Genomic DNA, 55,186 nt, shown 5'->3' with positions numbered 1-55,186 from the left:
TCGCCGCCCTCGGCGCCACCTGCGTCGGCATCAGCACCGACAGTGTCGACGTGCAGGCCGGTTTCGCCACCAAGCAGCGCCTGGACTACCCCGTGCTCTCCGATTCCGACGGCGCGGTGGCCGCGGCCTTCGGTGTGAAGCGTGGTCTGCTGGGCAAGCTGGCCCCGGTCAAACGGCACACCTTCGTCATCGACACCGATCGCACCGTCCTGAAGGTCGTCACCGGCGAACTGCGCGCCGCCGTGCACGCCGACGAGGCGCTGGCCTTCCTGCGCGAGCGAGCGGACAGCAAGAGCTGACCCGATCGTGAAACGCCGGGCCGTGGATCGCGGCCCGGTACCGCGACCGCACCTACGCTGGGGAGATGACATCCGGCGAGGTGCAGTCGAGCGGTCAGAAGCCCACGGCCACCGTGTGGCGCAATCGGGCGATCATCACTCTCGCCACGGCCGTGGTGCTGGTGATCGCCTATTTCATCCTCTCGTCGTTCGTGCCGCGCTGGTGGGCGCAGCGGCTGGCGAGCCTGGTGCACGGCAGTTTCAGCTCCGGCATCTGGTGGGGCCTGGTCTACGGGCTGGTGTTCACGCTGGTCCCGCTGCTGCTGATCCTGCTCGCGGTGCGGATGTGGAAACGCAAGGGCGGCAGGTTCATCGCCGGTGCGGCGGTGATCGTCGCGCTGCTCACCGCGCTGCCGAATCTGATGACGCTGACGATCGTGCTGGGCGGCAACAATGCCGCGCACGCCGGTGAGCGCATTCTCGATGTCGACGCACCGGCCTTCCGCGGTGCCTGCCTGGTCGGCGCGATCATCGCCGCGGCGCTGTTCGCGCTGCTGCTGGCACTGATGGGCAAGCGCGGACTCGACCGCCGCAAGGCCGCCAAGACCACGCCGGTCGCCGAACCGCCTGCCGCTCCGCCCGTCTGAGACCGGACTCGCCTTGCTGTGAGTGACCTCACGAGGACCGCCAACTCGCGGACGTCGTAGCGACGTCGTGGCAAACTCGGTTCGGTGCGCGACCCACTCCCTCCCCCCTGTCATCCGGCCGCGAGGCAGTCCCGGCGATGACCCAGTGGCTCGACCCGGTCGAACAACGCGCATGGCAGGCGATCGTCGCCCTCATGACCCGGATCCCCGGGGCACTGGACACCCGCCTGCAGCGGGAGTCCGGGCTCACCCATTTCGAGTTCCGCGTGCTGAGCCTGCTGTCGGAGGAGGCCGGGCACCGCATGCAGCTCAGTGACCTCGCCCACAAGGCAAATGCGTCGCTATCGCGGCTCTCGCACGTGGTGTCGAAACTGGAGCGCCTCGGCTGGGCGCGGCGCGACTCCACCGCGGGCAGACGCGGCGTCCACGCGGTACTCACCGACGCCGGTTTCGAGAAGGTCGTCGCCGCGGCGCCGGGCTATGTCGATGCGGTGCGCAAACTCGTCCTCGACGGTCTCGACCGGGACCAGACCGCGCAGCTCGCCGCGCTCGGTGAGGTGCTCTCCGACCGGTTGAACCGGATTCCCGAGGACGGCGAGGGCTAGTTCGCGCCGAGCAGCACGTCGGTGTCGAAGCAGGTGTGCGTGCCGGTGTGGCAGGCCGCGCCCTCCTGGTCGACGATGAGCAGCACGGTGTCGCCGTCGCAGTCCAGGCGCACCTCGTGCACGTACTGGGTGTGGCCGGAGGTCTCGCCCTTGACCCAGTACTGCTGCCGGGAGCGCGAGTAGTAGGTGGCCTTGCGGGTGGCCAGGGTGCGGGCCAGCGCCTCGTCGTCCATCCAGGCCATCATCAGCACGTCACCGGTCGCCTTCTCCTGGGCGACCGCGGCGACCAGGCCCGCCTCGTTGCGCTTGAGGCGGGTGGCGATGGCGGGATCCAGACTCATGCCTCGTTTATAACAGCAACTCGATCGCCACCAGCAGTTCGACCAGGTCGTTGACGCTGCGGACATTGCGGCCGGTGAGTTCCTGGATGCGCCCCAGCCGGTATTTGGCCGTATTCAGGTGGATCTGCAGGGTGTCGGCGGCCTCGCGCAGGTTCATGTCGGCGGCGGCGAAGGCGCGGATGGTCTCGGCCAGCGAGCCGCCGCGGGCGCGGTCGTCGGCCAGCGCGGCGCCGACGCGCGGGTCGACGAGCTGGCGGGTGGTGTCGTCGGCGCGCAGCAGCAGGTACCGGAACGGGGTCAGCTGCGGCAGCGCCAGAACGCCACCGTCCTCGGGCAGCAGCGCCAGGGCCGCCTGCGCCTGCCGGTAGGCGCGCGGGATCTGGGCGACATCGGTCACCGCGGTGCTCACCCCGACCGCGAGCGCGATGCCCTCGGCGGCCAGCTCGGCGCGCTTGTCGCGCCAGCGCTCACACAGCTGCTCGGCCGAGCCGTCGGGGCCCAGCGCCGGAATCGCGACGATCTCGGCGCCGCGCACCACCGCGAGGGTGCGCAACCCGTTGACGCCCACGCGCGCCGCCGCGGCCGAGACCAGTTGCCGGGTCTCGGCGGGCCCGTCGAGCACGACCGCGACCACCACGACCATCGGTGTGCTGCGCTCGGCGCCGAGACCGTGCGCCGTGGCCACCGACAGATGCGGGCCGCTCGCGGGCAACGCCCCCTCGAGCAGGGCGTCGGTGAGCGCCTGGCTGTCGCGCCCCGATTCGGCGGCCACGTACTGCTGGAATTCCAGGTAGGCGTCGGTGGCCTGGGCGCTGATCAGATCGGTGTAGCGGGCCAGCGGGCCCGCCAGCGAGAGCACCGCCTCGCGGCCCGCCTCGGTGTCGCCCGCGTGCGCGAGCAGCGATTTCCAGATGGCGCGCTGACCGAGCCGGAACGCGGCGATGTAGTCCACCAGCGGTAGTCCCGATCGCGCCCGCCGGGCCGCGGCCTGGCGGGCGTAGGTGACATCGGCCGGGGTCACCCGCTTGCGTTCGAGCAGCGCGCCGAGCCCGGTGCGGCTGAGCCGGGCCAGCTGGTCGTGGACATCGGCCAGGAAGCCGGGGTCGGCGGTGCCGTACCCGGGCAGCTCGATCCGGATCGTGGCCATCACGTCGTCGGCGATGGCGTCGGCGTGCGCGTAGGCGCAGCCCACGATCCGCGCGCGCTCGGCCTGCACGGAATCGGGCACGGGCGCGGTGACCAGGTGTGATCCAGCTGACATGTCCGGGGAGTTTGCATGTCCGTTTTGCCGGTGTCAACCGGCCGCGGCCCTGTCCGCAGCGGACGAGGCGGCGGCCCGGAATTGGTCCACAACGTCCGATGTGGGCGCTGACCTGTGATTTTAGTCTCGGCGCATGCTCGAGATAACCAACCTGACGGTGCGCTTCGGCGGCATCACCGCCCTGCAGGATGTGGGGTTCACGGTCGCTCCCGGCGAGATGGTCGGCCTGATCGGACCGAACGGCGCGGGCAAGACCACCCTGTTCAACTGCCTGACCCGCCGCTACCGCCCCACCTCGGGCACCCTGCGCTACCGCGACACCGACCTGGCCTCGGTCCGCCCGGACGCGCTGGCGGGCCTGGGCATCGCCCGGACCTTCCAGAACCTGGGCCTGTTCCCCCGGCTGTCGGTGCGCGACAACGTCCTCGTCGGCACCCATCACCGCGCCCGCGCCGGTTTCCTGTCGGCCGGTCTGCGCCTGCCCGCCGTGCGCCGCGAGGAACGGGCGCTGCGCGCCGAGGCCGACGCCCTGCTGGAACGCCTGGACCTGACCGCGGTCGCCGATCATCCGGCGGCGGGCCTGCCCTTCGGCACCCTCAAGCGGATCGAACTGGCCAGGGCCCTGGCGGTGCGGCCGCGCCTGCTGCTGCTCGACGAACCCGTGAACGGCCTGAGCCACGGCGAGGTCGACGAGTTCGCCGAGCGCCTGCGCGCGGTACAGAACGAGCTCGAGCTCACCGTGGTCGTGGTCGAACACCACATGGGTTTCGTCATGGGCACCTGTGACCGGGTGGTCTGCCTGGAGTTCGGGCGGGTCATCGCCGAGGGGAAACCCGAAGCGGTGCAACGAGATCCGGCCGTCATCCGCGCCTATCTGGGAGCGGCCGCATGATCACCGTCACCGATCTGCACGCCGGGTACGGCGCGGCGAAAGTACTGCACGGCGTGAGCTTCTCGGTCGAGCAGGGCGCGGTGTGCGCGATCCTCGGCCCGAACGGCGCGGGCAAGACCACCCTGCTGCGCGCCCTGTGCGGCATGGTCAAGGTGCGCGGCACGCTGCGGCTGGCCGGCACCGAGGTGACCGGCAAGGCCCCGGAGGCCATGGCCCGGCTCGGGGTGGCGCACGTGCCCGAGGGCCGCGGCACCTTCGGACCGCTCACCGTCGAGGAGAACCTGCGCCTCGGCGCGTCCTCGCGCCGCGACCGGTCCGGCACGGACACCGATCTGGGCCGGGTCTACGACTACTTCCCGATCCTGCGCGAGAAGCGGCGCGAGGCGGCGGGCGGGCTGTCCGGCGGCCAGCAGCAGATGCTCGCCGTGGGCCGGGCGCTGATGCTGCGCCCGCGCGTGCTGCTGCTCGACGAACCCTCGCTCGGGTTGTCCCCGCTGGTCACCCAGGAGCTGTTCGGGATCGTGCACACCATCAATCAGGAGGAACGCACCACGGTGATCGTCGTCGAGCAGAACGCCCATCTGGCACTGGGTATCGCGCATCAGGCGCACGTGCTGGAGACCGGCCGGATCGTGTTGTCCGGCACGGCCGCGCAGATCAAGGCCGACGAGCAGGTCACCCGCTCGTATCTGGGAATCCGGGTGCGGCCGTGACCGAATTCGCGCAGCAACTCGTCGAGGGCCTGTCGGCCGGTGCCATCTACGCCGGTCTGGCGCTGGCGCTGGTCCTGATCTACCGGTTCACCGGCATCGTCAACTTCGCCCAGGGCGAGCTGGCCATGTTCTCGGCCTTCCTGGCCTGGCAGCTGAGCCAGGTGATGCCGTTCTGGGCGGCGCTGCCGCTCACCCTGGCCATCTCCTTCGCGGCGGGCATGCTCATCGAACGGGTGATCATCCGCCCGGTCGAGGGCGCGCCGGAGATCACCCTGGTGATCGTCACCGTCGGTCTGTTCTTCACCGTGCACGCGGTGGCAGGCTGGATCTGGTCGTATCAGGTCAAACCGTTCCCGAATCCCTTCCCCGAGGGCGCGATCCGGATCGGCGGGGTGAGCGTCGGCTACGGCAGTCTGGGCATCTTCGCGATGGTCGCCCTCGTGATGGCACTGCTCTATGTGCTGTTCCGGTTCACCGGGATCGGGCTGGCCATGCGGGCGGTGGCGTGCAATCCGTCCTCGGCGCGGCTGGTCGGCATCCGGGTCGGCACCGTGCTCGCGCTGGGCTGGGGTCTGGCCGCGCTGGTCGGCGCGGTGTCGGGCGTGCTGTCGGCGCCACTGCTGTTCCTGGAACCCAACATGATGGGCGGCGTTCTCATCTACGCCTTCGCGGCGGCCACCCTGGGCGGCTTCGACTCCCCCGGCGGCGCGGTGGCGGGCGGCCTGATCGTCGGCGTCGCCGAAACCCTCACCGGCGCCTACGTCGACGCGATCGGCACCGAACTCAAGATCGGTGTGCCGCTGGTGATCATCCTGGGCGTGCTGCTGGTGCGCCCGCAAGGTCTGTTCGGACACGCGGCGGTGGAGCGGGTATGAGTACGACGACATCAGAGACGACTCCGGTCGCGGTGCGACCGAACACGATCACCGCACGGCTGCGCGCGATCCCGCTGCCCGCCGTCGCGATCACCGCACTGCTGGTGACCGCCGTCGCCGCGCCCTTCCAGCTGGTGCCCTTCCACACCTTCCAGCTGGCGATGGCCATGATCTACGCGGTCACCCTGCTCGGGCTCAACCTGCTGGTCGGCCACACCGGCCAGATCTCGCTGGGCCACGGCGCCTTCTTCGCCGTCGGCGCCTACACCGCCGCGATCGCCATCCAGCACGGGGACCTGCCGTATCTCGCGACCATCCCGATCGCGGCCGCGATCACTTTCGTCCTGGGTTTCGCCCTCGGCATCCCGGCCCTGCGCCTGCGCGGCCTGTATCTGGCCCTGGTCACCCTGGCCATCGCCATCTTCCTGGTGCCGCTGCTCAAGCGCTTCGACGGCCTCACCGGCGGCTCGATGGGTCTGACCGTCACCAAACCGGTCCCGCCGGAATGGACCGGCCTGGCCGAGGACCAATGGCTGTACTTCCTGGCCCTGATCACCACCGTGGCGAGCTTCGTCCTCGTCGCAGGCATGCTGCGGTCCCGGGTGGGCCGCGCGCTGCACGCGGTGCGCGACAACGAGATCGCCGCCGAGGTGCTCGGGGTGAACCTGGCCCACTACAAGACCCTCGCCTTCGCCTGGAGCGCGCTGCTGGCCGGGGTGGCGGGCGGTGTCTACACCTGGGTGATCGCCTTCGTCTCGCCGGATTCCTTCGCGGTGACCCTGTCGATCACCCTGCTGGCCGGGCTGGTCGTGGGCGGGCTCGGCACCACCTGGGGGCCGCTGCTGGGCGGGCTGTTCGTGATGTTCGTGCCCAGCCTCGCCCAGGACGTCAATCAGGCCGCGCCCGGCGTGGTCTTCGGACTGCTGATCATCGCGGTCATGTATCTCGCGCCCCGCGGGCTGGCCGGTCTGGCCACCCAGGCGGCGCACTGGCTCGGACATCGTCTCCGGAAAGGGAAAACTCATGCGCACTAAGGCAATCCGCACCCTCGGGGTGACGGCGGCGCTGCTCACCGCACTCACCACGCTCACCGCCTGCGGTGGCCGCGGCGCCGAGACCGGCACCGTCGGCCAGGGCGACTGCAAGGGCCAGCAGACCACCGGCATCACCGACACCACCCTGAAACTGGGCGGGGTGTACCCGCTGTCGGGCCCGGCCTCGGCCTACGGCGCGATCCCCAAGGGCATCCAGGCCTACTTCGACTACGTCAATGCCGAACAGGGCGGCATCGGCGGGCGCACGGTCGAATACCTGGTCCGTGACGACGGCTACCAGCCGCCCAAGACGGTCGAGGAGACCCGCCGCCTGGTCGAACAGGATCAGGTGTTCGCGGTCTTCCAGACCCTGGGCACCGCCACCTCCTCGGCGGTGCGCGACTATCTCGGCCAACGCAAGGTGCCGCAGATCTTCGTCGCCTCCGGCGCCACCGAATTCGGCGCGGACACCGAGCATCCGTGGACCATCGGCTGGCAGCCCAGCTACCGCACCGAGGGTCTCGCCTACGCCCAGCACGTGAAGACCGCGCGCCCCGACGCGACGGTGGCGGTGCTCTACCAGAACGACGACTTCGGCAAGGACCTGCTGAAGGCGTTCACCGAGGGCATCGCGGGCAGCGGCGTCCGGATCGTGGCCGAGCAGAGCTTCGAGGTCACCGACCCCACCGTCGACGCGCAGGTCCGCAATCTGGCGAACGCGAAAGCCGATGTGCTGCTGAACTTCGCGACCCCCAAGTTCGCCTCGCAGGCCCTGGCCGCCGACGCCCGCAACACCGACTGGAACCCGCTGCACGTGCTCACCCAGGTGTCCAACACCATGGCCACCCTGCGCCCGGTCGGCCTGCCGAACGTGCAGGGCACGGTGAGCGCCGCCTTCCTCAAGGATGCCGCCGACCCACGCTGGGCCACCGACGTCGGCATGCAGACCTACAAGTCGAAGCTGGCCCGGTACGCGCCGGGTGTCGACGCGGAGAACCAGCACACCATGGCGGGCTGGGCGATGGCCGAGAGCTTCCGCAAAACCCTCGAGGCCGCGAGCTGCCCGACCCGCGAGGGCCTGCGCGAGGCCATGCGCTCGCTCGACGGTGTCGCCGCCGACCTCATGCTGCCCGGCATCACCATGAAAACCGGTGAAGGCGACGGCTATCCGATCGAAGCCGTCGGCATCCAGACCTTCGTCGGCGAGCACTGGTCGCTGGCCGACGGCCTGATCGACACCTCGGGCAACTGAGCGCCCCCCGACTCCCCCGCGGCGCGATCCGGCGTCAGCGGACTCCCTTCCGAACCACCCCCGATCGATGAGGATCACCGATGAGAATGTCCACCACACTCGCCACCGCCGCCCTGACGGCCCTGACCCTGTGCGTCGGCGCGGGCACCGGCCACGCCGAGCCCGCACCCCCGCAGACCGACGTCCGCTACGAGGTCAGCAGGCAGGGTGACGCGGCGGTCGTCACCACCGACGGCACGATGCGGATCGTGGACGGGCAGCTGGTGATCACCACCGCCGACGAGGTGCCGGTCGCCGCACTGCCGCTGTCCTACCGGATGGACGACACGGTGTTCCCGATCGCGGCCACCGTCGACGGCGGCACCGCGACCCTCACCCCGTCACGTGACGGGGGCACCCCGGTGGCCGCGGCGACCGACCTCATCACCCAGGACGCGGCCGTGCGCCAGGTCGCCGAATCCTTCACCCCCCGTGACCAGACCGCGCTCGGCATGTTCACCCAGCGGCTGACCATCGGCAGCGCCGTGAGCGCCATCATCGGCGCGGTGCTCGGTGGCGGTATCGGCTGTCTGGTCGGTGGTGCGGCGGGCGCGGCGATCGCCAGCCCGGTGATCGTGCTGCTGGTGCCGTGGGTCGGGGCCACCGTCGCCGGGTGTGTGCTCGGCGCGGCCACCCTCGGCGCGGTCGGCACCATGGTCGGCCTGATCACCGTCGGCGGTCCGCTGGCGCTGTTCTCGGCCTACCAGTACTTCTCGACCATCCTCGCGCCCTGCCCGGCCGAGCTGGGCGCCTACTGCAAGGACCCGGCCGTCCCGGCACCGGCGAAGTAGAAACCGGCAGCCACTGGGCACCGGCCGCGTCTCCCGTCCACGAGGCAGGCGCGGCCGGTCGCCGCGGTGGCGCCGTCGCGACCGCGCGCGAGGGCGCGCAGAAGGCAGAAACATCCATGCGCAGAACAGTTTTCGACGCCGAGCACGCGCGTTTCCGCACCGCGATGCGCGCGTTCATCGACGCCGAGGTCGTCCCCGGATTCGGCCGCTGGCACGACGAGGCCCTGGTTCCGCGCGAGTTCTACTACCGGCTGGGCGAACTCGGCGTCCTCGGGCTCGAGGTACCCACCGAGTACGGCGGCACCGGGCGCACCTCGCTCACCTACCGGACCGTGCTGGCCGAGGAGATCGCCCGCGCCGCGGTCTCTTTCGGGGGCGCGGGCGCCCACACCACCCGCTGCCTGCCACTGCTGAGCGCCCTGGGCACCGCCGGGCAGCGACGGCGCTGGCTGCCCGGCGCCGTCACCGGCGAGACCATGTTCGCCCTCGCCGTCGCCGAGCCGGGCACCGGCACCGACCCGGCGGGCATGCGGACCACCGCGCCGCTGTCCGCCGACGGCTCGGAATACCTGCTCAACGGGTCGAAGACCTACGTCGTCGGCGGGGTGCACGCCGACCGGGTGATCGTGTGCGCGCGCACCGCCGCCCCGCGCGCCGACGACCCCGATCACGGGCTCACGCTGCTGGTCGTCGACGCGACCGCGCCCGGCTACCGGCTGGGCCGCGCGCTGGACACCGTGGGCCGCAAGGTCTCCGACACCGCCGAACTCACCTTCACCGATGTCCGGGTCCCGGTCGCCGACCGTCTCGGCGCCCCGCACCACGGCCTGGCCGCACTGGCCGCGCAGGTGCCGCTCGAGCGCCTGGCATTGGCCATCGACGCCTGCGCGCAGGCCAAGGCGGCGATCCGCTTCGCGCGCCGCCACACCCGTCAGCGTGACCGCGCCCAAGCGGGCTTCCCGCACACCGGATTCGAGCTGGCCGCCTGCCGCGCCGAGACCGACGCCGTCGAAGCAGTCGTCGATCGTGCCGTCACCGCCTACGACCGTGGCGAGCTCACCACCGCCGACGCGGCCTCGGCCGCCCTGTTCTGCACCGAGGCCGCGGGCCGGGTGATCGACCGCTGCCTCCGATTGCACGGCGGGGCGGGTTTTCTCGCGGCCTCCCCCATCGCCCGCCTCTGCGCCGACCATCGGGTCGACCGTTTCCAGGGCACCACCGGCGACGCCGTGCGCACCCTGATCACCGCCGAATCGCGCCGGTGAGCGGCCCGCGCTGATTCGACAGTCCCGAACAGGGTTGTCTACGATTCGCGCGACGAATGTCAGTTCATCGAGGGGGATCTCATGCATCCGCAGCAGCCGTATCAGCCGTCGCCCGGCTACCCGCCGCAGCAGCCGCAGTATCAGCAGCCCGGCTATCCGCAGCCGCAGTACCAGCCCGCCGGACAGCCCGGCTACCCGCAGTATCAGCCCGCCCCGCCCGGCTATCCCCAGCAGCCCGGTTACCCGCAGCAGGGTGGCTACCCGCAGCAGCCCGGTCATCCGCAGCAGCAGTTCGCGCCCGCGGGGCAGCCCGGCGGAGGCGTCCAGCAGCACGGGGACACGATCGAGGTCACCTATGTGTGTGACGACCGCACCGCCCGCCGGGTGAGCCGTGGCGCCGCCCTGGTCACCTTCCGGCTGCCCGCGAAATGGGCGTTCCTGCTCGCGCTTCCGGCGTTCCTGCTGGTCCGCGGCACCCTCGAGTTGCTGTCCGACGGTGGCCACGCGGAGATCGGCGAGATGTTCGGCGCCTTCTTCATCGTGCTCGGTTTCGAACTCGTGGTGATCGGCCTGGTCACCGCCTGGCAGCTGGCCCGGGTGAATCCCAAGTTCACCGCGGTCGCCGGTCCCGGCCACCGGATCACCGCCCGCTACACCCGCGACGCGATGCAGCTCGAGCAGACCAGCGGCCAGGTCACCAACCGCTACGCCGACATCAAGAAGGTGATCGTCGTGGGCGACACGGTGTTCCTGCAGCCGGTGGGCACCCAGGGCTTCGTCCTGCCCAACGATGTGGTGCCCGCGGCCGCGCTGGCCCGATTGCGCGGCACCGGAGCCTGAGGCGCCGCGATGTCAGCGGACGGTGATGCCGTCCGCCGACATCGCGGACTTGACCTGGCCGATGGTCAGGTCACCGAAGTGGAAGACGCTGGCGGCCAGCACCGCGTCGGCCCCGGCGTGCACCGCGGGCGGGAAGTGCTCGACCTTGCCCGCGCCGCCGGAGGCGATCACCGGCACCTTCACCGCCGCGCGCACCGCCGCGATCATCGGCAGGTCGAAGCCGGCCTTGGTGCCGTCGGCGTCCATCGAGTTCAGCAGGATCTCGCCGACGCCCAGCTCGGCGCCGCGAATCGCCCACTCGACCGCGTCGATGCCGGTGCCGCGCTTGCCGCCGTGGGTGGTGACCTCCCAGCCGGACGGGGTGTCGGGCTGCCCGTCGGGCACGGTGCGCGCGTCGACCGAGAGCACGATGCACTGCGAGCCGAACCGCTGCGACATCTCCGAGAGCACCTCGGGGCGGGCGATGGCGGCGGTGTTCACCGACACCTTGTCCGCGCCCGCGCGCAGCAGCCGGTCGACATCGGAGACCGTGCGCACGCCGCCACCCACGGTGAGCGGGATGAAGATCTGCTCGGCGGTGCGGGTCACCACGTCGAGCATGGTGCCGCGGTCGCCGGTGGAGGCGGTGACATCGAGGAAGGTCAGCTCGTCGGCGCCCTGGGCGTCGTAGGTCGCGGCCAGTTCCACCGGATCGCCCGCGTCGCGCAGGTTCTGGAAGTTGACGCCCTTGACCACCCGGCCCGCGTCCACGTCCAGGCACGGGATGACCCGCACGGCCAGGGTGCTCACGGTGGCGCTGTCGGTACGCGATGTCATGATCTCAGCCTCGTTCTTCTTCGCTGACCGTGCAAATCATTTCCAGCAGTTCCTCGTGCACGCCGGGCGCGGCGGCCAGCACCGAGCCGGAGGTGATGGTCCAGGGCCGCCCGGCCAGGTCGGTGACCACACCGCCCGCCGCGCGCACCAGCGCCACGCCCGCCGCGTTGTCCCAGGGATGGTGCCCGAACACGACCGCGCCGCCGAGCACGCCCGCGGCGGTGAACGCCAGGTCGATCCCGGTGGAACCGTGCATGCGCACCCGGGAGGACAGCCTGCTCAGCGCGCCGAGCAGATCGAAGCGGAACTGGCCGGGGATGCGGCCCGCCGAGTCGAGGTTGAAGGCGCCGAACCCGATCATCGCGTCGGCGAGCTTGCCCGGCTCCAGCGGCGGCAGCACCGCACCGTCGAGCAGCAGCGGTCCGCCCGCCACCGCGGCGTAGCGGCGCCCGAGCACGGGCAGCCAGGTCAGGCCGATGACCGGTTCGCCCTCGTGCACCAGCGCGAGCAGGGTGCCCGACATGGGGTGGCCGGAGGAGTAGTTGAAGGTGCCGTCGATCGGGTCGAGCACCCAGGCCGTGCCCGCGGTGAGCGCGGGGCCGCCGAATTCCTCGCCGTGCACCGCGATGCCGGTGCGCCGGCGCAGCTCGGCGGAGATGGTTCGTTCCAGTTCGAGGTCGAGTTCGGTGGCGAAGTCGTTGCGGCCCTTGGTGACCGCGCTCGGCGCACCGACGCCCTCGACGAATCGCGGGACGGTCGCGTCCAGCACCTGGCCTGCCACGGCCAGCAGATCGGTCAGTTCGGCGGTGCTCGGTGCGGTCGTCATCGGGGCGGTCAGCGCACCGCGGCCAGGGCCTCGGGCAGGGTGAACCGGCCCGCGTACAGCGCCTTGCCGATGATCGCGCCTTCCACGCCGTCCTCGGTGAGGCCGGCGATGGCGACCAGGTCGTCGAGCACCGAGATGCCACCGGAGGCCACCACCGGCGCCTCGGCGGCGTTGGCGACCTCGCTCAGCAGTTCCAGATTGGGGCCGGTCAGCGTGCCGTCCTTGGAGACGTCGGTGACGACGTAGCGCGAGCATCCGTCGCGTTCGAGGCGCTCGAGCACCTCCCACAGGTCGCCGCCGTCGGTGACCCAGCCGCGGCCGCGCAGCCGCCATTCGCCGTCGATCTGCTTGACGTCGAGCCCGACCGCGATCCGGTCGCCGTACTCGCCGAGCACCTTGGCGCACCACTGCGGGTTCTCGATCGCCGCGGTGCCGATGTTGACCCGCGCGCAGCCGGTGGCCAGCGCCGCGCGCAGCGAGTCGTCGTCGCGGATGCCGCCCGAGAGCTCGACCTTCACATCGAGTTCGCCGACCACCTGGGCGATCAGATCGCGATTGCTGCCCTTGCCGAAGGCGGCGTCGAGGTCCACCAGATGCACCCACTCGGCGCCCGCCTGCTGCCATGCCAGCGCCGCGTCCCGGGGGGAGCCGTAGCTGGTTTCGCTACCGGCCTCTCCCTGCACGAGGCGCACGGCCTCCCCATTGGCGACATCGACGGCGGGCAACAGCACAAGACTCACGCGATCAGACTAGTGGGTCTGCACCCCGGTTGCCGCCACCGGTCGGCGCCGGTGAGGTCCGTGTCACGCGGGCCGTGGACGGCACCGCCGCCCACCCCGATCGGATCTCCCGGGTATCCCGTGCGTGGTACGTCCAATCCCGGTGAGCAGGAACCGATTACAGGGTCGGGATGTGCGGATAGGGTTCCGGTCGACGCGCGGGTCCGCGTCGTTCGGTGTTGAAGTAGCTCAGCCGCGGCGGCGGAGTTCGGGGACTCCGTCGCCGGTGAGCTCGTCGAGCACGACTTCGCGCCCGACCATGGCCAGGGCCAGCGCCTCGCCGGGCCCACGCACCTCCGGGCCGTCACCGGACGACCAGTCGACATCGGTGGCCACGAACCGCAGGCCCTTGGTGCGCTTGCCGGGGAAAGCGAAGGGGTCGGGGTGGGACAGGACCGCGGTGAGCCGGTCGGCCGGGATGGTCCGGGCCAGGCCCAGGGGACGGCGGATGTCCTGCTGATGAACCGTGAGGTCGGCCAGCATGAGACGCGGCGCGAATTTCGACAGTCGCCCGGAGCGGTGCGCGAACCGGTCGACCAGTTCGTCGGTGGACAGCGCGGCGAAGGATTCGGCGAGCGCGTTGTTGATGCGGTCGACATTCCCGCGGTGCGCGATCGAGGTCCGCAGGTAGGCGAGCGGACCGAGGGTATCGGTGAGCAGATGCCCGACGACCTCCTTGACCCGCCACCCCGCACACAGCGACGGCGTATCCCACTGATCCTCGCTCAACCCGCGCAGCAGTTCGATCATCTCCGCGCGTTCCGCGGCCAGCATCCCCCGATAACTCATGAACCCACTCTAGGTATCGATCCGACCGCCCGACACCCCCTTTCACCACCGATATCCCTCCACGCGAACGCAATCCGCGGGCGGTGACATGCGGACCGGGGCCGTCGGTCCGGCCGAGAGTGCCACCATGCTGCCGCGTCATGATCACCGCGCCGAGTGATTCCCACGCGCGCGACAACCGCTTGGGCCGATGTCACCGCCGAGGGACCGCCCGATCCGCCGCGGTGACCCCACCGGGGACAATGGTCGCCGAGACCGAACGCCGAGGAGGCCCCGACCGTGGGCAAGCAGAACCGCCGCCGCCGTACCGGCCGCAAACCGGTGCCGGGGCCGACCTTGGACGCGGCCGCCGTCGCCGGTGACCCCGCCCGGATCGCCGAGACCGTCGCGACCGCCGCGCTGGCGACCGCCCGGGGCGACAAGGCCGGTGTGCGCCGTTTCGTCGACGAGCTCGCGGGACCGGGCCCGCTCCCCGCCGAGGTGGCCGAGGGCACGGCGCGGGCGGGCCGTCGGCTGATCGCGCACGCCTTCGACTCCGGCTGGCTGCCCATGGACGTCCACCAGGCCGCCCGCCGCCGCGTCGACGAGTTCGCCATCGGCTATCTGACCGATCTCATGGCCGAACACCGCGCGCCCTTCGCTCCCGACACCGTCGACGAGATCTGGCAGAACCAGCTCGACGCCATGGACGCGACCGTCTGGTGGGACACCGACCGCCCGCACCCCGGCCAGTGGGCCGACCGCGCACTGCTGTCCGGCAGCGAGGCACTGGATTCGATCATCACGGCGTTGGCCCTGCTGCTCCAGCTCCCCCGGCTGGAGCCGATCTGCCCGCTGCCCGGCACCCCGGCGCGCCCGGTCGTCCACGAGCACGTGGACGCCAAGACCCTGGGCCGCGTCCGCGGTCTGCTCGCGAAGGCCGAGTCGACCTCCTTCGCCGAGGAGGCCGAGGCCCTTTCCGCCAAGGCCCAGGAATTGATGACCAAGTACGCCATCGACCGCGCGCTCCTCGCCCACCACACCACCGGCCCGGCGCTCCCCACCGCCCGCCGCCTCTGGCTCGACACCCCCTACACCGACGCCAAAGCCCTCCTGGTCGACCAGGTCACCCGCGCCAACCGCGCCCGCGCCGTCTTCGCCGCCGACTGGGGTTTCGTCACCATCATCGGCGACGACCCCGACCTCGACGCGGTAGAACTCCTCGCCACCTCACTCCTGGTCCAGGCCACCCGCACCATGATCGACACCGCCCCCGGCACCGGCGATTCCCGCACCCGCGCCTACCGAAAAGCCTTCCTCACCGCCTACGCCACCCGCATCGGCGACCGCCTCACCACCACCACCGAATCCACCATCGCCCACTCCCCCGACCCCACCACCCTCCTCCCGATCCTCGCCGCCCACCACACCCGCCTCACCCAGGCCCTCACCACCTACTTCCCCACCACCCACACCCGAGGCATCACCATCCGCAGCACCGACGGCTGGGACGCAGGCACCGAATCCGCCGACCACGCCCACCTCGACCGGCCGTAATTCGGCGCGCATGGCCGCGACCAGCTTTCACAGGTGGGCGATCACCTCGATCCGGCCGGAGTTCTCGTTGGTCACATAGAGCAGGTGGCTCACCGGATCCACGGCGGCTCCGAGGGTTTGCGAACCGTATGGAGTGGTCCGGGTGATTCCCGAGTACCGCGCAGCCGTGACCTCGCGGGTGCTCGTGTCGATCATCGTCACGACGTCGAAAGCTCCGCCGGTGAGATAGACGGTGTGCGCGACCGGATCGACCACCGCCGCGAAGGCTCTTCCCCGCACACCCAGCGACACGGCGGCCACCCGCGTACGACTCGTGGTATCGACGAGCGAGACCCAGTTCTCGGCCGGGTGAGTCACGAAGGCCGTCCGTGTCTGCGGGTCGATGGCGATGTGACCCGGATCTCCGCCGACCTGGACGGTCGTGCTCACGGTGTGCGTGCCGGCGTCGACGACGGAGACTCCCGCCTCGCTCGCGACCCACAGATGATGGGTGTCCGGATCGACCGCCAACCCACTCGGAGATCCGTCCACCGGAATCGTCGCGACAGTGGCACGGGTGGCGGTATCCACGACCGTGACGGAACGGGAGAACCGATTGGCGACGTAGAGGGTGTGCCGCAACGCATCCACGACGACCGCGACCGGATCCCCGTCCGTCTCGATGATCGCCGTCACCGATTCCCGGTCCGGGTCGATGACCAGCACCTGACCTGCGGAGTTCCCACCCACCAGATAGACGAGGTGGGTATCGGTGTCGACCGCGATCGACTGAGGCCCCGAGGGGAAGACCTGACCCACCGGAATGTCACCGCTGTGCGTGTGAGTGCGGGTATCGATGACCGACACCGACTGCCTGGCAGCGCCTTCCACGTACCGCGCGACGAAAGCTCTGCCCGTTTCGGGGTCGATCGCGATGCTGGTGGGACTTTCGCCCATCGTCACGGTCGCCTCGACCCGATACGGTCCCGGCCCGAAGTCGGATCCGCCGACCGTGGCTGGATCGGTGGTCGTTGGTGCCGGGACGGTGGTCGTCGACGGCGAAACAGGCGTGGCGACCGGCGCCGATGCGGCACACCCGGATACGGCGATCGCTGCCGCCACCGCGAAGGTCGCTCCGACGAAAAGCCTTCTCTTCGAACGCATGTGCCGAAACTAGTCGATCAGCCGTCAACGACTGTCGCAGCGACAGCCTGGCCGGCCCGACGCCGCACCACCGCGATCTCCCGGACGAGCCGCGGCCGACCACCGATCAGTCGGCTCCATCGGACCGGGGCCGGAGGATGACGACCGGGATCTCGCGGCCGGCCCAGGCTTGGTAGTGGTCGAAGTCGGCGTAGGCGTCGACCAGGAGGGGCCATAGGCGCGCCCGCTGGTGAGGGTCGGCGGTGATGGCGTGGACGGGGTGGAGGGTGCGGCCGATCTGGATGTGGGTGTCGGGTTCGGCGCGGAGATTGCGATACCACTGTGGGTGTGTGGACAGGCCGCCCTGGGAGGCGACGACGATGATGTCCGTGCCGTCGGCGAGATAGAGCAGCGGGGTGGTGTAGACCTTCCCGGACTTGCGGCCGCGGTGGTCGAGCAGCAAGGTCGGGACCGGCTTGCGAAAGCCCGCGCCGACACGCCATTTCGCGCCGATCCGCCCACCGGTCCGCCGGTAGACCCACACCTGCGTCTTCCCCATGATCTTGAAGATCTTGGGCAGCATCGGGGAGTCGAGATGTTTGGGGCGAGGTGGTACGTCGTTCATCTACCGAACATACACATAGACAAGTCGGTGTATGTTCACACTCGCGGTTGTGCATGCCAGACCCACGCTCCTACGCTCGATCACGTGCGGCCGATCATGTCCGACGATGCGCTGGATGCGCGCTGGGAGCTGGCGCGCCCGGTCTCGACCGTCCCGGGCCTCGCGATGAAAGGGTTCCTGGATCGAGCGGCGGCGGGCTCCGATCTGCGGATCTTCGCGCGACCGGCGGTGGTCGTGGTCATCCAGTTCGGAGACAGCCGCCTGGTCGTCGACGAGGACACCGCCGACTCCGCGACCGGCGGTCTCGTCGCCGGATGGTGTCCGGGAGCGCGCCGCGTGCACGCACGGCAGGTCGCGTGCGTGGAAGTGCTGTTGTCGCCGATCGCCGCGTACGGGCTGCTGGGTGGGCTCCCCCGCGAGTTGGATGGCAGCGTGCCCGGCCCCCAGGAACTCTGGGGCCGGGCAGCGGCCCGTCTGACCGGTCGACTCGCCGAAACAGATTCCTGGACAGACCGTTTCGCGCTCACCGCGCGATTCCTGGCGGAACGCCGCGCACCGGCCACCCTGGACCCCGAGGTCGCCGCCAGCTGGGCGCGGCTGGTCGCGACCGATGGTGCTGTGCGCGTGCGAGATCTGGCCCAGGACACCGGCTGGAGCCGCAAACGGCTGTGGTCGAGATTCACCGCCCAGGTCGGAGTCACACCGAAGCGGGCAGCGACGGTGATCCGGTTCCGTGCCGCGTTGGAACAACTGCAAACCGGTGCCGCGCCCGCCGAGGTCGCCGCGCGGTGCGGTTACGCGGATCAGTCGCACCTGTCGCGCGAGGTCGCGGCCTTCACCGGAACCACCCCCGGCGCGCTCGTCCGGCACCGACCGGAACAATCGTCCAAGACCGTGCGCCCGCCGTCCCCGACAGTGGAGCCATGAACGATTCCCTGCGCCGCCGGATCCTTGCCGTGGAGGACCGGGTCGCCGCGGCCTACCGGCTGACGCTCACCGAACACCTGCTCACCCTGCGCGACCCGGACGTGGGTGTGCGCGTGCTGACGACCGGTGCGGGCGAGCCTGTCGTGCATATCAACGGCATCTCCGCGCCCGCCCTCGGCCTGGCACCGCTGATCGCCCGGCTCCCGGGCTACCGCCACATCCTGCTCGACCTGCCCGGCCACAACCTCGCGCCGCCCTTTCACTGGCAAGGCCGAACCATCCGTGAACTGGCGGTCGGCATCGTGACCGGCACCCTGGACGCGCTCGGGATCGCGCGCGTCCACATGGTCGGCAGTTCCCTGGGCGGCCTTTGCACGCTATGGACAGCGCTCGAGGCCCCGGAACGGCTGACCCGCGCTGCGCTGGTCGGCGCGCCCGCCACGGCACTGCCCGGGATGCGGGCAATACCCGAGATGATCTCGCTGAGCACACCCGTCCGCGGCGCAGTCGACCAGCGGCTGATGCAGCTACCATCACCCCGTTTTGTCGCCCGCTACGCACTGGCCGGAGCACTCGGACAGGACGCGGCCCGCGCTCTGTCCGACGATCTACTCGACCTGCACCGACTGCCGCTGCGCCTCCCGGGACAGGCGGCCTCCTATCGCGCACTCCTGAATCGCCTGATCCAGAACGGCTCGGCCCGCGCCGAGAATGTCCTCACCGAGGACGAACTCGCGCGGATCACGGTGCCGGCACTATTCGTCTGGGGTGATCAGGACGTGTTCGCCACTCCGGAGACGGGCCGCGCGAGCGTCGAAAAGATCCCGGCCGCACGGCTGGATATGGTTGCGGGCGGCCACAATCCGTGGCTCAACGACGCCGAACGCTGCGCTGGGCCGATCCGTGCGCACCTCGCGGGCGCACGCGAACCGGCCTGAGCGCCGATCTAGAGCGAATCGATCCAGTTGCGCAGGAGGTGGGCGCCCGCGTCGCCGGACTTCTCCGGGTGGAACTGGGTGGCCGAGAGGGGGCCGTTCTCGACGGCGGCGAGGAAGGGGACGCCGTGTTCGGACCAGGTGAGGCGGGCGGGGGCGATGTGGTCGCTGTCGGGGAGTTCCCACTGCTGGGCGGCGTAGGAGTGGACGAAGTAGAAGCGGGTTTCGGCGTCCATGCCGGCGAACAGGGTGCTGTCGGCGGGGGCCTGCACCGTGTTCCAGCCCATGTGCGGCAGGACGGGGGCGTCCAGGCCCGCGACGGTGCCGGGCCATTCGCCGCAGCCCTCGGTCTCGACACCGAACTCGACGCCGCGGTCGAACAGGATCTGCATGCCCACGCAGATGCCGAGGACCGGACGGCCACCGGCCAGGCGCTGGCCGATCAGGCGCTCCCCGCGGACCGCGCGCAGCCCGGCCATGCAGGCCGCGTACGCGCCGACCCCGGGCACGACCAGCCCGTCGGCGGCCAGCGCCGTCTGCGGGTCGGCGGTGACCTCCACCTGCGCACCGGCGCGCACCAGGGCGCGTTCGGCGGAGTGCAGGTTGCCGGAGCCGTAGTCGAGCAGGGCGACGGATTTCTTGCTCACAGCACACCTTTCGTGGACGGCACACCGCTGACACGCGGGTCGATCTCCACGGCCGCGCGCAGGGCGCGGGCGACCGCCTTGAACTCGGCCTCGGTGATGTGGTGCTGGTCGCGGCCGTAGAGCACCCGCACGTGCAGCGCGATCCTGGCGTTCTGCGCGATCGACTCGAAGACGTGCTTGTTGAGCACGGTCGAGTACGACGCACCGGGGCCCGCGCTGGGAATGATGGTGTGCACCAGGTGATCCGGTTCGCCGGTGAACACGCAGTACGGCCTGCCGGAGACGTCGACGATGGCGTGCGCGAGGGTCTCGTCCATCGGGATGAACGCGTCGCCGAAGCGGCGGATGCCCTTCTTGTCGCCGAGCGCCTGGCCCAGGGCCTGGCCGAACACGATGGCGGTGTCCTCGACGGTGTGGTGGGCCTCGATCTCGATGTCGCCCTCGGCCCGCACCACCAGGTCGAACCCGCCGTGCTGGCCGAGCGCGGTCAGCATGTGGTCGTAGAACGGCACGCCGGTGCTGATCTCGGTCTTGCCGGTGCCGTCGAGGTTCAGCTCGACGAGGATGCTGGATTCCTTGGTGACGCGCTCGACCCGCGCTGTTCTGCTCATATCGATTGCCTCCAGCGGTCAATGGGTGAGGTCGGTGCCGGCGAGTTCGCCGCTCACACGCAGGAATTCGTCGTTCTCCGCGGCGAGGCCGATGGTGGCGCGCAGGTAGCCCGGGATGCCGACATCGCGGATGAGAACCCCGGCGTCGAGGTAGTGCTGCCAGGCCACCGCGGCGTCGGTGAAGCGGCCGAACAGGATGAAGTTGGCGTCGCTGGGGATCACTGCGAAGCCCTGCGCGGTGAGCGCGGCGGCGACCCGGTCGCGCTGGGCCGCGAGCTCGGCGACGCTGCCGAGGGTTTCGTCGGCGTGCCGCAGTGCGGCGCGCGCGGCCGCCTGGGTGACCACCGAGAGGTGGTACGGCAGCCGGACCAGCAGGATCGCATCGATCACGGCGGGCGAGGCCGCCAGGTAGCCGAGGCGTCCGCCCGCGAAGGCGAAAGCCTTGCTCATGGTGCGGGTGACCACGAGCTTCGTCGGGAACCGGTCGATCAGCGTGATCGCGCTCGGCGCGGCCGAGAACTCGCCATAGGCCTCGTCCACCACCACGATGCCGGGTGCGGCGGCGAGCAGCCGTTCGAGTTCGCCGATCGGGATGCTGTGGCCGGTGGGGTTGTTCGGGCTGGTCACGAACACCACGTCGGGGCGGCGTTCGGCGATCTGGGCCACGGCGTAGTCGATGTCGAGGGAGAAGTCGCCGCTGCGCTTGGCCTCGATCCACTCGGTGTCGATGCCCTCGGAGATGATCGGGTGCATCGAGTAGGAGGGCACGAAACCCAGGGCGCTGCGGCCGGGCCCGCCGAAGGCCTGCAGCAGTTGCTGCAGGATCTCGTTGGAGCCGTTGGCCGCCCACACGTTCGCGGCGTCGACGGGCACGCCGGTCTGCCGGGTGAGGTAGGCGGCGAGGTCGGCGCGCAGGGCCACCGCGTCGCGATCGGGGTAGCGGTGCAGGTCGGCGGCGGCGGCGCGCACCGATTCGGCGACGTCGTCGATCAGCGCGCGACTGGGCGGGTGCGGGTTCTCGTTGGTGTTGAGCTGCACCGGCACGGTCAATTGCGGTGCGCCGTAAGGGGATTTGCCGCGCAGGTTGTCGCGCAGGGGCAGCTGGTCGAGGGTCGCGGCGGCGCCGGGCACGGTGGGAGTGCTCACGACAGCGCCTCGAACCGCGCCTGCACGGCCTGCCCGTGCGCGGGCAGATCCTCCGCGTTCGCCAGGGCGACGACGTGTCCGGCGACATCCTTCAGCGCCGCCTCGGTGTACTCCACGATGTGGATGCCACGCAGGAACGTCTGCACGCTCAGGCCCGAGGAGTGCCGCGCGCAGCCCGCGGTGGGCAGCACGTGGTTGGAGCCCGCGCAGTAGTCGCCCAGGCTCACCGGGGCCCAGGGGCCGACGAAGATGGCGCCCGCGCTGCGCACCCGCGCGGCCACGGCCGCGGCGTCGGCGGTCTGGATCTCGAGGTGCTCGGCGGCGTAGGCGTCGACCACGCGCAGGCCCTGGGCGATGTCGTCGACCAGGACGATGCCGGACTGCTTGCCGCCCAGCGCCTCGCGCACGCGATCGTTGTGCTTGACCACGGCGAGCTGGGCGTTCACCGCCGCGTCGACGGCATCGGCCAGCGCCGGCGAATCGGTGACCAGCACGCTGGCGGCGAGCACATCGTGTTCGGCCTGGCTGATCAGGTCGGCGGCCACGTGCACCGGATCGGCGGTGGCGTCGGCGAGCACCGCGATCTCGGTGGGACCGGCCTCGGCGTCGATCCCGACCAGGCCACGGCACAGCCGCTTGGCCGCGGTGACGTAGATGTTGCCGGGCCCGGTGATCAGGTCGACCGGCTCGAGCGCGGCCCCGTCGGTGTCGGTGCCGCCGTAGGACAGCAGCGCCACGGCCTGCGCGCCACCGACGGCCCACACCTCGTCGACGCCCAGCAGCGCGGCGGCGGCCAGGATGGTCGGGTGCGGCAGCCCACCGAACTGCGCCTGCGGCGGCGAGGCCACCACCAGCGACTCCACCCCGGCGGCCTGCGCCGGGACGACGTTCATCACGACCGAGGACGGGTAGACGGCATTGCCGCCGGGCACGTAGAGCCCCACCCGCTCCACCGGCACCCACTTCTCGGTGACGGTGCCGCCGGACACCACCTCGGTGACAATGTCGGTGCGCCGCTGGTCGGCGTGCACCTTCCTGGTCCGCTCGATGGCCACCTCGAGGGCGGCGCGCACGGCCGGGTCCAGCTCGTCGAGTGCCTTCGCCAGTTCGCCCACCGGCACGCGCACCGCGGCCGGGCGCACCCCGTCGAACTTCTCGCTGTAGTCCAGCGCGGCCTCGGCACCCCGGTCGCGGATGTCCTCGACGACCGGCCGCACGTGATGCAGCACCGAGTCCACGTCGACTCCTCCGCGCGGCAGCGCGGTGCGCAGCTCGGCAGCGGAAGGAGTACGACCGCGCAAGTCGACGCGGGCGAGCTCGATGCGGGGAGTCATATCGGGGTGCAATCCTGTCTCTACACGGTCTCAGGTCACCTACCAGCCTAATGGTCGCCCGCCATCGCTTTTCCGGCACATCCCCGGTCCGCACAGCAGCGAGCCGATCCCGGCGCGGGCGCGGGGATCGGCTCGGGTGGGCGGTGTCAGCGGGTGTTGCCGTCGATCTGCAGGCGGCCGCCGGAGTTCACCACGCGCATGACCATGTTGGACCTGGTCTGCCCGTCGATGGTGATGCTGGCCAGCTGCATGTCGGTGGAGCCGTCGGCGTTGTTGCCGCTGACCGCCGTGATGCTGGTGAAGGTGTTGATGATGCGCCCGTTCCAGTACTCACGGAACGCGGTCTCGCTGCCGTAGAGCTTCTGCGCGGCGGGGGTGAGCAGCGACCACGAACCGGCCGGGTTGCTGTAGAAGTCCTCCACCAGCTGACCGGCCGAACCGATGTCGACGGTGCCGACATTGGTGGTCTGCCCGAGCGCCGCCGCCACGGGGGTGTTGCTCGCGGCCGGGCCCGGCGACTGCACCGAGGTCGACGGATTCGCCTGCACCTGAGGGGAATCGGTGTCCGAGCCGCTCATGGCGCTGACCGCGACGGCGATCGCCGCGATCACCGCGCCCACACCGGAGCCGATCAGCACCGCACGGCCCTTGCCCGCCTGCTTGCGCGGCTGCGGCGCGGGCTGGGCCTGCGTCGGCGGATGCGCGGCGGTGTCCAGCCGCGGCTGCGGCCGCGGGTTCGAGCGGATCTGGCGGGTGGTCGCCGTGGAGGCGCCCGCGTGCGAGGCGCGGCGGCCGGACTGGCGGATCACCTGGGTGGCCGCGGCGGAGTTGCGCCGGTTGTAGGCCTCGCTGGCCGGGACGAAGCCCGCGGGCACGGCGTCGGCGTCCGCGTCGGCGAAGGCGGCCAGCGCGGCGCGCGACTCGGCCATGGTCGGCCGGTCCAGCGGGTCCGGGTTCAGCAGGTCGAGCAGGAAGTCGGTGGCCGGGCCCGCGTTGCGCGGCTCGCGCACCTGGCCGTTGGCCGCGGCGTAGAGCACGGCGAGCGGATTGGCGTTGGCGCCGTAGGGCGGTTCGCCTTCCAGCGCGTGGAACAGCGTGGCGCCCAGGGCGAACACGTCGGCGGCGGGCGTCGGGTCGGAGCCGCGGGCGACCTCGGGGGCCAGGTAGGCGGCGGTGCCGCAGATCAGGCCGGTCTCGGTGAGGGTGACGTCACCGGTGGCGCGGGAGATGCCGAAGTCGGTGATCTTCACCTCACCGTGCTCGCCGAGCAGGATGTTGCCCGGTTTGACGTCGCGGTGCACCAGGCTCGCCTGGTGGGCGGCGATGAGCGCCGAGGCCACCTGCTCGCCGATGCGGGCCACCTCGGCCAGCGGCAGCGGGCCCTTCTGGCCGAGCTCGGCCGCCAGGCTGACCGACTTGAGGTACTCCATCACCAGGCACGGATCACCGTTGTGCTCGGTGATGTCGAACACCACGATGGCATTGGGATGCTGGAAGCGCGCCGCGTTGCGGGCCTCCCGAATCGCGCGCTGGCGCAAGACATCCCGTTCGCCCTCGGGCAAACTGGGTTTGATGTGGATCTGCTTCACAGCCACGGAGCGTTGGAGGCGTTCGTCGACAGCACGCCATACAACGCCTGTGCCGCCGCTACCAATACGCTCGACCAGGCGGTAATGCTCCGCGATCTTCTGACCGGTATCGATGGCGCCTACTCCGAACCTTCTCGAAATTGTGACATCCCGCGTATTGACCATGGATATGGTCCGTCGACGAGTGTAGCTGGCCGTGGGATGACCGCGTGCGGCAGCAGGGTGATTGCCCGTCCGCGACGCGTGACATAGATCATCGTTTCACACGCAGCATCCTGCCCGCTGCCTCGACCGCCGGTCCGGAGCTGCCCGCGTCGGCGACGAAGACCGCGAAGGCCACATCGCCGTCGATGCCGACGAACCAGCCGTGCGCGTGCTCGTCGTCGAGGTATTCGGCGGTGCCGGTCTTGCCGAGCAGGCCGGGGATGTCGCGCAGCGCGGTGGCCGTTCCGGCGCTCACCGTCTCGGCCATCATGGTCTCTATCTGCGACGTCACCGTCGCGGGCACCGGCGCGGCCTGCCGATCCGGGGTGCCGGGGCGGCCGCGCACGATCGCCGGAGTGGGCGCCGAGCCGTGGGCGAGCGAGGCGGCCACCAGTGCCATCCCGAACGGCGAGGCGGTGACGGCGCCCTGCCCGATGCTCGCCTCGACCTGCTGGGCCGGGTTCTGCGCGGCGGGCACTTTCCCGGTGACGGTCGTCAACCCGGGTGTCACATAGTCCACGCCCAGACCGAGCTGTGCGGCCGCCGCGGTGAGCCCGTCGGCGGGCAGGCGCACGCCGAGCTCGGCCATGGTGGTGTTGCACGAGCGGGCGAAGGCGGTGTGCAGCGGCACCGCGCCGAGGTCGAAGCCGTCGTCGTTGGGAATCGTGCGGCCTTCGATGGTCGCGCGGCCCGGGCAGGGCAGCACGGTGTCGACGTTCACGTTCCCGGCCTGCAGCGCGGCCGAGACGGTGACGGTCTTGAAGGTCGACCCGGGCGGGTAGAGCCCGGTGAGCGCGATCGGGCCCTGGTCGTCGGCGGGATCGTTCTGCGCGACGGCGAGCACCTCCCCCGTCGACGGGCGCAGTGCCACGATGGCGGCGGGGGTGGTGATCGGGGTGAGGGCCGCCTCGGCGGCGTTCTGCAGGTCGATGTCGAGGGTGGTCGCGAGGTCGGTGACAGGTTTCGCGTCGGGCCCGGCGATGCGCTGGGTGCCCTCGGCGGTCCGCGCGCGCACCGCCCAGCCGGTGGCGGCGTCGGTCTGCTCCTGCCAGAGTTCGCTCAGCCCGGCCAGGGTGGGGCCGCTCAGGGCCGGGTCGACGGTGAGCAGGCGGGTCTGCGGCGCGAGCGTCACCCCGCGCACGGCGCCCAGCGGCTCGCGCACGGGCGCGATGTCGGCCTCGCGCAGCGCGACCACGGTGACGGGGTTGCCCTCGGCCGCGGCCAGCTCGGTGCGCGTCCCCGCCTCGGTGACACCGTGCCGGTCGAGCAGCGCGGCCAGGGCGGGCAGGTCGGCGTCGGGCGCCGCCCGGACCAGGGTCACCTCCTGCTCGGTCATCAGGTCACCGCCGGAGGCGTCGAGCACGCGGGCCGGTGTCGGCGGGACCGGGCTGTAGACGAGGGGGCCCAGATCCAGGCCGGGTGCGACCGTCTCCGGGCGCCAGGCGATCTTCCAGCCGTCGCTGTCGGTGGCGGTGCCGGTGGTGGTGTAGGTCCACTCGTTGCGGCCCTCGGGACCGAACTTCCAGGTGGATTCGAGGGTGAAGGAGCTGTCGTCGGTGCCCGATACCCGGACGGTGTCGGTGCGGCCGAGGTTCTCGAACAGCGCGGTGAGCACCGGCGTGGCCTGCGCGGGGGCGTCGGTGAGCGCCGCGGCGGCGGCCGCGTCACCGCTGGTCAGCGCGGCGGCGAAGGCCGTGGCGACGGTCTCGGGTTGATCGGGTCCGGTCGAACAGGCCACCGGCAGCAGGGCGAGCGCGAAGAGCAGGACCGGGGTCTTGCGGGGAAGTCGCACGCGACCGAGGGTAGCCGCCGTCGCGGGCCCGCGCGGGGATCCGGCGCTACCACCAGCCGGTGACGAGACCGATCTGCCTGCCCAGCTCGGGGGCCAGCGAGCGGGCGTAGCTGGCGGTCAGGTGATGTTCGTCGCGGTAGATGAGCACATTGCCCTCGACCACCCGGCAGCGCTGCGGGCGGCAGACGGCGTCGGTCAGGTCGAGCAGGTGCACGTTCGGGTAGCCGGCGGCGGGTTCGGCGGCCGGGTCGACGGCGTCGAGGGCGTCGGTGCGATCCATGCCGCAGCTGTCGGCGTCACCGCGGTGCGCCAGGCAGTCGGTGGCCCGGTAGAAGACCCCGTCGCGCTGCAGACGGGGCGTATCGCGCAGCGCCAGCACATTGAGCCCGCGGTCCTGCAGCGCCGACCACGCCTCCAGGTACTCCACCGGCACCTCGTCGCCCACGCCGGACTGGCGGTAGCGGGTCGAGAGGGTCAGCACCCAGCCGGGCGGATCGGCGGCCAGCCGGTCGAGCACCTCGACGGTCCAGGCGTGGCATTCGGGGAACGGGTACTCGGCGTAGGACGGCTGATCCGACAGCACGATCGGGCAGCCCTCCTTGAGATAGGAGATCACCCGGAACCCGTGCTCGGCGCCGAGCAGTTCCAGCGCGGGCAGCCAGTGCTCGGAGTGCGAGCCGCCGACCAGCGCGATCGAGCGGGTGGCGGTGGGATCGCCGTAGGTGCAGACGCGGACCTCGCGATCGGGGGTGATGCAGCCGTCGGTCGTGGGCGAGGGGGTGTCGACCGGGCCCTCGAAGACGGTGGGCCGCATGGGTTCGGGCGAGTACTCGGCCCCGGACAGCAGGGCCGACGCGCCGGGATAGCGGTGGGGGTCCAGGGCCTGCGGCGGCACCGCCGGATTGGCGCTGAGCACCACCTGCCACCCGAGCGTGGCGGCCAGTACCCCGACCGTGAGGACCCCGACCAGACCGCCGGCGACCCGGTTGTTCGCGGTGCTCACCTGGCCCGCGGACGGCATCCGCAAGGGGTTCTCGACCAGCCGCGCGGTGACATACGCCAGCACGAGCGAGACCCCGATGACGAGCAGTCCGTCGACCAGTCCGGCGTGCGAGCGGCCGGTCTCGGCCAGATAGAAGATCAGGATCGGCCAGTGCCACAGGTACAGCGGGTAGGCCAGGGCACCGAGTTCGGTGCAGACGCGACCACCGAGCAGGCGGTTGGGCCACGCGCGCGGTCCGGCGGGGCCGAAGCCGGAGGCGATCACCAGGCAGGCCGCGGCCACCGGCCACAGCGCGGCCGTCCCGGGGAACTGGTTGGCGCCGTCGAACAGCGGCCCGCACGACAGCACCATGACCAGCCCGATCAGGGCGACCACGCCGCGTAATCGCACCGGGATCCGCAGGTAGGGCGCGGCCACGGCCAGCACCGCACCGGCCAGCAGTTCCCAGGCGCGCGCGAGGCTGTCGTAGTAGGTCCAGGCCTGATGGGTGGCCGAGCCGTGCGCGGCGTACCAGAACGAGAGCAGCCCGAGACCGGTGAGCGCGAGCAGCAGGGCGGGCCTGCCGACCGCGCCGCGCCTGCGCAGCCACGCCCAGCCCGCCAGCACCGCGACGATCGCGACATAGAACTGCCCCTGCACCGACATCGACCACAGGTGCTGCAACGGGCTCACCGACGGATCGGGGGCCAGATAGTCCAGTTCGGCGCCCGCCAGATACCAGTTCTGGCCGTAGAACATCGAGGCCAGCGTCTGCGCGGCGGTCTCGCCGAACTGGGTGTAGGGCCGCAGCGCGATGGTGGCCAGCACGATCGCGGCCAGCACCAGCACCAGCGAGGGCATCAGCCGCCGCACGGTGCGCCGGGCCGTGGCCATCGGGGCGAGGACGCCGCGCCGCTCGACCCCGCGCACCACCGCGCCGGTGAAGAAGAAGCCCGAGAGCACCAGGAACACGTCGACGCCGCCGGAGACCCGGCCCATCCACACGTGGAAGGCCACCACCAGCGCGATCGCGACGCCGCGCAGCCCGTCCAGATCCCCGCGCCGGACGGTGACGGCCTCGGCCGTCCCGGGACGGGTCACCGATTCCCGCTGAATCGGCACCACGGATGGAAGCTTCGGCACGGACGACCCCACTGTCTCGAACCCCACAGCCAGCATCGGGGTTGTTTCCCGGCAAGTAACCATCAATTTGCCGTAGCGACACCGCGGAAGCAAACCGCCGGGCCGTGCGCGAGCTCCCCGCGCCGGTGTCTAGTTCACTCGCCAGGGTGTGCCGACCAGCGTAGCCGCGTCGGCCTCGTCCAGGTCGATGTCGAACACCTCTGCCAGCACTTTCGGCAGTTCGCCCGGTTCGAGTTCGCGGGCCTGGGCGGTGCCGTCGGGGTACTCGGTGGTCAGTGTCAGGTCGTCGAGCACGTGGTGGGCCTCGGGCCGGAATCGCTGGACGAAGGGCCTGCGGGTGAACGGCGAATGCGCGGAGGTGGACACGAAATGGTTGCCCACCGCGTAGTCGGCGGGGTACTGCGGGAGCGTGCCGAAGCTGTAGCGGTCCTGCCAGCCGTCGCGGGCGAAATGGTGCAGCACCCACAGGTCGCCGCCGAGTTCGTCGACCCGGCGTTCCAGGCGCAGCCGCCACTGTCCGATCCGGAACTCGCCGGGCGTCTCGGTGAGTTCGTACGGGGCGAGCGGGCCGAAACCGAAGCCCACGTCGCAGAGCCAGACGCGGTCGTCGGAGTCGGTGGTCACCCGCAGCAGCGCGTGGGTGGCGGGGCGGATCACCCCGCTGTCGAGGGTGCCCATGGTGACCCGGCCGCTGATCCCGGTGACGCCGAAGCCGAGCCGGGCCAGCACGGCCGCGAACAGGGTGACGTTCTCGTAGCAGTAGCCGCCACGCCTGCGCCGGACCAGTTTGTCCTGGAGCGCCGCAAGATCGAGCGGAACGCCGCGTCCGAGGATGATCTCGAGGTTCTCGAACGGGATGGTCGTGGTGTGTGCCTCGACCAGGGCGTGCAGGGTCCGCGCCGTCGGGGTGCGCGGCCCGTCGTAGCCGATGCGGGCCAGGTAGGCGTCCAGATCCAGGTCGGGGTGCTGCCAGTGGTCCGCGCGCCGCGCCGGTTCGCTCATCGTGTCCTCGTTTCCGCCGGTGTCTGCCCTGCCTCCGCGACAACACCCGGGATCGCGCCGGTGTTCCGTGCCCGCCTCAGGCGGCGCATTTCGCGGCGGGTGGGGCGGGCGGCGCGGTGACCACGCCCGCCGCCACGTCGACGACATAGTCGCTGATCGGCGGGTCCAGCGGTTCGGTGCCCGCGAGCAGCCGCAGCACGACACAGCCGCCTTCGTACAGCGCGGGTCCGACATCGTGGTTGCCCGGCACGATCGCGCCGTCGAGGTCGCGCCCGCTGACGACGGTGTAGAAGGAGAACGGTTTGCCGGCCGCGGTGAGCGCGGCCCGCAGTTCCACGCTGGTCGCGAAGGGCACCACGGTGTCGGCGGTGCCGTGGACGAGGACGGCGCGGCGCATGCTCATCCGCCCGGCGAGCAGCGCGGGCGACCGGTCGACGTAGGCGAGCGGGCACACCAGCGGCGTGCAGCCGCCCGCGTCGCGTTCGATCTGGGCGGGCAGGTCGGCGTTCACGGTGCCCGCGGCGGCCCACATGGTGAAGTCGTCGGCGGGACCGTAGTTGTCGACCCAGTAGTCGAACAGCCCGGCCGGACCGTGCGCGACCGCGAGCCCGCTGGTGATCCCGCCCTGACTCCAGCCCCACAGCACGGTGGAGGTGATCGCCCGGTGCTCGTCGCGATACCACTGCGTCGCGGCGACCACGTCACGCCAGCCCGCCCACAGGTTCCACTCCCCCGTGCGCCACGGCCCGTCCGCGCTGCGCAGATCCATCAGCAGGATCGGTGACCCGCCCGCCCGCGCCAGCGCGGTCATGTACGGCGCGAAGTCGGCCGAGGACCCACCGTGCCCGTGCACGGCCACCACCAGCTGGGTGGCGGGGGTATCACCCGGCACGCACCGGTACGGCTCGTAGACCCGCCCGGTGGCCCGCTCACCGTCGACGGTCAGCACCACCGGGTTCACCGCCACCCCCGCCGCGCACTCCGGCTGCGCGCGCACCGCGGGCCCGAGCGCCACCACCGTGCCGAACACCAGGGCACACACCGCGACGACACCGCCGACCCGCTTCATCCCGCGATTGTCCGCCACCACGCACCGGGCGTCCAGCGCGCACCCGATACCGCACGCACCGGCATTCGCGTGTGAAGCCGTCGGCCCGCGACACACCGCCCCGGCACGTCCCACGCGAGCAGCCGACGGACAGCCTGGTCAGCCCAGCGCGACCTCCGACCCGCGGTGCAGCGGCACCGGTGCGGTCTTGCTCGCGGTGGCGCGGTCGATGCCCGCGGCGGCCGGGTTGGCCTGTTCCAGTTGGGGTTTGCGGTCCAGCAGGGTGCGGGTGAGTACGCAGGCCAGGTTCGCGTCGAGGTCCTCGCGGACGACGAGCAGGTTGGGCACCACCACCGTGGGCACGTCGGCGGCCAGCCCGTAGGTCGCGGCGGGGATGGCGCCTGCCTCGTAGACCGGGTTGATCTCCTTCAGCTTCGGCAGCGCACCGGTGATGTCGAGGAGGCGGACCTTGTCCTTGGCGGTGGTGAACAGGTCGGTGATGCCCGGTGTCGGCAGCCCGCCGGACCAGAACATGGCGTCGATCGAGCCGTCCTTCATGCCGTCGACGGTCTTGGTGAGATCCAGGCGCTGCGCGGAGACGTCGCTGTCGGGGTTCAGGCCAGCGGCCTGCAGCACGCGCTGGGCGATCACCTCGGTGCCCGATTTCGGCGAGCCGGTGGAGACGCGTTTGCCGCGCAGGTCGGCGAGCGTGGCGATGCCCGCGTCGGCGCGCACGATGACCTGGGTGTAGTTGTCGTAGAGGCGGGCCAGCGCGCGGATCGGCTGTGCGTCGGTGAAGCTGCCGGTGCCCTGGACCGCGTCGGCGGCGGAGTCGGCCAGCGAGAATCCGACCTGGTAGGTGCCGCCGACCACCTGCTGGATGTTCTGCACCGACGCGCCGGTCTCGGCAGCGGTGGCCTTGACCGTGCCGCCGGTCGCCTCCGAGATCTGCTCGGCGAAGGCATTGCCCAGCGCGAAGTACACGCCGGTGGCATTGCCGGTCGCGATGCCGATCCTTGTGTCCTGGTGGACTTCACAGGTGACCGCGCCGCCGGAGTCGGCGGTCGGGGTGTCCTGTCTGCCACCGCAACCGGTGAGCAGCGCCGCCGCGGCGGTCACCGCGACCGCGGCTACAACAGTTCTGACCATGGTGTCCCCTCTCGAGTCACGGTGTCTCCGTGACGGTCCGGCCGCGTGCCCGCTCGACCACCCCGGCGAGCACCGTCACCAGCAGAAGTCCGAGACCGATCGCGGTGGCGAGCGGCGCCGGGTAGAGCAACGTCAGCCCGGTCAGCGCGGCGAGGACGCGGACGGGGGTGCCGACCGCGCCGATCCCGAACAGCCAGCCGCCGGTCGCCACCGCCAGCGCGGCCACGCCCAGGCAGGCGGCCGCGCCGACCCACAGCACCTCGAGCAGCGGGCCCCGGCCCAGCAGGTGCTGGCCGGAGTCGGTGAGCACGAACGTCAACGGCACGAGGAAGGCGGGCAGCGCGTAGCGCAGGGCATGCCACATGGTGGCCATGGCCTTGGCGCCGGTCACCGCGGCCGCGCCGACGGCGGCCAGCGCGGTGGGTGGGGTGACCTCCGAGAGCACCGAGAAGTAGAAGACGAACATCGCCGCGGCGGGCGCGGGCACGTCCAGTTCCAGCAGCGCGGGCCCGATGATCACCCAGCCGATGACGAACGAGGCCGTCACCGGCACCGCCAGTCCCAGCAGCGACAGCGCGACCGCCGCCAGCACCGCCGTGGTCGCCAGCACGACGGCCGGATCGTCCGAGAGCACCGAGCCCGCCCGCACCAGGAGCGCGGCCACCTGCGCGCCGAGCCCGGTCTTGGTCGTCATGGCGGTGATCACGCCGGCCGCCGCGCACACCGCGACCACCGGCAGTGCCGCGCGCATCCCCAGCGAGAGGGCACGCAACGCGTCGAGCACGAACCGGCCCGGTGCGATCTTCTGTGCCGCAGGGTCTTCCGCCGCCCGGGCCCGCAGGAACCGGTCCGGGATGGCGAGCAGCAGCGCGAGCAGGGTGGCGTAGACGACGGCGCGGGTGGCGCTCATCCCCGCCAGCAGCAACACCACGATCACGATCAGCGAGGAGAAGTGATAGCCGAAGCGGCCCAGCAGAATCCACCCCGAGACCGGTGGCGGCGCGGCGGCGAGGTCGGCGGGTGCGCGGCCCTCGGCGTGGATGCGGCGGGCGTCGATCTCGACCGAGAGCAGGATGCCCAGGTAGTAGAGCAGGGTCGGGATCAGCGCCCAGCCGAGCACCGTCACATACGACACGTTGAGGTATTCGGCGACGATGAAGGCCGCGACCCCGAGTGTCGGCGGTGAGAGGATGGCGCCCACGCCGGCGGCGGCGAGCATGCCACCGGCCTGTTCGGGCCGGTAGCCCGCCTTGCGCAGGATCGGCCAGGTCACCGCGCCGGTGCTCACCGCGGTCGCGGTGCCCGAGCCGGAGACGGTGCCCAGCAGGAAGCCCGAGGCCACCGCGGTGCGTCCGGCCGCGCTGTGCGAGCGCCGGAACAGCGAGACCGACAGGTCGACGAAGAAGCGTGCGGCGCCGGAGAATTCGAGCACCGCGCCGTAGATCGTGAACAGCACGATGTAGCTGGCCGCCACGTCGAGCGGGGTGCCGTAGAAGCCGCTGCCGGAGTTGTAGAGGGCGTCGACGATCTGGTCCACGTCCAGGCCCGCGTGCGCGATGGTCCAGCTCTGCGGCAGCAGCCCGCCGTAGTAGCCGTAGGCGAGGAACACCAGGCACACCGCGGGCAGGATCGGGCCGGTGGTGCGCCGGCACGCCTCCAGGACCAGCACCAGCAGCACCGCGCCGAGCACCACGTCGATCCCGGCCAGCATGCCCTGCCGGTCCAGGAACGCGTCGTATCCGCCGCCGCCGTCACCGATCACGAACGGCAGCACCGGATACAGGCACACCAGCAGCGCGCCCACCGCCAGCACCCAGTCCAGCGCCGCGGGCCCGTCGACCCGGTCGAGCCTGCCCCACCCGGACCGGTAACTCAGGAACACCAGCGGTAGCGCGACCGCCAGGAACACGACCAGGTAGTACTGGCTGCCCTGCGACAGCGGCCGGAACACCTGCCACAGCGCCAGTCCCGCCAGCCCCAGCGCCACGATCCCGACCAGCCGCGCGGGAAACCCGGTGAGCTCGCGGGCAGGCCGTTCCTCGTCGTCGACGCCCAGTTCAGCGGCAGTGACAACCGGTGGCGCTGCGCTCATGAGCGCGACGATAACAACATCGGCCCCTGCCCCACGGCGAAAACGACGACCCTGGATTCTGCACAAAAGTGACAGAACTCGCCCGTTCGCCGCGCCCGTTCCGTGCTGCGCCGCAGCGGGTTCCACGGCGGCGATCTTCGAGGATGTCGGTGGTCGCGCCTACGATCCGCGCATGCCCTCGATCGATATCGCGCAGCGCCGGGCCCGGCTGGCGACCAGACACCGTCTCGCCCTGTCCGCCCGTGCGGCCGACCCCGTCGAGATCGCGCGCTCGATGGTGGTGCTGCACGCCACCGACCCGGCCACGGTGTACCTCTCGGTCGGCGCGCGCGGGATCGATCTCACCCCGGCGGCGGTGGAGCGCGAACTCTACGACGAGCGCGCGCTGGTGCGGCTGCTCGCCATGCGGCGCACCATGTTCGTGGCGCCCACCGAACTGGTGCCGGTGCTGCAGGCCTCGACCTGCGACGCGCTGGCCCACAAGCAGCGGCGCACCTACGGCCGGTTGATCGAGCAGGCCGGTGTCGTCGACGGCGACGTCGCCTCCTGGCTGGCCGAGGTCGAAGCCGAGACGCACGCGGCGCTGCTGGCCCGGGGCGCGGCGACGGGCGCCCAGCTCAGCAAGGACGTGCCGCGCCTGCGCACCCAGATCGATACCGCGCCCGGCAAGTCGTACTCCAAGCCCACCAACATCACCACCTGGGTGCTGGTGGTGCTCGGCGCCGAGGGCCGCATCGTCCGCGGCCGCCCCAACGGGAGCTGGACGAGCAGCCAGTACACCTGGGCGCCGGTGGAAACCTGGCTGCCCGCACAGGATTCGGTGCTGTCGACGGAGGAGGCGAGGGCCGAGTTGGTACGGCAGTGGCTCCACGCCTTCGGACCCGCGCCGGTGACGGATCTGAAGTGGTGGACCGGCTGGACGCTCGGCGAGGTGCGTAAAGCCTTGGCGCGGTTGCCGATCGCCGAGGTGGACCTCGACGGCACCACCGGCCTCCTGCTCGCCGACGACCTCGCCCCGGTCCCCGAGCCGGAGCCGTGGGCGGCCCTGCTGCCCGCCCTGGACCCGACCCCGATGGGCTGGCAGTCCCGCGACTGGTTCCTCGGCCCGCACGCCCCGGCCCTGTTCGACCGCAACGGCAATATCGGCCCCACCATCTGGGCCGACGGCCGCATCGTCGGCGGCTGGGCCCAGCGCGCCGACGGCGAGATCGTCACCCGCCTGCTCGAGGACGTCGGCAGCGACCACCGCGCCCTCATCGACGCCGAGATCGCCCGCACGGCAACCTGGTTCGGCGATGTCCGCGCCATCCCCCGCTTCCGCACACCGCTGCAACGCGAACTCACCACCTGACCCGCGCGCCCCGGCCCGGGTAACGTCGGGAAGGTGGAGATCCGTGGATTCACCGAACAGGACCGCACCGAGCTCAGGGCGCTGGCCGTGCTCGCCGGGTCGGGGTCACCGACCGAGAGCCTGTGGGGGCATCCGGAATCCGAGGCCGCGGTGTATCTCGATCCCTACCTCGACCGGGAACCGGAATCGGTGTTCGTCGCGGTCGCCGACGGCGAGCTCACCGGCTACCTCGTCGGCAGTGTCGATTCCGCGAACTTCCCCAGCGAGGAGGAGCGGATGACCGAGGCCATCCGCCGCTACCGCCTGGTGCTGCGCCGTGGCCCCGCCCTGTTCTTCGCCCGCGCGGTCGCCGACACCCTCACCTCCCGCCTGCGCCGCCGCGAGCCGGCAGGCGACTTCACCGACCCCGGCTTCCCCGCCCACCTGCACATCAATGTCGCCCCGGCCGCCCGCGGCACCGGCGCCGCCGAAGCTCTCGTCCACCGCTTCCTCGACCACGCCGGCGCCGCCGGAGCGCCCGGCTGCTACCTGCAGACCCTCACCGAGAACACCCGGGCCGTCCGCTTCTTCACCCGCCTCGGCTTCACCCCCACCGGCGCGCCCGCCGATGTCCCCGGCCTGCGCTACCAGGGCGAACGAGTGCACCAGCAGACGATGACGCGCGCCTGCTGACCACCCGCGCACCGGTCACGCGTCGCGGCGCAACACCACCAGCGGCAGCGGCTTGTCCACCGTGGCCTGATACTCGGCCAGCAGGCTGTTGTTCGCCAGCGCCCAGGCGGCGAACTCGTCGTAGCGGGCGCCCTCGAGCACCTCGGCGGTGGCCGCGAAGGTCTCACCACCCAGCTCCACGGTCACCTGCGGGTTCGCTTTCGCGTTGTGGAACCAGGCCGGGTACTTCCCCTCGACGAACGAGCTCACATACAGCGTGTCGTCGCGGTACAGCGCGCCGAGCGGAACCAGATGGGAGCGGCCGCTTTTCGCGCCCGTCGTGGTCAGCAACAGCAGGGTCGCGCCCGCGTAGTCGCCGGCGACCTTCCCCCCGTTCTCCCGGAACTCGGTGATCACCCCGTCGTTCCAGCCCACCATCTCCTCGGGCGAGTACTCACGGTTCCAGGGCGCGTCGGGATCGTCGTAGGAGATCGTCGAGGCACTGTCCCGCACATTCGATTCGGCATCCATGACAGCAGTGTCGCACCGGGCACCGACAAGTTCGGGCCCCGCGAAACCGCTCAGCCCGGTGGGCGGAGGGCGGCGAATTCGTCGGTGACGCGCAGGCCGGAATCGGTGAAGCGGTAGCGCGCGGCGGGGCGCCCACCCGCGCGGCCGGAGGGGGCGGTGTCGCCGGTGGGGGTGATCACCTTGCGGCGGGTGAGGACCCGCTGGAGATTGGTCGTGTCCACGTCGTACCCCAGTGCGGCGCAATAGATCTCGCGCAGCACCGACAGCGTGAAGATGTCCGGGGCCAGGGCGTAGGCGATGTTCGTGTACGACAGCTTGGCGGCCAGCCGGGTGCGGGCGTGCTCGACGACGGTGCCGTGATCGAAGGACATGTCCGGCAGCGCCGAGACCGGATGCCAGCGGGTGTCCGGCGGCAGCTCCGGTTCGGTGGTCAGCGGGACCAGGCCGAGATAGGCCGAGGCGATACGCCGCGGCGCGGGCACCCGGTGCGGATTGCTGAACACCGAGAGCTGCTCGAGATGCGACAGCTCGCGCACGTCGACCTTCTCCGCCAGCTGACGGCGCGCCGAGGTGTCGAGGTCCTCGTCGTCACGTAACCGACCGCCCGGTAGCGACCAGGTGCCCTTCTGCGGATCCAGTGCCCGCTCCCACAGCAGAACGGCCAGTTCCGGGTGCTTCGACCGACCCGAAACGCTGCTACCTGCGGAAATGTCGGCGGGGAAGCGGCGAACCTGGAACACCGCGGTGAGCGATTCGTGGATGGTGTTACTATGGGGCACGTTTTCGATTATAAGTCGAAAACCTGGTTTGGTGCGAATCGTGGCGACGGAGCCGCTCGCACGAAGAAGGGAGCCATCATGGCGACGACGACTGCACAGCCGCTGATGGGCTCGGTGTTCGACGGACCCACCGGATACGCGGGTGTCGAGGCGACCCCGGAATGGGCGCGCGAAGTGCGCCGCCTGGCGCGCGAGCGCAACGCCACCATCCTCGCGCACAACTACCAGCTGCCCGAGATCCAGGACGTGGCCGACCACGTCGGTGACTCGCTGGCGCTCTCGCGGATCGCGGCCGAGGCCGAAGAGGACACCATCGTGTTCTGCGGCGTGCACTTCATGGCCGAGACCGCCAAGATCCTGAGCCCGGCCAAGACCGTGCTCATCCCCGACGAGCGCGCGGGCTGCTCGCTGGCCGACTCCATCACCGCCGACGAACTGCGCGCCTGGAAGGCCGAGTACCCCGACGCGATGGTGGTCTCCTACGTCAACACCACCGCCGAGGTGAAGGCGCTCACCGACATCTGCTGCACCTCCTCCAACGCCGTGGACGTGGTCGCCTCGATCGACCCCGACCGCGAGGTGCTGTTCCTGCCCGACCAGTTCCTCGGCGCGCACGTCAAGCGCGAGACCAAGCGCGAGAACATGCACATCTGGGCGGGCGAGTGCCACGTGCACGCGGGCATCAACGGCGAGGAGCTCACCGAGCAGGCCCGCACCCACCCCGACGCCGAGCTGTTCGTGCACCCGGAGTGCGGCTGCGCCACCTCGGCGCTGTACCTGGCCGGTGAGGGCTCGTTCCCGGCCGACCGGGTGCACATCCTGTCCACCGGCGGCATGATCGACGCCGCCAAGCAGGCCAAGTCCACCCAGGTGCTCGTCGCCACCGAGATCGGCATGCTGCACCAGCTGCGCAAGGCCGCCCCCGGCATCGACTTCCAGGCCGTCAACGACCGCGCGTCCTGCCCGTACATGAAGATGATCACCCCGGCCGCGCTGCTGCGCTGCCTGGTCGAGGGCGCCGACGAGGTGCACGTCGACCTGGCGATGGCCGAGGCCGGGCGGGCCTCGGTGCAGCGGATGATCGAGATCGGCAACCCCGGCGGTGGGGAGTGAGCCCCTCGGCTCCCGCGCGGTCGACGCGGTAACGGCCGTGACGACGACGGTTCCGGTCTCCTGGGAGGCCGAGGTGGACCTGGTGGTCGTCGGCGGTGGCGTCGCGGGGCTCACGGCCGCGCGCACGGCGTCACTGCGTGGCCTGCGCGTGCTGATCCTGAGCAAGGGCGGGCCCACCGACACCTCCACCCAGTACGCCCAGGGCGGCATCGCGGTGGTCGCGCCGCGGGGCGATTCGGTCGATTCGCATGTGCTCGACACGGTCGAGGCCGGTGCCGGGCTGTGCGAGGTCGACGCGGTGCGTTCCATCGTCGAGGGTGGTCAGGCGGCGGTGGCCGCGCTGACCGACCTGGGCGCGGTGTTCGATCTGGGCCGCGACGGCCAGATCTCGCGCACCCGCGAAGGCGGCCACAGCACCCGCCGGATCATCCACGCCGGTGGTGACGCCACCGGCGCGGAGGTGCAGCGCGCGCTCAACGCGGCCGGTCTGCCGGTGCTCTTCGGCGCCGCGGCGCTGCGCGTGCTCACCGGGCCCGACGGTGTGTGCGGCGTGGTGGCGGTCTCGCCCGACGGTTTCGGCGTGGTCCGCTCCCCCGCGGTGCTGCTGGCGACCGGTGGACTCGGCCAGCTCTACGCCTCGAGCACCAACCCACCCGGCGCGACCGGCGACGGTGTGGCCCTGGCCCTCTGGGCGGGTGCCGCGGTGGCCGATCTCGAGTTCGTGCAGTTCCATCCGACGGTGCTCTACACGCCGGGCGGGGTGGGCAGGCGGCCGCTGATCAGCGAAGCCGTGCGCGGCGAGGGCGCGATCCTGCTGGACGCCCACGGTGATTCGGTGACCGCGGGTGTGCATCCGCGCGGCGATCTCGCCCCGCGCGATGTGGTCTCGCGGGCCATCGCGGAGCGCATGCGCGCGACCGGCACCGATCACGTCTACCTCGACGCCCGCCACCTCACCGGTTTCGCCCAGCGGTTCCCGACCATCACGGCCTCCTGCCTGGCCGCGGGCATCGACCCCGCGACCCAGCTGATCCCGGTCGCCCCCGGCGCGCACTACCAGTGCGGCGGCGTCCTGACCGACACCCACGGCCGGACCGGCGTCCCCGGTCTCTACGCCGCGGGCGAGGTCGCCCGGACCGGCCTGCACGGGGCCAACCGGCTGGCCTCCAACAGCCTGCTCGAGGGCCTGGTCGTCGGCGAACGCGCCGGTGCCGCCGCGTCCGAACGCCTCGGCCTGCGCACCGATCTCGGCGACATCGATTCCTGGACACTGGAATTCGCCGACCGGGGCGTGGTCCAGCAGGCCATGACCGAGCACGCCTCGGTCGTCCGCGACGGCACCGGCCTCACCGCGGCACTGGCCACGATCGACGCCGCCCGCTCGACAGCCTCACCGCTCGACGCCGCAGCGGCGGGATCACCGCGCCGAGCCTCGGCCCCGAACCACGAAACCGCTGACGTACCAGAAGGTTTCGACTCCGCGCGAGTCCTGCGCTGGATCGAGGACGCGGCCCTCACCCTGACCGCCCGCACCCTGCTGATCGCGGCCGCCGACCGAGCGGAAAGCCGTGGCTGCCACACCCGCGCGGAATACCAGGGGCCGGTCGACGGCCGACGCCACAGCACCGCGATCCGGCTGAACGCCGACGGCGAGCTCGAGGTGCGGGCCGAGGCGTCGGTGCCTGTCGGCGAAGCACTGCCGGTGCGGTCCGGCCCGGCACCGCTGATCGCACGGTGACACTCCGTGGGCGCGTCGGCTGATCAACCCGAAGTCCCGGGTACCGCGTTCGCGTGGTCCCCGGGCGAGACCACCGGTGGCGCGCACGGCGTCGCCACCGGATCGACCCGGCGCCCCGCGCGCCGGAGAACAGGAGTGCAGTGATGGCACTGGATGCCGCTCTGGACCGTGACGAACTGCTGACGCTGATCCGCGGCGCCCTCGACGAGGACCTGCGCTACGGGCCCGATGTCACCACCGTGGCGACCGTGCCCGCCGACGCGGTGAGCAAGGCGTCGGTGGTCTCGCGCCAGCACGGCACCGTCGCCGGGATCGACGTCGGGCTGCTGGTGCTCGACGAGGTGCTCGGCGCGGACAGCTACGAGATCACCGGCCGGGTCGCCGACGGCACCCGGGTGGAGCCCGGCACCTCGGTGCTGAGCGTCGTCGCGCCCACCCGCGGTCTGCTCACCGCCGAGCGGACCATGCTCAACCTGGTCTGCCATCTGTCCGGCATCGCCACCGCCACCGCGGCCTGGGTCGACGCGGTCGAGGGCACCGGCTGCCGGATCCGCGACAGCCGCAAAACCCTGCCCGGCCTGCGCGCCCTGCAGAAGTACGCGGTGCGCGTGGGCGGCGGCGTGAACCACCGCATGGGCCTGGGCGACGCGGCCCTGATCAAGGACAACCACGTCGTGGCGGCCGGGTCGGTGGTGAACGCCCTGCGCGCGGTGCGCGAACTGGCCCCCGAGATCGACTGCGAGGTCGAGGTCGACAGCCTCGAACAGCTCGACGCCGTCCTCGCCGAGAACGTCGAACTCGTCCTGCTCGACAACTTCCCGCTCTGGCAGACCCAGGCCGCCGTCCAGCGCCGCGACGCCACCGCCCCCGGCACGAAACTCGAGTCCTCCGGTGGCCTGTCCCTCGACCAGGCCGCCGACTACGCGGGCACCGGCGTCGACTACCTCGCCATCGGCGCCCTCACCCACTCCGTCCGCGTCCTGGACCTCGGCCTCGACATGTGATCCCGGGCGCCCCGGCCGAAACCCGGGGCGCCCCATCACCATCGGGCCCACGGACTCCGCTCCCCCGCCGCATGCCACCACCCGGGCGGCGACGGCCCCACCACCCGCGACGACGGCTGATCAGGATGCAGCCCCAACGCCCACAGCGCACCGGCCCGCACCCGGACCCCGGCCACGCACCCCATCCGCCCGTCCGCATGCCGCACCCGGAACAGATCGAACCCGATCTCGTCCCAGGAGAACGGCATCCAGTCGATCCCCCGCTCCCGCAGTCAACCCCGCAGCGCGCTCTTCGGCCGGGGTGCCCCGGCGACATTGTCGTACCGCACCACCGAAACCCACTCGTCCCCCGAAGTGTTCATCACCCCAGGGTACCTACTCGTACCTGCGGTTCCGGTGCTTGTCGGAGCGACGGTAGCGACGCCCGCTCGGGACGGGGGTGGCGGCGTTGGAAGTGCGGAGGGCGTGACGGTGGCGCCAAGCGGTGAGATCGGGGCGTTCGGTGGGCTTCTGGTCGGTGGTCTGCACGATCGGGTCCTCCCCCGGGGAATGGTGACCGGTCAACGGTAGAGACGGCTGGTCGTGGGCGCCACCGGTTTTCCGGCGGGTCAGAGGTGGTAGGGCTCCCAGTTCGACACCGCCCAGATGACGATCACGTCGAGGGCGATCACGATCACCGACCACCACGGGTGGTAGGGCAGCGACAGGAAGCTGCCCACGATCGACAGTGCCACCACGCAGGTCGTGAGGACGCGCGCCCAGGTGGCGCTGAGGATCAGCCCGACGGCGACGCAGACGCCGGTGAGGCCGAGCGCCAGATCGACCCAGCCCCACGTGACCGGGTCGAACGCGTAGGCATAGTCGGGAACCCGGACGAACAGATCGCCCGCGAGCAGGGCGATCCCGCGCAGGATCGACAGGATGCTCGACACGAGCAGCAACACCACGATCAGCATGGTGATGCCCCCGGCGAACCCCTGCCGGACCGGATGCGGTGCCGAGCGGGCGGGGGTCACGGCGACTCCTTCTCCTCGGCGAGTTCCTTCTTGTTCAGTGGGGCGCCGATCAGCACGTCGGCCCAGCGGGTCGAGGGGTCGATGTCGAGCAGCAGCGCCTTCACCAGCAGAGTCAGCGGGACGGCCAGGATCGCGCCGAGACCGCCGAGCACCCAGGTCCAGAAGACCAGCGACAGGAAGGTCAGCGTGACGCTCAATCCCACGGCGTCGCCGACGAATTTGGGCTGGATGATCGACTGGATCACGAAGTTGATCACCGAGTAGACCACGATCACCCACATCATCAGCACCGGCCCGCTGTCGAGCAGGGCCAGCAGCGCGGGCGGGATGACGCCGATGACGAACCCGACGTTGGGAATGTAGTTGGTGATGAACGACAGCAGCGCCCACAGCAGCGGCAGCGGCACCCCCATCAGCCACAGCGCGCCACCGTCGAGCACCGCGACGATCGCGCCGAACACCGTCGAGACCACCAGGTATTTGCGGGTGCCGTAGGCGAATTCGCCCAGCGCGTGCGCGATGGCGGGCCGCTGCCGCGCCACCACGCCCATGCGCTGGCGGATGCTCATCCCGTCCACCGCCATGAACAGCAGCAGCGCGACGACGAAGAACAGATTCGAGAACACGCCGATCGCGCCGCCGAGCAGGTCGTCGACCAGGCCGACGAGTTTGCTCATGTCGATGTTGTGCAGTGCCTTCTGGATCTGTTCGGTACTCACCCCCAGATCGGCGAGCAGATCGCGCGCGTAGCCGAGCAGATCGTTGAGCCGCGCGGTGTATTCGGGCAGTTGCGAGGCCAATTGATAGGCCGACAGCGCCAGCGCCCCGACCAGCCCGATCAGGATGAACAGCACCGCGCACAGCGCGCACAGCATGCCCAGCCAGGCGGGCCAGCCGCGTTTGCGCGCCCACTCCTGCACCGGCTGCACCGCGATGGTGAGCATGAGGGCCAGGAAGGTCGGGCCGATCACCCCGGAGAACGCCTTCATACCGCCGATGGCCACCACGCTCGCCGCCACCGCCAGCAGGACGATCAGCCCGCGTGGGATCGACCATTCCGGTGTCGCGGGTTCGGAAGCCCGCTCGGGCAGACGCATCGGGGCCTCCTGGCGGTGGGCGGACCACTGTCGTTCCCGACGCTAGAGCGCCCACCGGCCGCGGGCATCGCCCGTTCCGGGTGAATCACACGGGCGCTAGGCGGTCTTCATCTGCGGGGCCGGCGGCGGCACGGTGGTGCGCCTGGCGAGCCTGCTCGCCGCCCAGAAGGCCAGTTCGACCAGCCAGAACAGCAGCAGGAAGGTGGTCACCACGGTGACCGGCAGGGCCAGGAACACCAGCGAGGGCACCGCGATCAGCAACCAGCGCAGCACATCACCCACCGTGGCGCCGCGCAGATGCGAACCCAGCCGCACCGCCGCCCACATCATCCAGCGCCGCGGCACCGAGATCCGGAACTCGCGCAGGCAGCGCCGGAAGATGCCGTCGGCGTCGGCCCGGCTCACTTCCGCGCCGCGGCACAGATAGTCGTGCAGGATCGCCGCGCGGGTGTAGGCGCCGTAGCGCGGGATCAACCAGACCAGCGGGCGCGGCACCGACGCGAAGTCGGTGCGGAATCCGGCGGGCACGGTGAAGGTTTCGACCGCCCCCTGATACGTGAGCGGTTCGGTGAGCCGCCAGAATTTCGCGTCCAGCTCTTCGACGACCGGGCCGCCACCGATGAATCCCATGACCGCTCCTCCCGAGCCGCCCACCTGCGAATACTCGCGATGGTAGCGATCGGGAGGGGCTCAGGCCCGGGGTTGCGGACTCGCGTCGAAATCGCCGCTCGGCCGATATTCCTGGGCCGCGTCGTGCACCGGATAGTCGTCGAATTCGGCCGGTCGCAGGTCACCGAGCAGGCCCGCGGTGCCCGAACCGAGATCGGTGCGCGGATGCAGCGCGGCCAGGAACAGCAGTACCAGCGCGGCCAGCAGCGGCTGCACGAGCAACACCAGATCGGTGCCCACCTCGGCGGGCAGCGCCACGATCTGCCCGATCGCGGGATGGTCGGGACGCGGATGCCGCACCTGCGCCACCCACTCCCCGACCCACATCATCACGGCCGCACCGAGTCCCGAGGCCGCCAGCAGCCCGACGACCAGCGCGGGCCCGCGCGCACCGCGCACCCGCCAGGCCGCGGCCACACTCAGCACCGCGACCACCGCGCCCAGACACAGGAATATCGCGATCCCGTCGAACAGGTGCATGCTCTCGCCGGTGAGGGGCACTCCCTTCTCCGGCGTGGTCACCCGCAGCCGCTGGGTCGGCGCGAGCACACCCCAGACGATCCCGGCCACCACACCGGCCACGAGGACCAGGCCGGCCACGAGACCGACCCCGATCACCTCGCGCCACAACACCTCCGGACGCGGCCGCGCGCCGAGCACTAGCGGCGTTCCAGCTGCGCCGACTCGATGACCCCGTGCCGGGAGCACTTGGCCCACCAGCCGTCGGGACTCACCTGCACGATCATCCGGCGCCCGCACTGCTCGCAGAACCGGGGCGGTTCGAGCCCGAGTGCGGCGGCGGTGGGCATCGCGTCGTCGAGACCGGGCACGATCCGCTTGCCGGTGAACGGGTTGTAGCGCTCGTCCATGTCTGTCACCCTACTGTGCCGTCGTGTCAGAGGGTGTCGTTGAAGGCCTTGATCGGCATTTTCAGCTCGCCGAGCAGGTCCAGGTCCGACTCGGCCGGACGGCCCAGCGTGGTCAGGTAGTTGCCGACGATGACGGCGTTGATGCCGCCGAGCATGCCCTGCTTGGCACCGAGATCGCCGAGGGTGATCTCGCGACCGCCGGCGAAACGCAGGATGGTGCGCGGCAGCGCGAGGCGGAAGGCGGCGATGGCACGCAGCGCGTCGGCCGCGGGCAGCACCTCGAGGTCACCGAAGGGGGTGCCGGGGCGCGGGTTGAGGAAGTTCAGCGGCACCTCGTCGGGCTCGAGCGAGGCCAGCTGCGCGGCGAATTCGGCGCGCTGCTCGATGGTCTCGCCCATGCCGAGGATGCCACCGCAGCACACCTCCATGCCCGCCTCGCGCACCATGCGCAGGGTGTCCCAGCGCTCCTCGTAGGTGTGGGTGGTGACGACCTTCGGGAAGTGCGACTTGGCGGTCTCGAGGTTGTGGTTGTAGCGGTGCACGCCCATGGCGGCGAGCTGGTCGACCTGCTCCTGGTTGAGCATGCCCAGCGAGCAGGCGACCTGGATGTCGACCTCGTTGCGGATGGCCTCGACACCGGCGGCGACCTGGGCCATCAGGCGCGCGTCCGGACCGCGCACGGCGGCGACGATGCAGAACTCGGTGGCGCCGGTCTTGGCGGTCTGCTTGGCCGCCTCGACCAGGCTGGGGATGTCGAGCCAGGCCGCGCGCACCGGCGACTGGAACAGGCCCGACTGCGAGCAGAAGTGGCAGTCCTCGGGGCAGCCGCCGGTCTTGAGGCTGATGATGCCCTCGACCTCGACCTCCGGGCCGCACCACTTCATCCGCACTTCGTGGGCGAGCTCGAGCAGCGCTTCCAGGCGGTCGTCACCCAGGCGCAGCACCTCGACGGTCTGCTCCTCGGTGAGGCCCTCGCCGCGCTCGAGCACCTGCTCACGGGCGATGGCCAGAATGTCGGTCTGGACGGGTGCCTGCGTCACGACGTGTTGTCCCTTCGTCGGGGTTCGCGCGGCGCGAGGGGTGTGATCCACCCGGCGTGGCCGCACAACTTGAACGGTGTTCAGGATAGGGTAGCGGCTGGGAGTGAGCCATCACACCCGGGTCGGCGAATCGGACGGAAGGACGCGCGTGCAACTGCGGAAGACGGATGTGGTCGATGCCGCCGTCGAGATCCTGGACCAGTACGGCCTGGCCGACCTGACCATGCGCAGGCTGGCGGGCTCGCTGCAGGTGCAGCCCGGCGCGCTGTACTGGCACGTCAAGGACAAGCAGAGCCTGCTCGGCGCGGTCGCCGACCGGATCCTGGCGCCCATGGACGAGCCCGTCGCGGCCGTCGAATGGCAGGGGCAGGTCACCGAACTGGCCCACCGTCTGCGCGACTGCCTGCTCGCCTACCGCGACGGCGCCGAGCTCGTCTCGGCCACCTACGCCTCGCGACTGACCACCAGCAAGGCCCGTGAACGCCTGGCGGGCATCGTCATCCGGGCCGGAATGACCAGGGAGGAAGCCGAACTCACGGCCTACACCCTGCTCTACTACGTCCTCGGCCAAACCGTCGACGAACAGTCCCGCATGCAGATGGACTCCGCGGGCGCCCTCCCCGACGACTCCTCCCCGCTGCTCGACACCCCCGACGCCACCGCCCGCTTCGACTTCGGCCTGCAACTGTTCCTCGCCGGTGTCCGCAGCATCCTCGGCGCCCGCATCCGCTGAACTCACCCCGGCCCGTAGCGCTGCGCGTAGCCGGTCGGTGGTTCGCCGAAGATCCGGCGGAAATCACGGCTGAGATGGGCCTGATCGGCATAGCCGAGTTCGGCGGCCAGGCAGGCCCAGTCGATCTCGCCCCCGGCGGCGAGCCGCTCGGTGATCTCGTGCAGGCGATAGCGGCGGATCACCCATTTCGGCCCGATCCCGACATGGTCGGCGAAGAGCCGCTGTACCCGCCGCACCCCGATCCCGAACCGCCCGGCCAGGGTGTCCACCCTTGTCACCGCGGCATCGGTGGCGATGGTCGTCACCATCTCGGCGGCGAGTTCGGCGAGCGGATCGGATGCCGGCAGCCGGGCGAGCAGGAAGCGCTCGACCGTGGCGGCGTCCGCGACCATCGGCAGTCCGGACCCGAAAACCGTGGTGGCGTCGACCATTCGATCACGCAGACTCGCCACCGGCGCACCGAGGAACACCCCGAACATGCCGGGCCGGAACGCGACACCGAAGACCGAACCCGCACCGGACAAGTCGCGATGGACGTGGGTGGAGCAGGGTCCGTGCAGTTCGGCGTGATCGTGGTGGAAGCTCAGATGCACCTGCGGCAGCGGCACCACCAACTGCCGGTAGGGCCGGTCGTATTCCCACGACACCGCCCAGTACCGGTCGACATAGAGTGCCAGCGCACTCGACGGCGCGCGGAAGCTGTGGCGTTGCGCGGACTGCCACGCACCGCCGAGTTCCCGCGGATCGCGCCCCATGCGGCGAGTGTATGTCGCGTTCGTTCAAGACAGCGGCCACGCGGTGGTGGTTGGCTCGAAGCATGTCCGACACCGAACGCATCGCCCAGGCCGCGGCCCCCTGGCCCGCGCTGCTGCGCGCCATCACCCCTGATCAGCTCACCGCGCCGACACCCTGCGCCGACCTCGATGTCCGCGGCCTCATCGACCACCTGCTGTTCTGGGGTCCGTCGCTGATCGGGGCCGCGCGCAAGGAGATGGTGGCCCCACCGGACGGCGGGCCGGGCGGCGACCGCAGCGACGGGATCGCCGCCCTGCAAGCCCATCTCGACGCGCTCACCGACGCGTGGCGTGACCCGGCCGCCTGGCAGGGCGTCACCGTCATGGGCGGTCCCATGGAACTGCCCGCCCCGCTGGTCGGCGGCATGGTCGCCGGCGAACTGATCGTCCACGGCTGGGATCTCGCCCGCGCCGTCGACGTCATTGTCGACTGGAACCAAGACCTCCTCGCCTACGCCCTCGCCGAGACAACCGCCACCGCCCAGCAGGGCCGCGAGATGGGTGTCTACGGCCCCGAGGTCGCCGTCGACCCCGCCGCACCACTACTCGACCGGCTGCTCGCACTCACCGGCCGTGACCCGGCGTGGACCGCGTCACCGCTGGTCGGCGACGTTTCCTGAACAGCCGGACCGCAGTCGACGACACCCGCACCACGCTCGGCCTGCCCGGCGCCCGTCTCGACCACCGTGACCGATGCCGTCACCCGCCCCGGGAACCAGCGGTACATCGCCGCCGCGCCACCGAGTCCCGCGACCGCGAGGGTGCCCGCGGCCGCGCCGAGCACCGTCACCGCGCTGATCGCGCCGACCGCGATCGGCCCGGCGAACATGCCGATGTCGTGGGTGAGCCGCCAGGCGCCGAGGAATTCGGCGCGTTGTTCGGGCGGGGCGACATCGGCGCCCACGGTCATGATCACGCCGTTGCTCAGCCCGTTGGCGAAGCCGAGCAGCACCGCGACCGCCGTCAATCCGGCCACCGACCCGGCGAACGGCAGCACCGCGTACCCGACGGCGAAGCCGATCATGGCGGGCACACCGATGGCGCGGCGGCCGTAGCGGTCCAGCAGGATGCCCGAGGGATAGGACATGAGCACGTCGACCGCGCCCGCGATACCGAACACCAGACTGGTGGTGGCCGCGTCCGCCCCGATGTGCACCGCCCACAGCGGCAGCAACGACTGCCGGGCCGCCCGCGCCGCGCCCATCAGCAGCGCACCGAGCCCGAGCGTGCCGAGCAGCCTGCGGTGCTGCACCACCACCGACCGGATCGTGTGATCGCTGACCACCGCGGGCGCGCCTTCGGGTTCCGGCATGGCGAACACCATGACGCCGCCGATGACGGTGGCCACGAACTGGATCCACAGCCCGCCGACCGGCCCGAGCCAGTGCACGGCGCCCGCGCCCAGGAACGGCCCGGCGAAGAACCCGAACCGCATCCATCCGGCCAGCGCCGAGAACGCCCGTCCCCGGTCCGCACCGGGCACCATGGTCACGACATAGGTCTGCCGGGCCAGCCCCCACACCGCCCCCGCGGCACCGTTGACCAGCAGACCCAGCGCGAACACCGCGATGTTCGGCGCGAGGATGGCGATCAGCAGCCCGACCGCGCAGGCGAGCGAGCCGAGCGCGATGGCGCGGCGCTCCCCCGTCCGCGCCACCAGCCACCCGGCGGGCAGGTCGCCCAGGATGAGCCCGAAGCCCATCATGGCCACGACCACGCCCGCCGTCCCCACCGACGCGCCCAGTTCCAGCGCGTGCAACGGCAGCATGGGAGCCGCCGCGCCGGAACCGATCCCGTACACCGCCGACGGCACGAACACCGCCAGCGCCATCGACCGCAGCCGCGTGCGCGGCGCGCCCGTCACCTGCTCACCGGCCGATTCCGAACGTCCCGTCAGCGTCACCGTGCGGGCCCGCCGACAGCGAGATCTGCTCGGCAGGCCCTCATCCCGCGAGCGCGGCGGAGCGGGCGAACCGGCTCTGCGGACGGGCCAGCCCGAAGTGATCGCGCAGCGTGGTCCCGCTGTACTCGGTCCGGAACAGCCCGCGCTCCTGCAGGATCGGCACCACCGTCTCGGCGAAGATCTCCAGCCCACCGGGGTAGTACGGCGGCATCACATTGAAACCGTCGGCCGCGCCCTGGGTGAACCACTCCTCGATCGTGTCGGCGACCTGCTCGGGCGTCCCGGCGAACACCCGGTGCCCGCGCGCGCCCGCCAGCCGGTGCAGCAGCCCGCGCAGGGTCGGCCGCTCCCGTTCGACGATCCCGGCCACCACCTGCAGGCGGCTGCGCGCGTTGTCGGTGACATCGCCCGCCCCCGCGAAGGTCTCCACCGGCACCGGCTCGTCGAGCGCCAGCGAGCGCAGCGACGTGCCGGTGATGGATTCCAGCTGCTTGAGCCCGTATTCGGGCACGGTGAGCTCGTTGAACTCCCGCTCGAGCCGCAGCGCCGCCTCCTCGGTGTCGGCGATGAACGGGCTGATCCCCGGCAGGATCTTCACCTCGTCGGCGGTGCGCCCGTACTCGGCGGCCTTGCCCTTGATGTCGGCGTAGAAGGCCTGCGCGTCCGAGAGCCGCTGATGCGCGGTGAAGATGGCCTCGGCGTACTTGCCCGCGAAGGCGCGCCCCTCGTTGGAGGCACCGGCCTGCACCAGCACCGGATGCCCCTGCGGTGTACGCGCGGCGTTGAACGGCCCGCGCACCCGCAGGTGTTCGCCGACGAAGTCGATCGGGTGGATCTTGTCCGGGTCGGCGTAGACGCCCGCTTCCCGGTCGAGCAGGATCGCATCGTCCTCCCAGCTGTCCCACAGCGCCACCACCGCGTCGACGAATTCCCGTGCGCGGGCGTAGCGTTCGGCGTGATCGGGATGCCGGTCGAGCCCGAAGTTGGCCGCCGCCAGATCGGTGCCGGTGGTGACGATGTTCCAGCCCGCCCGGCCACCGGAGATGTGGTCGAGCGAGGAGAACAGCCGGGCCAGGTTGTAGGGCTCGTAGTAGGTGGTCGACGCGGTGGCGATCAGGCCCAGATGCGTTGTCGCCGCGGCGATCGCGGTGAGCAACGTGATCGGTTCCAGCCCGGGCGCCGCGTTGTGGCGCACATCGGTGCGCAGGGCGGGGCCGTCGGCGAAGAACACCGCGTCCAGCTTCGCCGCCTCGGCGGTACGCCCGATCTCCTGGTAGTAGGACACGTCGTAGATCCGGTCCGGCCTGCTGTCGGGGTGGCGCCAGGCCGCCTCGTGATGACCGGACGGATAGATGAACGCGTTGAGACTCAGCTGCCGGGGCGCACTCATGATGCCTGCTTCACTTTCTCGAATTCGGTGGTGTCGACGCCGAGGCCGGCGAGCAGGACCTCGCGCAACCGGACGAACTCCGGATGCGCGTGCCTGCGCGGGCGCGGGGTGTCGATGCGCTGGTCGATCGCGATGCGGCCCTCGTCGAGGACCAGCACCCGGTCGGCGAGCAGAACGGCTTCGTCCACGTCGTGGGTCACCAGCAGGACCGCGGGCCGGTGCGCCGCGCACAGCGCCTGCAACAGCGCGTGCATCCGGATGCGGGTCAGCGCGTCCAGGGCGCCGAAGGGTTCGTCGGCCAGCAGCAGTTCCGGTTCCCGCACCAGCGAGCGCGCCAACGCCACCCGCTGCTGTTCGCCACCGGAAAGCTCACGCGGCCAGGCATTCTCGCGTCCGGCCAGGCCGACCTCGGCCAGTGCCGACCGGCCGCGTTCCTTCGCGTCCCGGCCGCTGAGCCCGAGCACGACATTGTCGAGCACCCGTGACCACGGCAGCAGCCGCGAATCCTGGAACACCACCGCCCGCTGGGTGGGCACGCTCAGCTCGCCCGAGCCCGGCACCTCGGCGTCGAGCTCGGCCAGCGCGCGCAGCAGCGTGCTCTTGCCCGAACCGCTGCGTCCCAGCAGGGCCACGAACTCGCCGCGCCGGATCTCGAGGTCGATCCCGTCGAGCACGACCCGCGTCCCGAAACCCCTGGTCAGCGCGCGGGTGCGCACTACCACTCGTTCCTGGCTCAGTCGCCCAGTGTCTGTCGCCATGCCAGTACCTTCCGTTCCGTGGCCCGCACGGCGAGGTCGCCGAAGAGTCCGAGAAGTCCGTAGATCACCAGGCCGACCACGATCACGTCGATCTGCCCGTAGGTGCGCGCCTGCGTCATCAGGTAACCGATGCCGCTGGTCGCGTTGACCTGTTCCACCACCACCAGCGCCAGCCAGGAGATGGTCACCGCCAGCCGCAGCCCGAGGAAGAAGCCCGGCAGCGCCCCCGGCAGCGCGATGCGCCGCACGAAACCCCACCGCGACAGCCCCACCGTCTCGGCCAGCTCCACATACCGCGCGTCCACACTGCGCAGGTAGGCGTGGGTGTTGATGTAGACCGGGATGAGCACACTGGTCGTGATGACGATCAGCTTCATCTCCTCCCCGATGCCGAACCACACGATGAACAGCGGGATCAGCGCCAGCGTCGGAATCGCGCGTTTGATCTGCACCGGCCCGTCGACGACCGCCTCACCGAGGCGGCTGAGCCCGGCCACCAGGGCCAGCACCACACCGATCAGCACGCCGAGCCCGAGCCCGATCACCGCGCGTTGCAGCGAGGTCAGCAGGTTGGACTGCAGCCTGCCGTCGGCGAGGAGATCACCGGCGGTCTGCGCGACCGTCCACGGCGCGGGCAGCGTCTCCGGGTCGATTCCCCCGACCGCCGAGCCGACGACCCAGACCCCGATCAGCAGGGCCGGACCCAGCGCGAACCCGAACGGGATCGGCCGTCCCGGGCCCAGCCTGCGCTTGCCCCGGCCGCGCGGCGCGAGCGCCTCGGCCGGTGCCTGCGTCGTGCCCCTGATCCGGCGCAGTACACCGGCGTCGAGCGTGGCCATCAGCTCGCCGCCGGACTGAACGCGGCGCCCGCGGCGGTCACGGCCTCGGTGATCGCGGCATCGAAGCGCAGGTCGAAGCCGTCGGTGGCCCGGATCTTCTTGGGCAGCTCACCCGCGGCGTCGATGGCGTCGATGGTCGTCTGCTGCCGGGCGACCAGCGCCTGGTCCAGGTGCGGGAAGGTGTAGGTGCCCAGCGACTCGACGATGCGTGCGGCGTCGTCGGCGCTGACCTTCTGGCTCTCCACGTAGTAGCGGGTCGCCCATTCCTCGCGGTGGGTGTTGGTCCAGTGCCAGGCCCGCACGAACGCGCCGACCAGCGCGCGGGTCGCCGCGGCCTTGGCCGGGTCGGTCACCACGGCCCGGCGCGCGTAGACATAGGCCAGACCGCTGTAGATGCCCGCGGTCTCCGAATCGTCGATCACCGAGGTGCCCTGGGTGCGCAGCAGCCGGGTCACGTTCGGCTCGATGAGCGGGGCGACGTCGACCTGACCGGTGCGCACGGCGTCGAGGAACTCGGCCAGCTGCAGCCGGACCAGCTGCACGTCACCGGTGCTCAGTCCGGCCTTGGTGAGCGCCTTGAGCACGGCCGCCTGCTGGGCGGTGCCCTCGGCGTAGGCGATCTTCTTGCCCTTCAGATCCGTGAGCTTGGTGATCGACCGTCCCGGCGCCACAGCGAGTTTCAGCGCCTGCGGGTTGGTCTGATACGAACCGACGATCGGCACGTCCTGACCGGCGGCCAAGGCGTGGATGGGCGGCACGTCACCGACCTGGCCGACATCGGCCGCCCCCGCCCGGAAGGCTTCGAGGATCGCGGGCCCCCCGACGAAGTTCGCGAACTCGATCTTGAACGGCAGCTTGTCCAGTTCACCGGAGAGCCGCAGCGCGGTCTGCAGACGCTCCTGCTGGTCGGCGACCACCAGCGTGGTCCCCGGCGGGACCTCGGTCGGCAGGGGCGCGTCCGGGGTGCCGACCGGCGTCTCGCTGCCGCCCGAGCACCCGCTCAGGCCGAGGGTCGCGATGGTTGCCACCGCGAGAAACGCGGCGGTGGCGCGGCCACGCAGGCCGGGCAAGAAATGATTCGGTCGGTGCATAGCTCGGATTGAAGCAATTACGGTGGTGAGCTAATACCTTTAGCCTTAGCGTGATTCGAACCGCGCGAACACCCCGTCATGGCGTGTTCGCCCGCTGGTAGCGCTGCACGAACGGCAGCACCTGCGATTCGATGACCGCGTTGTATTCCGCGGGCCGCTGGCGCGGATCGGCGTGCTCGATCTGCCGGGGCCGCACCACCAGCAGCGTGCCGTCGACGCCACCGGAGAGCTCGATCAGCACCCGATGCGAGTACTCCACGTCCACGACCTGGTCGCGGTCGCCGTCGCGCGGCCGGATGAACACGATGGCCGGGCGCTGCTTGTCCGGATACTCCTTGGCCAGCGCCCGCAGATCCCCCGCCGCACCACCGGCGACGATCGCCAGGAACTGCGCCTCGATCAATCCGTTGCTGGCCGCGTCACGCGAGAAGATCTTGTCGCGCAACACTTCCCCGAACGCCCCGCGCAGCTCACCGAGATCGATCTCCGGGAGCGCTCCCCGCTCCCGCCGCAGGAAACGGTCCTGACGCGCGGTCGTCTCCACGGCCATGCGCAGCAGCCTGCTCTCCCTGGCTCCGGGCAACCAGCCCATGAACCGGACCAGGTCGGTGCCGCGGCCCCGGCTCTGCGGCCGCACCGCGTCCAGGTCCACCGGCGTGCAGTCCAGCAGCACCGCCACCAGCCTGCGGTCGCTGCCCAGATGGATGTGCCGGGCCACCTCGAGCGCGATCACCCCACCCATGCTGTGCCCGACCAGCACGATGTCACGCACTCCCGCGCGCTGGGTGGCGCCCACGATCATGTCGGCGATCACCTTGGTGTCGATACCGGCGTTGTCGTAACGCACCCCCCACACCACGCCCAGGTTCCGCAGCGAGGGCAGCGCGGCCGCGGTCGGCGCCGCGTTCAGCCCGCCCAGACCGACCAGGTCGATGACGGCGGTATCCCAGCCGTCCTCGTGCAGCGGCGGCGCGACGGGCAGCAGCGCCGGGGTGGTGTGCGCGAGCCGTTCGCGTTCGGGCGCGATGTCGTAGCGCCAGTACTGGCCGAACAGTGCCAGCACCGCCACCGCGACCAGCGCGCACCGCAACACCGCCAGCCGGACCCACCGCCACTTACTCCATTGGTGACCGAGCCGGGTTTCGCGCAGCCGCGCCCGCCGTCGCGCATCGTCATAGTCCGCGACGGTGGACGGGTGTCGAGCCGGCGACGACATCCCTCCACTGTAGGGACGCCTCTTTACGGGTAGCCGACGCCGAAAATGGCGGTCGCGCTACGGATCAGTCGACCGTGCCACGCTCGGCCAGCGCGACGAGCTTGCGCAGCGCCATCTGCCAGCCCAGTTCGTTGTCGGCCGGGCTCAGCCCGTGCGGCACGTCCTCGTGCAGGATGTCGAGGCGGGTACCGCTGTCCTCGTCGGTCAGGGTGAAGGTGACCGTCTGCGCACCGGTCATCTCCGGCCTCTCGGTGACGAACTCGAGCACCTCGACCACCTGCTCGTCCGGTGTCAGCTGCCGGAACGTGCCGAAATAGGCGTCGTGCTGCGGAATGATCCCCGCATCGGTGACCTCGTCGTAGATCAGGGTGATCGAGAACGACCCGCCCACCTCGGCCTCGAACCGGTGCACCTCACTGGCCATGCCGTCGGGCACCATCCACATCCGCACCGCGTCCCCGTCGAGCAGCAGCCGGTAGACCTCCGCGCGGGACGCGTTGATGTGGGTGCCGATCTTCGTCGTCGCCATAGCTCCACGGTAGCCGACGAACAAACGCAAAAAGGCCCCCAGCACAATGCTGGGGGCCTTTCGCAATGATGTTCCGGCGGTGTCCTACTCTCCCACACCCTGTCGAGTGCAGTACCATCGGCGCAGGTGGCCTTAGCTTCCGGGTTCG

57 protein-coding genes (1 of these 57 cut by a window edge) are annotated in these 55,186 nt (G+C 71.1%); 22 read left to right on the top strand and 35 right to left on the bottom strand.

The features are described 5' to 3' along the window. The 3 genes from ACFC06_RS28020 to ACFC06_RS28010 all read left to right on the top strand — a co-directional run. A protein-coding gene (locus ACFC06_RS28020) for a peroxiredoxin (RefSeq protein WP_375938128.1) crosses the window boundary here: on the top strand, nt 1–299 show its 3' portion. 172 nt of this gene lie to the left of the window's left edge; only the last 299 of its 471 coding nucleotides appear in the window; its start codon lies beyond the left edge, outside the window; its stop codon occupies nt 297–299. Nucleotides 300–364: 65 nt separating this feature from the next. Continuing rightward, nucleotides 365–925, top strand: coding sequence for a permease (locus tag ACFC06_RS28015; RefSeq protein WP_375938125.1), 561 nt, complete (start codon nt 365–367; stop codon nt 923–925). Between the two features lie 137 nt (nt 926–1,062). After that, on the top strand, nt 1,063–1,530 hold the full coding sequence (locus tag ACFC06_RS28010) for a MarR family winged helix-turn-helix transcriptional regulator (RefSeq protein ID WP_375938122.1): 468 nt from the start codon (nt 1,063–1,065) through the stop codon (nt 1,528–1,530). Here the strand turns inward: ACFC06_RS28010 and hisI are convergent. Then, nucleotides 1,527–1,871: a phosphoribosyl-AMP cyclohydrolase gene (gene hisI / locus ACFC06_RS28005; protein ID WP_375938119.1), complete on the bottom strand. Its 345-nt coding sequence runs from the start codon at nt 1,869–1,871 to the stop codon at nt 1,527–1,529. The genes ACFC06_RS28010 and hisI overlap by 4 nt on opposite strands. A gap of 7 nt (nt 1,872–1,878) precedes the next feature. After that, complete coding sequence (locus ACFC06_RS28000; protein ID WP_375938116.1) at nt 1,879–3,132, bottom strand: PucR family transcriptional regulator; 1,254 nt, start codon at nt 3,130–3,132, stop codon at nt 1,879–1,881. A 133-nt stretch (nt 3,133–3,265) separates the two neighbouring features. On the opposite strand from ACFC06_RS28000, the gene ACFC06_RS27995 reads away from it, so the two are divergent. The 8 genes from ACFC06_RS27995 (at nt 3,266) to ACFC06_RS27960 (ending at nt 10,833) form a co-directional block, all read left to right on the top strand. After that, nucleotides 3,266–4,024, top strand: coding sequence for an ABC transporter ATP-binding protein (locus ACFC06_RS27995; protein WP_375938114.1), 759 nt, complete (start codon nt 3,266–3,268; stop codon nt 4,022–4,024). Continuing rightward, nucleotides 4,021–4,737 carry an ABC transporter ATP-binding protein gene (locus ACFC06_RS27990; RefSeq protein ID WP_375938111.1) on the top strand — a complete coding sequence of 239 codons (717 nt, stop codon included), beginning with the start codon at nt 4,021–4,023 and terminating at the stop codon, nt 4,735–4,737. The genes ACFC06_RS27995 and ACFC06_RS27990 overlap by 4 nt, the downstream gene beginning before the upstream one ends. Next, nucleotides 4,734–5,612: a branched-chain amino acid ABC transporter permease gene (locus tag ACFC06_RS27985; RefSeq protein ID WP_375938108.1), complete on the top strand. Its 879-nt coding sequence runs from the start codon at nt 4,734–4,736 to the stop codon at nt 5,610–5,612. Before ACFC06_RS27990 ends, ACFC06_RS27985 begins: the two co-directional genes overlap by 4 nt. After that, complete coding sequence (locus ACFC06_RS27980) at nt 5,609–6,646, top strand: branched-chain amino acid ABC transporter permease (protein WP_375938105.1); 1,038 nt, start codon at nt 5,609–5,611, stop codon at nt 6,644–6,646. Before ACFC06_RS27985 ends, ACFC06_RS27980 begins: the two co-directional genes overlap by 4 nt. Then, entirely contained in the window at nt 6,636–7,898 is a 1,263-nt protein-coding gene (locus tag ACFC06_RS27975) for an ABC transporter substrate-binding protein (protein ID WP_375938102.1), read from the top strand. The genes ACFC06_RS27980 and ACFC06_RS27975 overlap by 11 nt, the downstream gene beginning before the upstream one ends. A gap of 86 nt (nt 7,899–7,984) precedes the next feature. Beyond that, nucleotides 7,985–8,728, top strand: a complete 744-nt coding sequence (locus tag ACFC06_RS27970; protein WP_375938099.1) for a hypothetical protein — start codon at nt 7,985–7,987, stop codon at nt 8,726–8,728. Between the two features lie 116 nt (nt 8,729–8,844). After that, complete coding sequence (locus ACFC06_RS27965; RefSeq protein WP_375938096.1) at nt 8,845–9,993, top strand: acyl-CoA dehydrogenase family protein; 1,149 nt, start codon at nt 8,845–8,847, stop codon at nt 9,991–9,993. An 81-nt stretch (nt 9,994–10,074) separates the two neighbouring features. Continuing rightward, entirely contained in the window at nt 10,075–10,833 is a 759-nt protein-coding gene (locus ACFC06_RS27960) for a hypothetical protein (RefSeq protein WP_375938093.1), read from the top strand. Between the two features lie 12 nt (nt 10,834–10,845). On the opposite strand, the gene hisF is transcribed toward ACFC06_RS27960, so the two are convergent. The 4 genes from hisF to ACFC06_RS27940 all read right to left on the bottom strand — a co-directional run bounded on the left by hisF (nt 10,846) and on the right by ACFC06_RS27940 (nt 14,043). Continuing rightward, nucleotides 10,846–11,649, bottom strand: coding sequence for an imidazole glycerol phosphate synthase subunit HisF (hisF, locus tag ACFC06_RS27955; protein ID WP_375938090.1), 804 nt, complete (start codon nt 11,647–11,649; stop codon nt 10,846–10,848). 4 nt (nt 11,650–11,653) lie between these two features. Then, on the bottom strand, nt 11,654–12,475 hold the full coding sequence (locus ACFC06_RS27950; RefSeq protein ID WP_375938087.1) for an inositol monophosphatase family protein: 822 nt from the start codon (nt 12,473–12,475) through the stop codon (nt 11,654–11,656). 8 nt (nt 12,476–12,483) lie between these two features. Beyond that, nucleotides 12,484–13,215 carry a bifunctional 1-(5-phosphoribosyl)-5-((5-phosphoribosylamino)methylideneamino)imidazole-4-carboxamide isomerase/phosphoribosylanthranilate isomerase PriA gene (gene priA / locus ACFC06_RS27945; protein WP_278265977.1) on the bottom strand — a complete coding sequence of 244 codons (732 nt, stop codon included), beginning with the start codon at nt 13,213–13,215 and terminating at the stop codon, nt 12,484–12,486. A gap of 228 nt (nt 13,216–13,443) precedes the next feature. Further along, entirely contained in the window at nt 13,444–14,043 is a 600-nt protein-coding gene (locus ACFC06_RS27940) for a maleylpyruvate isomerase family mycothiol-dependent enzyme (protein ID WP_375938084.1), read from the bottom strand. A gap of 279 nt (nt 14,044–14,322) precedes the next feature. Here ACFC06_RS27940 and ACFC06_RS27935 point away from each other — a divergent pair, with 279 nt between their 5' ends. After that, nucleotides 14,323–15,579, top strand: coding sequence for a DUF2786 domain-containing protein (locus ACFC06_RS27935; RefSeq protein WP_375938081.1), 1,257 nt, complete (start codon nt 14,323–14,325; stop codon nt 15,577–15,579). A 27-nt stretch (nt 15,580–15,606) separates the two neighbouring features. Here ACFC06_RS27935 and ACFC06_RS27930 read toward each other — a convergent pair whose 3' ends face one another. Next, a complete protein-coding gene (locus ACFC06_RS27930) occupies nt 15,607–16,254 on the bottom strand; it encodes a hypothetical protein (RefSeq protein WP_375938078.1) in 648 nt (215 codons plus the stop codon). Nucleotides 16,255–16,414: 160 nt separating this feature from the next. Between ACFC06_RS27930 and ACFC06_RS27925 the strand changes: the two genes are divergently transcribed. Next, nucleotides 16,415–16,735 carry a hypothetical protein gene (locus tag ACFC06_RS27925; RefSeq protein WP_375938075.1) on the top strand — a complete coding sequence of 107 codons (321 nt, stop codon included), beginning with the start codon at nt 16,415–16,417 and terminating at the stop codon, nt 16,733–16,735. 93 nt (nt 16,736–16,828) lie between these two features. Here ACFC06_RS27925 and ACFC06_RS27920 read toward each other — a convergent pair whose 3' ends face one another. Then, nucleotides 16,829–17,326: a nitroreductase family deazaflavin-dependent oxidoreductase gene (locus tag ACFC06_RS27920; protein ID WP_375938073.1), complete on the bottom strand. Its 498-nt coding sequence runs from the start codon at nt 17,324–17,326 to the stop codon at nt 16,829–16,831. 84 nt (nt 17,327–17,410) lie between these two features. Here ACFC06_RS27920 and ACFC06_RS27915 point away from each other — a divergent pair, with 84 nt between their 5' ends. Both ACFC06_RS27915 and ACFC06_RS27910 read left to right on the top strand, forming a co-directional pair. Further along, a complete protein-coding gene (locus ACFC06_RS27915; protein WP_375938070.1) occupies nt 17,411–18,253 on the top strand; it encodes a helix-turn-helix domain-containing protein in 843 nt (280 codons plus the stop codon). Next, nucleotides 18,250–19,191, top strand: a complete 942-nt coding sequence (locus tag ACFC06_RS27910) for an alpha/beta fold hydrolase (RefSeq protein WP_375938067.1) — start codon at nt 18,250–18,252, stop codon at nt 19,189–19,191. The genes ACFC06_RS27915 and ACFC06_RS27910 overlap by 4 nt, the downstream gene beginning before the upstream one ends. Before the next feature lie 8 nt (nt 19,192–19,199). On the opposite strand, the gene hisH is transcribed toward ACFC06_RS27910, so the two are convergent. From hisH to ACFC06_RS27855, 11 genes are all read right to left on the bottom strand, one after another. Then, nucleotides 19,200–19,835 (bottom strand): imidazole glycerol phosphate synthase subunit HisH, encoded by a 636-nt coding sequence (gene hisH, locus ACFC06_RS27905; protein ID WP_375938065.1) that lies wholly within the window; start codon nt 19,833–19,835, stop codon nt 19,200–19,202. Then, nucleotides 19,832–20,446 (bottom strand): imidazoleglycerol-phosphate dehydratase HisB, encoded by a 615-nt coding sequence (gene hisB / locus ACFC06_RS27900; RefSeq protein WP_375938062.1) that lies wholly within the window; start codon nt 20,444–20,446, stop codon nt 19,832–19,834. The genes hisH and hisB overlap by 4 nt, the downstream gene beginning before the upstream one ends. Before the next feature lie 18 nt (nt 20,447–20,464). Next, nucleotides 20,465–21,592: a histidinol-phosphate transaminase gene (locus ACFC06_RS27895; RefSeq protein WP_375938059.1), complete on the bottom strand. Its 1,128-nt coding sequence runs from the start codon at nt 21,590–21,592 to the stop codon at nt 20,465–20,467. Beyond that, nucleotides 21,589–22,926, bottom strand: coding sequence for a histidinol dehydrogenase (gene hisD, locus ACFC06_RS27890; protein WP_375938056.1), 1,338 nt, complete (start codon nt 22,924–22,926; stop codon nt 21,589–21,591). The genes ACFC06_RS27895 and hisD overlap by 4 nt, the downstream gene beginning before the upstream one ends. A 146-nt stretch (nt 22,927–23,072) precedes the next feature. Next, nucleotides 23,073–24,680 (bottom strand): protein kinase, encoded by a 1,608-nt coding sequence (locus ACFC06_RS27885; protein ID WP_375938053.1) that lies wholly within the window; start codon nt 24,678–24,680, stop codon nt 23,073–23,075. Nucleotides 24,681–24,768: 88 nt separating this feature from the next. Then, nucleotides 24,769–26,511, bottom strand: coding sequence for a penicillin-binding transpeptidase domain-containing protein (locus ACFC06_RS27880; RefSeq protein WP_375938050.1), 1,743 nt, complete (start codon nt 26,509–26,511; stop codon nt 24,769–24,771). Between the two features lie 46 nt (nt 26,512–26,557). Then, nucleotides 26,558–28,672 carry an acyltransferase family protein gene (locus tag ACFC06_RS27875; RefSeq protein WP_375938047.1) on the bottom strand — a complete coding sequence of 705 codons (2,115 nt, stop codon included), beginning with the start codon at nt 28,670–28,672 and terminating at the stop codon, nt 26,558–26,560. Between the two features lie 93 nt (nt 28,673–28,765). Further along, on the bottom strand, nt 28,766–29,638 hold the full coding sequence (locus tag ACFC06_RS27870) for an arylamine N-acetyltransferase (RefSeq protein WP_375938044.1): 873 nt from the start codon (nt 29,636–29,638) through the stop codon (nt 28,766–28,768). A 76-nt stretch (nt 29,639–29,714) separates the two neighbouring features. Further along, a complete protein-coding gene (locus ACFC06_RS27865) occupies nt 29,715–30,707 on the bottom strand; it encodes an alpha/beta hydrolase family protein (protein ID WP_375938041.1) in 993 nt (330 codons plus the stop codon). A gap of 138 nt (nt 30,708–30,845) precedes the next feature. Continuing rightward, the gene (locus ACFC06_RS27860; protein WP_375938038.1) at nt 30,846–31,835 is read right to left on the bottom strand and encodes a TAXI family TRAP transporter solute-binding subunit; all 990 of its coding nucleotides are present in this window, start codon (nt 31,833–31,835) and stop codon (nt 30,846–30,848) included. 16 nt (nt 31,836–31,851) lie between these two features. Then, nucleotides 31,852–33,927 (bottom strand): TRAP transporter permease, encoded by a 2,076-nt coding sequence (locus ACFC06_RS27855; protein WP_375938036.1) that lies wholly within the window; start codon nt 33,925–33,927, stop codon nt 31,852–31,854. A gap of 172 nt (nt 33,928–34,099) precedes the next feature. On the opposite strand from ACFC06_RS27855, the gene ACFC06_RS27850 reads away from it, so the two are divergent. Next, nucleotides 34,100–35,278, top strand: a complete 1,179-nt coding sequence (locus ACFC06_RS27850; protein ID WP_375938033.1) for a winged helix DNA-binding domain-containing protein — start codon at nt 34,100–34,102, stop codon at nt 35,276–35,278. 33 nt (nt 35,279–35,311) lie between these two features. Further along, nucleotides 35,312–35,950 (top strand): GNAT family N-acetyltransferase, encoded by a 639-nt coding sequence (locus ACFC06_RS27845; protein WP_375938031.1) that lies wholly within the window; start codon nt 35,312–35,314, stop codon nt 35,948–35,950. Nucleotides 35,951–35,965: 15 nt separating this feature from the next. Here ACFC06_RS27845 and ACFC06_RS27840 read toward each other — a convergent pair whose 3' ends face one another. Both ACFC06_RS27840 and ACFC06_RS27835 read right to left on the bottom strand, forming a co-directional pair. Then, a complete protein-coding gene (locus ACFC06_RS27840; RefSeq protein WP_375938028.1) occupies nt 35,966–36,460 on the bottom strand; it encodes a nitroreductase/quinone reductase family protein in 495 nt (164 codons plus the stop codon). Nucleotides 36,461–36,510: 50 nt separating this feature from the next. Beyond that, the gene (locus ACFC06_RS27835) at nt 36,511–37,239 is read right to left on the bottom strand and encodes an NUDIX domain-containing protein (RefSeq protein ID WP_375938025.1); all 729 of its coding nucleotides are present in this window, start codon (nt 37,237–37,239) and stop codon (nt 36,511–36,513) included. Nucleotides 37,240–37,317: 78 nt separating this feature from the next. On the opposite strand from ACFC06_RS27835, the gene nadA reads away from it, so the two are divergent. The 3 genes from nadA to nadC all read left to right on the top strand — a co-directional run bounded on the left by nadA (nt 37,318) and on the right by nadC (nt 41,094). Continuing rightward, nucleotides 37,318–38,352: a quinolinate synthase NadA gene (gene nadA, locus ACFC06_RS27830; RefSeq protein WP_375938022.1), complete on the top strand. Its 1,035-nt coding sequence runs from the start codon at nt 37,318–37,320 to the stop codon at nt 38,350–38,352. A 37-nt stretch (nt 38,353–38,389) separates the two neighbouring features. Beyond that, the gene (locus ACFC06_RS27825; protein WP_375938019.1) at nt 38,390–40,090 is read left to right on the top strand and encodes an L-aspartate oxidase; all 1,701 of its coding nucleotides are present in this window, start codon (nt 38,390–38,392) and stop codon (nt 40,088–40,090) included. 143 nt (nt 40,091–40,233) lie between these two features. Continuing rightward, nucleotides 40,234–41,094 carry a carboxylating nicotinate-nucleotide diphosphorylase gene (nadC, locus tag ACFC06_RS27820; RefSeq protein WP_375938016.1) on the top strand — a complete coding sequence of 287 codons (861 nt, stop codon included), beginning with the start codon at nt 40,234–40,236 and terminating at the stop codon, nt 41,092–41,094. 608 nt (nt 41,095–41,702) lie between these two features. Here nadC and ACFC06_RS27815 read toward each other — a convergent pair. From ACFC06_RS27815 to bioB, 6 genes are all read right to left on the bottom strand, one after another. Beyond that, nucleotides 41,703–42,110 (bottom strand): hypothetical protein, encoded by a 408-nt coding sequence (locus tag ACFC06_RS27815; protein WP_375938013.1) that lies wholly within the window; start codon nt 42,108–42,110, stop codon nt 41,703–41,705. Further along, nucleotides 42,107–43,207: an AI-2E family transporter gene (locus tag ACFC06_RS27810; RefSeq protein ID WP_375938010.1), complete on the bottom strand. Its 1,101-nt coding sequence runs from the start codon at nt 43,205–43,207 to the stop codon at nt 42,107–42,109. The genes ACFC06_RS27815 and ACFC06_RS27810 overlap by 4 nt, the downstream gene beginning before the upstream one ends. Nucleotides 43,208–43,303: 96 nt before the next feature. Next, the gene (locus ACFC06_RS27805; RefSeq protein ID WP_375938007.1) at nt 43,304–43,837 is read right to left on the bottom strand and encodes a DUF1353 domain-containing protein; all 534 of its coding nucleotides are present in this window, start codon (nt 43,835–43,837) and stop codon (nt 43,304–43,306) included. Between the two features lie 60 nt (nt 43,838–43,897). After that, nucleotides 43,898–44,494: a DUF2567 domain-containing protein gene (locus tag ACFC06_RS27800; protein ID WP_375938004.1), complete on the bottom strand. Its 597-nt coding sequence runs from the start codon at nt 44,492–44,494 to the stop codon at nt 43,898–43,900. A gap of 41 nt (nt 44,495–44,535) precedes the next feature. Then, nucleotides 44,536–44,745: a hypothetical protein gene (locus ACFC06_RS27795; RefSeq protein WP_375938003.1), complete on the bottom strand. Its 210-nt coding sequence runs from the start codon at nt 44,743–44,745 to the stop codon at nt 44,536–44,538. Between the two features lie 26 nt (nt 44,746–44,771). Next, nucleotides 44,772–45,785, bottom strand: coding sequence for a biotin synthase BioB (gene bioB, locus ACFC06_RS27790; protein WP_375938000.1), 1,014 nt, complete (start codon nt 45,783–45,785; stop codon nt 44,772–44,774). Nucleotides 45,786–45,933: 148 nt separating this feature from the next. Here bioB and ACFC06_RS27785 point away from each other — a divergent pair, with 148 nt between their 5' ends. After that, on the top strand, nt 45,934–46,518 hold the full coding sequence (locus ACFC06_RS27785; RefSeq protein ID WP_375937997.1) for a TetR/AcrR family transcriptional regulator C-terminal domain-containing protein: 585 nt from the start codon (nt 45,934–45,936) through the stop codon (nt 46,516–46,518). Nucleotides 46,519–46,520: 2 nt separating this feature from the next. Here ACFC06_RS27785 and ACFC06_RS27780 read toward each other — a convergent pair whose 3' ends face one another. Next, a complete protein-coding gene (locus tag ACFC06_RS27780) occupies nt 46,521–47,273 on the bottom strand; it encodes a DUF6597 domain-containing transcriptional factor (protein WP_375937994.1) in 753 nt (250 codons plus the stop codon). Between the two features lie 62 nt (nt 47,274–47,335). On the opposite strand from ACFC06_RS27780, the gene ACFC06_RS27775 reads away from it, so the two are divergent. Beyond that, complete coding sequence (locus ACFC06_RS27775) at nt 47,336–47,932, top strand: TIGR03086 family metal-binding protein (RefSeq protein ID WP_375937992.1); 597 nt, start codon at nt 47,336–47,338, stop codon at nt 47,930–47,932. Here the strand turns inward: ACFC06_RS27775 and ACFC06_RS27770 are convergent. The 7 genes from ACFC06_RS27770 to ACFC06_RS27740 form a co-directional block, all read right to left on the bottom strand. Further along, nucleotides 47,818–49,215 (bottom strand): MFS transporter, encoded by a 1,398-nt coding sequence (locus tag ACFC06_RS27770; RefSeq protein ID WP_375937990.1) that lies wholly within the window; start codon nt 49,213–49,215, stop codon nt 47,818–47,820. The genes ACFC06_RS27775 and ACFC06_RS27770 overlap by 115 nt on opposite strands. 40 nt (nt 49,216–49,255) lie before the next feature. Further along, nucleotides 49,256–50,605, bottom strand: a complete 1,350-nt coding sequence (locus ACFC06_RS27765; RefSeq protein WP_375937988.1) for an LLM class flavin-dependent oxidoreductase — start codon at nt 50,603–50,605, stop codon at nt 49,256–49,258. Beyond that, nucleotides 50,602–51,363 (bottom strand): ABC transporter ATP-binding protein, encoded by a 762-nt coding sequence (locus ACFC06_RS27760; protein ID WP_375937985.1) that lies wholly within the window; start codon nt 51,361–51,363, stop codon nt 50,602–50,604. The genes ACFC06_RS27765 and ACFC06_RS27760 overlap by 4 nt, the downstream gene beginning before the upstream one ends. Continuing rightward, entirely contained in the window at nt 51,339–52,202 is an 864-nt protein-coding gene (locus tag ACFC06_RS27755; protein WP_375937983.1) for an ABC transporter permease, read from the bottom strand. The genes ACFC06_RS27760 and ACFC06_RS27755 overlap by 25 nt, the downstream gene beginning before the upstream one ends. Then, on the bottom strand, nt 52,202–53,293 hold the full coding sequence (locus ACFC06_RS27750; RefSeq protein ID WP_375937980.1) for an ABC transporter substrate-binding protein: 1,092 nt from the start codon (nt 53,291–53,293) through the stop codon (nt 52,202–52,204). The genes ACFC06_RS27755 and ACFC06_RS27750 overlap by 1 nt, the downstream gene beginning before the upstream one ends. Nucleotides 53,294–53,369: 76 nt before the next feature. Further along, nucleotides 53,370–54,509 carry an alpha/beta fold hydrolase gene (locus ACFC06_RS27745; RefSeq protein WP_375937978.1) on the bottom strand — a complete coding sequence of 380 codons (1,140 nt, stop codon included), beginning with the start codon at nt 54,507–54,509 and terminating at the stop codon, nt 53,370–53,372. Nucleotides 54,510–54,573: 64 nt separating this feature from the next. Then, on the bottom strand, nt 54,574–55,038 hold the full coding sequence (locus ACFC06_RS27740) for an SRPBCC domain-containing protein (RefSeq protein ID WP_375937976.1): 465 nt from the start codon (nt 55,036–55,038) through the stop codon (nt 54,574–54,576). Between the last annotated feature and the right edge of the window lie 148 nt (nt 55,039–55,186).

Source organism: Nocardia sp. NPDC056064 (assembly GCF_042266925.1).
Lineage (GTDB): Bacteria > Actinomycetota > Actinomycetes > Mycobacteriales > Mycobacteriaceae > Nocardia.
Note: the sequence above shows the minus strand (reverse complement) of the source record. Positions and strands in the feature narration are given on the sequence as shown.

What these genes read in the sequence shown, in the direction of transcription:
- ACFC06_RS28015 (WP_375938125.1), top strand. Translation starts at nt 365, where the DNA reads ATGACATCCGGCGAGGTGCAGTCGAGCGGTCAGAAGCCCACGGCCACC.
- ACFC06_RS28010 (WP_375938122.1), top strand. Translation starts at nt 1,063, where the DNA reads ATGACCCAGTGGCTCGACCCGGTCGAACAACGCGCATGGCAGGCGATC.
- hisI (WP_375938119.1), bottom strand. Translation starts at nt 1,871, where the DNA reads ATGAGTCTGGATCCCGCCATCGCCACCCGCCTCAAGCGCAACGAGGCG.
- ACFC06_RS28000 (WP_375938116.1), bottom strand. Translation starts at nt 3,132, where the DNA reads ATGTCAGCTGGATCACACCTGGTCACCGCGCCCGTGCCCGATTCCGTG.
- ACFC06_RS27995 (WP_375938114.1), top strand. Translation starts at nt 3,266, where the DNA reads ATGCTCGAGATAACCAACCTGACGGTGCGCTTCGGCGGCATCACCGCC.
- ACFC06_RS27990 (WP_375938111.1), top strand. Translation starts at nt 4,021, where the DNA reads ATGATCACCGTCACCGATCTGCACGCCGGGTACGGCGCGGCGAAAGTA.
- ACFC06_RS27980 (WP_375938105.1), top strand. Translation starts at nt 5,609, where the DNA reads ATGAGTACGACGACATCAGAGACGACTCCGGTCGCGGTGCGACCGAAC.
- ACFC06_RS27975 (WP_375938102.1), top strand. Translation starts at nt 6,636, where the DNA reads ATGCGCACTAAGGCAATCCGCACCCTCGGGGTGACGGCGGCGCTGCTC.
- ACFC06_RS27970 (WP_375938099.1), top strand. Translation starts at nt 7,985, where the DNA reads ATGTCCACCACACTCGCCACCGCCGCCCTGACGGCCCTGACCCTGTGC.
- ACFC06_RS27965 (WP_375938096.1), top strand. Translation starts at nt 8,845, where the DNA reads ATGCGCAGAACAGTTTTCGACGCCGAGCACGCGCGTTTCCGCACCGCG.
- ACFC06_RS27960 (WP_375938093.1), top strand. Translation starts at nt 10,075, where the DNA reads ATGCATCCGCAGCAGCCGTATCAGCCGTCGCCCGGCTACCCGCCGCAG.
- hisF (WP_375938090.1), bottom strand. Translation starts at nt 11,649, where the DNA reads ATGACATCGCGTACCGACAGCGCCACCGTGAGCACCCTGGCCGTGCGG.
- ACFC06_RS27950 (WP_375938087.1), bottom strand. Translation starts at nt 12,475, where the DNA reads ATGACGACCGCACCGAGCACCGCCGAACTGACCGATCTGCTGGCCGTG.
- ACFC06_RS27940 (WP_375938084.1), bottom strand. Translation starts at nt 14,043, where the DNA reads ATGAGTTATCGGGGGATGCTGGCCGCGGAACGCGCGGAGATGATCGAA.
- ACFC06_RS27925 (WP_375938075.1), top strand. Translation starts at nt 16,415, where the DNA reads ATGACCGACACCGACTGCCTGGCAGCGCCTTCCACGTACCGCGCGACG.
- ACFC06_RS27920 (WP_375938073.1), bottom strand. Translation starts at nt 17,326, where the DNA reads ATGAACGACGTACCACCTCGCCCCAAACATCTCGACTCCCCGATGCTG.
- ACFC06_RS27910 (WP_375938067.1), top strand. Translation starts at nt 18,250, where the DNA reads ATGAACGATTCCCTGCGCCGCCGGATCCTTGCCGTGGAGGACCGGGTC.
- hisB (WP_375938062.1), bottom strand. Translation starts at nt 20,446, where the DNA reads ATGAGCAGAACAGCGCGGGTCGAGCGCGTCACCAAGGAATCCAGCATC.
- hisD (WP_375938056.1), bottom strand. Translation starts at nt 22,926, where the DNA reads ATGACTCCCCGCATCGAGCTCGCCCGCGTCGACTTGCGCGGTCGTACT.
- ACFC06_RS27885 (WP_375938053.1), bottom strand. Translation starts at nt 24,680, where the DNA reads ATGGTCAATACGCGGGATGTCACAATTTCGAGAAGGTTCGGAGTAGGC.
- ACFC06_RS27875 (WP_375938047.1), bottom strand. Translation starts at nt 28,672, where the DNA reads ATGCTGGCTGTGGGGTTCGAGACAGTGGGGTCGTCCGTGCCGAAGCTT.
- ACFC06_RS27870 (WP_375938044.1), bottom strand. Translation starts at nt 29,638, where the DNA reads ATGAGCGAACCGGCGCGGCGCGCGGACCACTGGCAGCACCCCGACCTG.
- ACFC06_RS27865 (WP_375938041.1), bottom strand. Translation starts at nt 30,707, where the DNA reads ATGAAGCGGGTCGGCGGTGTCGTCGCGGTGTGTGCCCTGGTGTTCGGC.
- ACFC06_RS27860 (WP_375938038.1), bottom strand. Translation starts at nt 31,835, where the DNA reads ATGGTCAGAACTGTTGTAGCCGCGGTCGCGGTGACCGCCGCGGCGGCG.
- ACFC06_RS27855 (WP_375938036.1), bottom strand. Translation starts at nt 33,927, where the DNA reads ATGAGCGCAGCGCCACCGGTTGTCACTGCCGCTGAACTGGGCGTCGAC.
- ACFC06_RS27850 (WP_375938033.1), top strand. Translation starts at nt 34,100, where the DNA reads ATGCCCTCGATCGATATCGCGCAGCGCCGGGCCCGGCTGGCGACCAGA.
- ACFC06_RS27840 (WP_375938028.1), bottom strand. Translation starts at nt 36,460, where the DNA reads ATGGATGCCGAATCGAATGTGCGGGACAGTGCCTCGACGATCTCCTAC.
- nadA (WP_375938022.1), top strand. Translation starts at nt 37,318, where the DNA reads ATGGCGACGACGACTGCACAGCCGCTGATGGGCTCGGTGTTCGACGGA.
- nadC (WP_375938016.1), top strand. Translation starts at nt 40,234, where the DNA reads ATGGCACTGGATGCCGCTCTGGACCGTGACGAACTGCTGACGCTGATC.
- ACFC06_RS27810 (WP_375938010.1), bottom strand. Translation starts at nt 43,207, where the DNA reads ATGCGTCTGCCCGAGCGGGCTTCCGAACCCGCGACACCGGAATGGTCG.
- ACFC06_RS27805 (WP_375938007.1), bottom strand. Translation starts at nt 43,837, where the DNA reads ATGGGATTCATCGGTGGCGGCCCGGTCGTCGAAGAGCTGGACGCGAAA.
- ACFC06_RS27795 (WP_375938003.1), bottom strand. Translation starts at nt 44,745, where the DNA reads ATGGACGAGCGCTACAACCCGTTCACCGGCAAGCGGATCGTGCCCGGT.
- ACFC06_RS27780 (WP_375937994.1), bottom strand. Translation starts at nt 47,273, where the DNA reads ATGGGGCGCGATCCGCGGGAACTCGGCGGTGCGTGGCAGTCCGCGCAA.
- ACFC06_RS27775 (WP_375937992.1), top strand. Translation starts at nt 47,336, where the DNA reads ATGTCCGACACCGAACGCATCGCCCAGGCCGCGGCCCCCTGGCCCGCG.
- ACFC06_RS27765 (WP_375937988.1), bottom strand. Translation starts at nt 50,605, where the DNA reads ATGAGTGCGCCCCGGCAGCTGAGTCTCAACGCGTTCATCTATCCGTCC.
- ACFC06_RS27760 (WP_375937985.1), bottom strand. Translation starts at nt 51,363, where the DNA reads ATGGCGACAGACACTGGGCGACTGAGCCAGGAACGAGTGGTAGTGCGC.
- ACFC06_RS27755 (WP_375937983.1), bottom strand. Translation starts at nt 52,202, where the DNA reads ATGGCCACGCTCGACGCCGGTGTACTGCGCCGGATCAGGGGCACGACG.
- ACFC06_RS27750 (WP_375937980.1), bottom strand. Translation starts at nt 53,293, where the DNA reads ATGCACCGACCGAATCATTTCTTGCCCGGCCTGCGTGGCCGCGCCACC.
- ACFC06_RS27745 (WP_375937978.1), bottom strand. Translation starts at nt 54,509, where the DNA reads ATGTCGTCGCCGGCTCGACACCCGTCCACCGTCGCGGACTATGACGAT.
- ACFC06_RS27740 (WP_375937976.1), bottom strand. Translation starts at nt 55,038, where the DNA reads ATGGCGACGACGAAGATCGGCACCCACATCAACGCGTCCCGCGCGGAG.